Here is a 57671-nt window from a genome sequence, read left to right on the forward strand (position 1 = left end):
AAATTTTACTTTCCATCCCAAGCTGATTTATTGCATGGTTGTACGACGACTTAATCGTCGTCTCGCCTCCATAACAATAAGGACCTCTCCATGCAAAACATCAAAGTGCTGATCGGCTTTCTATGTCTGTTCAGCGGCTACGTCGCCGCCGGCCCTGCCGCCGACGACCAGGATGTAGCCCAAGCCGTCGACCACCTGACCCAAGCCATGCTGCATAAAGACATCAAGCAATTGCAGGCCCTCACCGCCGAGAAGCTGACCTACGGCCACTCCAGCGGCAAGATCCAGAACAAACAGGAATTTATCGCCGACATCGAAACCGGCCGCAGCGGCTTCAAGACCCTGGAAATGCAGAAGCAGACCATCACCTTGAACGGCGATACGGCATTGGTACGCAACCACTTTCACGCCCAAGCGGTGAACAGTGGCGTTGAGGTGCCGACCGATATCGAAAACTTCCAGGTTTGGCAGAAGCAAAAAGGCCACTGGCTGCTGATCGGTCGCCAAGCGTTCAAGTTCTGACGCACCCGGTGAGCCCAGCGCGGCTCACCACGCGACGATGTTGCGCACCTTGAGCAACGCCTCGCGCAGCGCCGGCATGTCCACCGACCCCAGGGCCAGGCGCAGCGCATGGGGCACATGGGTCGAGACCGCGAACGGCTCGGCGGTGGACACCGACACGCCCTGGCGCTGCAAAGCCATTGCCACTTGATCGGCACGGGCATCTTCGGCCAGCGGTAACCACAAAAAATACGAGGACGGGTGGCAGGTGTAATCCAACCCCTTGAGCACCTGCGCCGCCAACGCCTGCCGCGCCTTGGCGTCCTCGCGCTTTTGCGCTTCCAACTGCGCCACAGTGCCGTCTTCCAGCCAGCCCACGGCGATGGCGCTCATGATGCCGGGCACATTCCAGGTGGTGGCCATCACCCTGCGCTCCAGCGCGCTGACCCACGCCGGCGGTGCCGCGACAAACCCCACGCGTAAACCGGTGGCGACACTCTTGGATAACCCGCCGACATAGACAGTGCGTTCCGGCGCCAGGCTGGCCACGGGCGGCGGTGCGTCTTCGGCGAGAAACGCGTAGGCCGCATCCTCGATGATCATCAGATTGTGCTGGCGGGCGATGTCCACCAACCGCTCGCGCTGCGTCAGGTCCATCACCCAACCGAGTGGGTTATGCAGGGTCGGCATGCTGTACACCGCGCGCACCGGGCGGCGGCGGCACAACTGCTGCAGAGCGGCCAGGTCCGGACCGTAGGCGGTGACCGGCAGAGCAAGGATTTCCAGATGCAGGGTTTCGGCCAGCACCTTGAACCCCGAGTACGTCAGCGCATCGACGGCAATCACATCGCCCGGCTTGAGCAGCGCCATCATGGTCACCGCCAGGCCATGTTGCGCACCGCTGACCACCAGCACCTGTTCGGCCGCCACCGCTAAGCCGCGACTAAGCAAGTGCCGAGCGACGGCGGCGCGCTCGTGTATACGGCCGGCATGGGGCTGGTAACGCAGTAAGGCTTCCAGGTCGCCGGACAGCGCCAACTGGCGCAGAGCCGTGCGCAGCAGGTCGGCCTGGCCGGGCAAGGACGGATAGTTGAAATTCAGATCGAGCAGGCCCGCCGCCACGTTCATCTGCCCACTGCCCTGCCCCGGCGGCAAGGCGATTTCACGGACAAAAGTGCCCCGTCCCGTTTCGCCACTGACCAGGCCCATGGCCTCCAACTCAGTGTACACGCGGCTCGCCGTTGCCAGCGCCAAGCCATGTTCGGCGGCCAACTGACGGTGCGTAGGCAGCCGGGTTCCGGGCGCCAACGCACCTGAGCGGATGGCGTGGGCGAAGCGGTCGACCAGCAGTTTGTAACGGGCTCGCGGCATGGCGGCTGTATCCATGACAATTTTTTGATTGTCCCAATCCTCGCTCCTAGGATGACGCCCACGCAACTTCTCTTTTTCAGGCAGACCTCATGGAACGTTCCCTCGACACCCCGGACACCCGCACCCAGGGCTGGATCAACGGTTTTATCGGCGTGGTGATCTTCAGTGGTTCACTGCCGGCCACGCGCCTGGCGGTGATGGAATTCGATCCAGTGTTCCTGACCATGATCCGCGCCACCCTCGCCGCGCTGCTGGCGGTGTTGCTGCTACGGGTATTCAAGGAGAAACGCCCCACCCGCCAGCAGTGGCTGCCTCTGGCGATCGTCTCGCTGGGCGTGGTGATCGGTTTCCCCCTGCTCACCGCCATGGCGTTGCAATACGTGACCTCCGCCCACTCCATCGTGTTTATCGGCTTGTTGCCGCTGGCCACTGCGGTGTTTGCGGTGTGGCGCGGTGGGGAGCGGCCGCGCCCGGTGTTCTGGTTGTTTTCGCTGCTGGGCAGCGCATTGGTGGTGGGTTACGCCTTGTCGCAGGGCCTGACCGCCGCTCCGGCTGGCGATTTGCTGATGCTGCTGGCGGTGCTGGTGTGCGGCCTGGGGTATGCCGAGGGCGCCACGCTGTCGCGCAGCCTCGGCGGTTGGCAGGTGATCTGTTGGGCACTGGTGGTGGCACTGCCAGTGGTGGCGCCGCTGAGCCTTTTACTGGCGCCGTCGAGCGTCTCCGGGATCAGCCTGTCGGCGTGGCTGAGCCTGGGCTACGTGGCGTTGTTCAGCATGCTGATCGGCTTCGTATTCTGGTATCGCGGCCTCGCCCAGGGCGGTATTGCGGCTGTCGGCCAGTTGCAGTTGCTGCAACCGTTCTTCGGCCTGGCGCTGGCGGCTGGATTGCTGCATGAACAGGTCAGCCTGGGCATGCTGCTGGTGACGCTCATGGTGATCGCATGTGTGGCGGGCGCCAGGCGCTTTGCGCGGTGATCCGTCGTCGCGCAGCGGCACCATTAGCTCAGCGTTTTATTCCCATTCGTCGTTTGTCCTGCTAAACAGAGCTATCGCCACAGAATAAAAGGATGCGACATGCACGCCCCTTCACTGCAGGACACTACCGCGCCGGAAGGCGTCTGCTACGGCTGCGGCAGCAGCAACCCCCATGGTTTGCATATCAAGAGTCGCTGGGACGAAGACCGCATCCATGTGATCGCCGAGCATCAGCCCGACGCTCGCTATTGCGGCTGGCCGGACCTGGTCTATGGCGGCCTGATCGCCATGCTGGTGGACTGCCACTCCAACTGGACCGCCATGGCCTATCACTATCAGGCCGAACAGCGCGAACCCGGCAGCCTGCCGCGTATCGACTGCGTCACCGGCAACCTGGGTATCAAATTCATCAAGCCCACCCCCATGGGCGTGCCGCTGACGTTGCGTGCGCGGGTCGAGGGCGAAGTCGGGCGCAAAACCCAGGTAATCTGCGAGGTGTACGCCGGCGATGTGCTTACGGCCATCGGTGATTCGGTGTTCGTGCGCGTCGATACCGGCCAATTGGCTGCCGCTGCCCACGGTCGCAGCGACTGAACCTGGGCTACCCTCACTGCCATCGCTTATTGAGGACTGCACTAATGGAACGTCTGACCGCCAAAGACTTCGCTCCCGAACTGCTGGAACTCTATGACGGCTATGCCCACGGCACGATCAACCGCCGCGAGTTTCTCGACCGCGCCGCGCTGTTCACCTTGGGCGGGCTGACCGCATCGGCGCTGCTGGCGGCGCTTAGCCCCAACTATGCCCTGGCCGAACAGGTGAAATTCACTGACCCGGCCATCGTCGCCGACTACATCACCTACCCCTCGCCCCAAGGCCACGGCACGGTACGCGGCTATCTGGTGCGCCCGGCCAATGCCAGCGGCAAACTGCCGGCGGTGGTGGTGGTGCATGAAAACCGCGGCTTGAACCCTTATATCGAAGACGTCGCGCGACGCCTGGCCAAGGCCGGTTTCATCGCCCTGGCGCCGGACGGTCTCACATCGGTCGGCGGCTACCCCGGCAATGACGAAAAAGGCAAAGCGCTGCAAGAGAAAATCGACCCGACCCGACTGATGAACGACTTCTTCGCCGCCATCGACTGGCTGATGAAACACGACAGCAGCACCGGCAAAGTCGGCATCACCGGTTTCTGCTACGGCGGCGGCGTGACCAATGCGGCGGCGGTGGCCTACCCCGACCTGGGCGCGGCGGTGTCGTTCTACGGGCGCCAACCGGACGCCAAGGACGTCGCGCGTATCAAGGCGCCGATCATGCTGCACTTCGGCGAGCTGGACACGCGAATCAACGAAGGCTGGCCGGCCTATGAGCAAGCGTTGAAAGCGGCCGGGACGACCTATGAGGCGTATATCTACCAGGGCGCCAACCATGGGTTTCACAACGATTCGACACCGCGCTATGACGAAGCGGCGGCGAACCTGGCGTGGGAGCGCACCTTGGGGTGGTTTCGCAAATACCTGGCGTGAGATCGACTGTCAGCGGGGGCTGCCTGCCGAAAGCTAGCACATGCAACGCTTGTGATGAGCAGGCTTGCCCTGCTCATCACGGCACGCTGAGGATCAGTGTTCCAGAGCATATCGCCGGCAATGGTTGAGGTAGCCTTGTTCATGGCTGCCCACCAGTTGCACCACGCTCGTCCATAGCCATGACGGCGCATCCAGTTGTCGGGTGCGGTTTTCCTGGAGCACTGCCATCCATGCTTTGCGGGTGGCGCGATCCATCTGGCGGGCGTGGGCGATGCCGACTACGCGGGCCAGATAACCGGCAGCGTGCATGGCATCGGTTTCGCTCAGTTCATCCAGCTCCAACTTCATGTCCTGGGGCAGCAGTTCGCGGATAAAAAAGCCGTGATCCAGAAAACGCGTCGCCACCATGCGCTCGCCCAATCCTGGCGATAGATGGCGTGCGCCTTCGACCACGCGACGACCATTGTCCCGAGGCATCTTCGCCCGCGGCGCTCGGGGTGCGGCTGCGCCAACGGCTTCCTTGATATCGATCAGGCAGTATTCCTGATCATCTTTGTCACCCACGCCGAGCAATACCGCATAGCGCATCAGGCCAAGGGAACTGCAGCCTTTTACCCAATATGCAGAGTCCAGCAGTTCAACCTTGGCATCCTTTGGCCGACCTTTAAGCGAGGTGACCAACTGGTGAATGTCATCCGAGGCGCAGACGTGCTCCAACGCGCTTTTTTCCGCGCGCGACAGCGACCAGAAGTGTTTGCCCAAGGGCACCGTTTGGTCGAGGTCGCGGATATGCATGTCGATACGGCCGTTGTTGTCGCCGGTCGGGCCCAGGTTGCCGGCGTGGCAGTCGCCGCAGATCCAGATCGCCGGTCCATGGGGCAAGCGGCGCCCCGGCAGGCTGTGCAGCCACTCGTAAAACTGTACGGTGCTGCCGCGCACATAGGCGTGAGCCGAGCGCGCCATCTTCAGATTGCGCAGTTGAGTCAGGTGCGGCATGCGAGCGGAGGGGCGTGGAATTTTCATGAACAGCCTCAGGTGGGGCCACAGTAGATCGCAGCGCCCGGGAGAATGTTTCATTTTGTTTCAAGATAATGGCACTAGGACAGCTCAGACGTCGCCGGATTGCACTTGCAACCACTCCTTGAACGCCAACATTGCCGAGGTTTCGGCCCGCGATTGCAGGCGCGTCAGCCAGTAACTGCCGGTGTTGATGCCGACATCGAAAGGCTGGCGGATCAGATCGTTCTCCAGTTGCCGCGTGAACATCAGCGCCGGTGCCAACGCAACGCCGATGCCTTGCAGCGCCGCATCCATCATCGCCAGGGAGGAGTCGAACACGATGCTGCGCGGCACCAGGGTGTCGACGGGCAAACCCGCAGCGTGAAACCACAGGCTCCACTCATCGGCGCGATAGGAGCGCAGCAGCGTGTGTTTCAACAGGTCGTGTGGCGTATGCAGTTGCTCGGCGATCGCGGGGATGCACAGCACCGTCAGCGGCGCTTCCAGCAGATGGCAGGCATCGGTGCCATGCCAGGCGCCGGCACCGAAACGTACTGCGTAGTCCAAGCCTTCGGCGGCCACGTCGACACGGTTGTTATGGGTGGACAAGCGCAGGTCGATAAGCGGGTAGCGGGCCTGGAAGTCGGCCAGGCGCGGCAACAGCCAGCCTACCGCGAAGGTGCCCACCGCGCCCACAGTCAGCACTTCGCGGTAATGCCCGCCTTCGAACTGGCCCAAAGTCTGGGCAATGCGATCGAAGGATTCACGCAGCACCGGCAGCAGGGTTTCGCCTTCGCGGGTGAGCATCAGCCCGCGCGGCAAGCGTTTGAACAAAGTCACATTGAGTTGCGCCTCCAGGCTTTTTACCTGATGGCTGACCGCCGCCTGGGTCACGCACAGCTCAATGGCGGCGCGGGTGAAGCTCAAGTGCCGGGCCGAGGCTTCGAAGGCACGCAAGGCATTGAGGGGCAGATGGGAACGCAACATGGGTTTGAGCCCCAATTTTTCTAATGGCAGGTGCGAGATATGATCGTTTGTCGACCGAATGAAATCCACCTAGATTTGCGGCGCCTGCGCAGGCCTTTATTGTTATCGCGACACTTATAGGGAAGCCAACCACCATGCGTCACTACGCACACACCCTCGTTCTTTCTGCACTGCTGCTCGGCGCGGGCAGTTGCATCGCCAGTACCGACCTGCGCCCCGTGGTCAACGCCAGCATCGAGCCGCTGATGCGCCAGCAAGGCATCACCGGCCTTTCGGTCGCGGTGATTCACCAAGGCCAGGTGCAATACTTTAATTACGGCCTTGCCTCCCGAGAAACCCAACAGCCGGTCAGCGAAAACACGCTATTTGAAGTGGGTTCGGTCAGTAAAACCTTCGCCGCCACCCTGGGCGGCTACGCCCAAGCCACCGGCAAACTCACGCTATCGGACAAGGCCAGCCAGCACCTGCCGGCCCTAAAGGGCAGCGCTTTCGAGCAGATCAGCCTGTTGCAACTGGCCACCTACACCGCCGGCGGTTTGCCGTTGCAGTTCCCCCAAGCCGCTGACACTGCAGGCGGCATGCTCAACTACTTCCAGCACTGGAAACCCACCTATGCGCCCGGCGCACAGCGGCTGTATTCCAACCCCAGCATCGGCCTGTTCGGGTATCTGGCCGCGCAAAGCCTAGAGCAGCCGTACAACGTCGCCATGGAGCAAACACTGCTGCCCAAACTGGGCCTGAAACACACCTATGTGAACGTGCCAAAGGCGCAAATGGCCCTTTACGCCCAAGGCTATGACAAACAGGACAAGCCCGTGCGCGTCAGCCCCGGCGCGCTGGACAGCGAAGCCTATGGCATCAAGACCAGCGCCCACGACCTCGCACGCTACGTCCAGGCGAACATGCACCCGCAAACCCTGGAACAGCCGCTGCAACAGGCCATCGCCACCACCCATAGCGGTTACTACCGCGTGGATGGCATGACCCAGGCCCTGGGCTGGGAGTACTACCCCTACCCCATTTCGCTGCAAGCGTTGATCGACGGCAACTCCACGCCCATGGCCCTGCAACCCCATGCAGCCAGCTGGTTCACCCAGCCCCAGGCGCAACCGGCCAATGTGCTGTACAACAAAACCGGCTCCACCAGCGGGTTTGGCGCGTACGTGGCGTACGTACCGAGCCAGGACAAAGGCGTGGTGATCCTGGCGAACAGGAACTACCCGAACGCCGAACGGGTGAAAGTGGCACATGCCATCTTGAGTGCCCTGGCCCCATAACGCACTCAGGCGGGCGTGGTTCTGCGGGTTATTCGGCGTACGCCCAGGTCATGCGAAACGACGCCCCGCCCCATTCCGAATCCCGCACCTCGACCTGCCCGCCGTGCCACTGTGACACCCGCTGCACCAAGGCCAGCCCCAGGCCGAAGCCGCCAGTGCGGCGGTCGCGGCTGGCGTCCAGGCGCATGAAGGGTTGGAAGATTTTCGCGCGGCCGCCCTCAGGCACGCCGGGGCCGTCGTCACACACGCGCACTTCATAACCGTTACCGAATGCGAGCAATGACACGTGCACCCGGCGCTCGGCGTAACGAATGGCGTTGCGCAACAGGTTGATCACCGCGCGGGCCATAAAGCGCGGTTCGATCTGGATAAAATCCACCTCGCACACGCGCAACGATAACTGCACACCGGCCGCCTCGGCCTCCAGCGCCACGCTGCCGATCACGCTGTCGAGCCAGCTGTGGGCTTCGATGCGCTCGCGGGTGACCTGGGTGGCGCCGCGTTCCAGGCTGGCGTAGGTGAGCAACTCCGAGACCATCTCTTCCAGTTCGCCGAGGTCTGCGTACATGTCGGCAATCAGTTCGCCGCGTTGGCGCGGGTCGGCCTGTTGCTTGAGCTGGTCGAGCTCGAACGACAACCGTGCAATCGGTGTACGCAATTCGTGGGACACGGCGTTGGTGAGTTCGCGCTGATTGGCGATCAGGCTTTCGATGCGTTCGGCCATCTGGTTGAAGTGGCCGGCCAGCTCGCGCACGGTGGAGCGGCGCGGCAGCAGGATGCGTGAGCCCAGGTCGTTATCGCCGAAACGCTGGGCAGCCAGGCGGATGTGTTCCAGGTCGCGCCAATGCGGGCGCACCCAAAAATACAGCACAAGGGCCAGGCACACGCCGAGAAGGCCATAGGCCCATAGGTACAGCCATTTGGGTTCTTCCGGCAGTTTGATCTCCAGCAACTGCGGGCCAGCGTCGATAGCGGCGAGGAACTCCTTGAAGTCGCCACGCACCACCAGCAGGCCCTGAGCCAGCAGCGCTTGCTCTCGGGAGGTTAGCGCCTGGGTGTCTTTGTGCACCAATTGCAGACGCAGCCCATAGTGCGGTTGCAGCTCGGCGAGCCGGGCCTGGCGCTGTGCACTGGGTAATGGCCGCAGTTTTTCGACTACGCCATACGCCGGGCCACGCATGGCCTCGCGGTTGTAGGTTTCGTTGGCGTCGGGCAGCAGCTCGTCGAAGGTGTAGTTGACCAGCCAGATTGCGCCTGCCAGGCCCAACGCCAGGATCAGATATAAACGCAGGTACAGCCGCAGCACCTAGACCTCCCACGCAAATGGATTGAACAGGTAGCCCTTGCCCCAGATGGTCTTGATGCACACCGGTTCGCGAGGGTTGTCGTTGAGCTTGGCGCGCAGCTTGCTGATGTACACGTCGACACTGCGGTTGAGGCCATCGAAGGCGATGCCGCGCATGCGGTTGAGGATGTCATCGCGCGACAGGATGCTGCCAGCATTGCTGGCCAGCAGCCAGAGCAGCTCGAACTCCATGGTGGTCAGGTCGATGCGCTCGTCCCCTAGGCTGACCACCCGGCAACTGCGGTCGATGGCCAACCGGCCGAACGCTAGGGCTCCGCGCACCGTAGGCTCCGGCGCCTGGCGGCGTTGCAATGCACACAGGCGCGCCAGCAGCACCGGTGGTTTGATCGGTTTGATCACGTAGTCGTCGGCACCGGACTCCAAGCCCAAGATATGGTCCAGATCGTCCTCTTTGGCGGTGAGGATCACGATGGGCGTGTCCGACACCCGGCGGATCTCGCGGCACACCTGCAAGCCACTCTGGCCCGGCAGCATCAAATCGAGCACCACCATCTTTGGCGTGAAGTCTAGAAAGGCCGCCAGGGCCTCGTCGCCCCGGTGTACCACGCGCACGTCAAAGCCATGCTGCGACAAAAAATGTGCGATCAGCCCTGCCAGCCGCTCGTCGTCCTCGACAAGCAGGACCTTGCCCAGCCCCAGGTTTTCCATAGGTTCTCAGTTGCAAACGGCGATTGATTGAAGAGCGCGCAGTATAGGTGGCAAGCTGCACCACTTGAGCGGCCGGCCGGCATCGATGGGCCAAGCTTCATGCTTTTAAGAGTTTTTAACAAATAGCCCGCAGTTTTTTACGCCATCTACAGGGAGTTGTATGCGCAAGGATTACCTGGCGTTCTTCGTGTCGCTGTTCTTGTCGCGGCTGGCGGACCAGATTCTGTTGTTTATCGTGCCGCTGCTCGTGTTCCAGACCACCGGCAGCGTGGCGTGGGCGGGCCTTGCGTTTTTTGTCGAGTCCCTGCCGCGCTACCTGGCATTCCCGGTGTGCGGCGCGTTGTGCGACAAGTTTTCGCCGCTGCGGATGTTGCATATCAGCCAGGTCTATCGGGCATTGGCATGTGCGATCGCGGTGGTGCTGTATGGGTTGTTTGATGGGATTTATTGGTTGGTGATCCTGTCGGCTCTGTGCGGGGTGCTGACGACCCTAGGCATTATGGCGCGGGAAGTCGTGATGCCCCATGGCTTCGCACAGTACAGCTACGCCAAGACGTTGTCCTATTCACAGATTGCCGATCAGAGCGGCCTGGTGCTCGGCCCACTGCTGGCGGCGTTGCTGCTGGAAATATGGAGCTGGCCGTGGGTGGTAGCAGGCGTGGCCGGGCTGTTCGTGCTGGCCGATCTGGCCATGCTGATCTGGCAACGCCACACCTCGATGGGCCTGCCCAGTCATGCGCAGCATTCCGACATCTGGCTGCAACCGCTGCGTATCGCCTTGGGCCACATCGGCCGCCTGGCGGCGTTGAAGCGCATCATTATTCTGGCGGTCGGCGTCAACCTGATCGTCGGTGTCACGCTGGCGACCTCGGCGGCGTTGGTCACCGGCCAGTTCGCCGCCGGCAAGGACGCCTACGCCCTGCTCCAGGCTGGCGGGGCGTTGGTCACCATTGCGATTCTGTTCTACCTGGCCCGCGCCACTTTACCCTTGAAGCTTATGGGTGGGCTGGGGTATTCGATGATTGCAATCGGTGCGCTGATCACCGCGATCAGCCCTGCTGTGTGGGTCTATACCGTGGGTTTCCTGCTGATCACCGGCTTCGACAAGATGTTCAACGTGTACCTGCGCAGCACCCGCCAGCGGGTCATCCCGGTTCAGGACTTCGGCAAGACGGTGGGGGTGATTACCCTGCTCAACAACCTGGCGCAACCCCTGGCGGGGTTGGCGATTGCGCTGTTGGCCACGCCCCTGGGCACACAAACGGTGATCCTGTTATTAACCGGGATCACCGCGCTGATCGGCCTGGCGGTCGCCTCAGGCTGGCACGCCACTGTGAAAGCGGAACTCAACGTCGGGTGACTCGATCAGCTCTTGCTCGGCCGCCCTTACCCGCTCGATCACTTGGGCGATGTCCTTGGCGTCGCCATATTGGTAGGCCAGCTTCAAGTACCCCTGAAAGTGCCGGGCCTCGCTTTTGAGCAGACCGAAGTAGAACTTGCCGAGCTCGTCGTCCAGATGGGGCACCAGCGCTTCGAAACGCTCGCAACTGCGCGCCTCGATAAACGCGCCGACCACCAGGGTATCCACCAATTTGACCGGCTCATGGCTACGCACCACTTTGCGCAGTCCCGAGGCATAGCGCCCGGCGTGCAGCTGGCGCAGTTCGACCTTGCGCTTTTTCATCAGGCGCATGACTTGCTCGTGATGCACCAACTCTTCCCGGGCCAGGCGCGACATCATATTGATCAGGTCGACATGGGCGTGGTACTTGGCCATTAGGCTCAGTGCCGTACTGGCGGCCTTGAATTCACAGTTCTTGTGGTCGATCAACAAGGTGTCCTGATCGGCCAATGCGGCCTGGACCCAGGCGTCAGGGGTACGGCAACCGAGGAATTCGTGGATTTCGGGCAGGTTCATCGGGCTCACGGGCAAAGGATCACAAAAGGGCGCCGATTATACCGACCGTGCCGCAGACCACCAGCCACCGGGCTTGATGTGCATCAACATGACGCCCGGCGCGGAGCAACTATAGTTGTGACACCCCCCTTGTTTCCGGAGTAACCGACCATGCAAGACGTCCGCAGCATCCTGGTGGTCCTTGAAACCGAACATTCCGAGAGCCTGGCCCTCAAGCGCGCCAAGCTGATCGCCGGGGTGACCGGGGCGCATCTGCATCTGTTGGTGTGCGACCGCAAACACGAGCACTCCGCGCTGCTCAGCGTACTCAAAGCGAGCCTGACCGAAGAAGGCTACAGCGTGACCACCGAACAGGCCTGGAACGATAGCCTGCATGACACCGTCATCGCGGTGCAGCAGGCTGAAGGCTGTGGCTTGGTGATCAAGCAGCACTACCCTGATAGCCCGCTGAAAAAGGCCCTGCTGACACCGACAGACTGGAAATTGCTGCGCTACTGCCCCGCGCCGGTGCTGCTGGTCAAAACCGCCACACCCTGGGCCGGCAAAGTGATCCTGGCCGCCATCGATGTGGGCAACAGCGATGTGGAGCACCGCTCGCTGCACCATTCGATCATCGACCATGGTTTCGACATCGCCTACCTGGCCAAGGCCCAGTTACATGTGATCAGCGCCCATCCCTCGCCGATGCTGTCGGCGGCGGACCCCACGTTCCAGCTCAAGGAAAGCATCGAGGCACGGTATCGCGAGCAGTGCCAAGCCTTCCAGGCCGAATTCGATGTGGACGATACCCACCTGCATATCGAAGAAGGCCCGGCGGATGTGCTGATTCCTCATATGGCCAGCAAGCTGCAAGCGGCGGTGACCATTATCGGCACCGTGGCGCGCACCGGCCTGACCGGCGCATTGATAGGCAACACCGCGGAGGTGGTGCTGGATAAAGTGGAAAGCGATGTGCTGGTGCTCAAACCGGAGACGTTGATGGATCAGTTGCAAGAGCTGGCTGCCAAGGACTGACGCCAACTTCCAACACAACTGAGATCCAAAGTGGGAGGGGGCAAGCCCCCCTCTCATATTTGGAATTGCGCTGTCAGTCAGCCAGCGCATCGTTCAGGAAAGCCGGCGCGATATAGCGCTGGTAGTGAGCCTCGGACAGGATAAAAAACTCACGGTCGATAGCATCGCGCAGTTCCGGCAGGGCCCAGTCACGAAACTCCGGCAACAGCACCATGCCATAGGCCTCCAAATTGGAAATCACCCGCGCTCCGCGAGCAATCAACTGATACGCCCAGCAGTACTCGGACTGGTGCGGCACGAAACGGATCTTGCGCTGTTCCAGTTGCCAACGCAGTTTCTGCGGGTCGAATACTTCAAGCTTGCCGGCCATCACCTGTACCAGCAACTGCTCCAAGCGCAGCCATACCGCGCGCTTTGCCTCCTCGTCGTAGCCGTTCCACTGGATCACTTCGTGATGGAAACGCTTGCAGCCGCGGCACACGAGATCGCCGTAGACCGTGGAGCACAGACCGACGCAGGGAGTCTTGATGGTTGAATTGGACATGGGCGGCAACACGCAAATCAGCGAAACAGTGCGCCATGTTAGCCCTTTGTCTAAGCTCGATCACCCGGCAAACGTGACATGGCAACTTACCTTTAGTTTTTTTTTGCCGTAGAATCATCCGGCCTTGTAAGGCGCCAATAATCCGCTGGAAGCTGTTTTCAAAGCGTCACGAGCACAGTCGTTCCTTCAGAACGGTGTTGGCGATGGTGAATGACCCGGTAGGTCGAGCATCAGCGCCAACCCTCATCAGCTCCGTTCTGCAGGCGTAAAACTTTGAAAGCAGCTTCTGTAAGGAATGCCGGCAGCGCTGGCTTTGCGGCCCAAAAAGCCCCCGAGCGCATGCGTGCCGTTCATTTCTGGATGAGCGTCCCGTGGGACCACTGATGAGGGTAATAACTGTGCTTGAAGCCTACCGCAAACATATCGAAGAGCGTGCAGCCCTGGGTATCGTTCCCCAGCCGCTTAACGCCGAACAAACCGCAGGCCTGGTCGAGCTGCTGAAGAATCCTCCGGCTGGCGAAGAAGAATTCCTCGTTGACCTGATCACCAACCGCATTCCACCAGGTGTTGACGAAGCTGCCTACGTCAAGGCCGGTTTCCTGTCTGCCCTGGCCAAGGGCGAAGCCACTTCCCCCCTGATCGACAAGAAGCGCGCCGTTGAACTGCTTGGCACCATGCAAGGCGGCTACAACATCGTGACCCTGGTCGAGCTGCTTGACGATGCCGAGCTGGCACCTGTTGCCGCCGCTCAACTCAAGCACACCCTGCTGATGTTCGATGCGTTCCACGACGTGGCAGAAAAAGCCAAGAACGGTAACGAACACGCCAAAGCGGTGCTGCAGTCCTGGGCCGACGGCGAGTGGTTTAAGAACCGCCCGACCCTGGCCGACAAGATCAGCCTGCGCGTGTTCAAGGTCACCGGCGAAACCAACACCGACGACCTGTCCCCTGCCCCGGACGCCTGGTCCCGCCCTGATATCCCGCTGCACGCCCTGGCCATGCTGAAAATGGCGCGCGAAGGCATCGTGCCGGACGAGCAAGGCAAGACCGGCCCAATGAAGCAGATCGAAGAGATGCGCGGCCAAGGCTTCCCGATCGCCTACGTCGGTGACGTGGTCGGTACCGGTTCGTCGCGTAAATCCGCCACCAACTCCGTACTGTGGTTCTTCGGCGACGACGTGCCTTACGTACCGAACAAGCGTGCCGGTGGTTTCTGCTTCGGCAGCAAGATCGCTCCGATCTTCTACAACACCATGGAAGATGCCGGCGCACTGCCAATCGAGTTCGACGTCACCAACATGCACATGGGCGACGTGATCGACCTGTACCCGCATGCTGGCAAAGTCTGCAAGCACGGCACCGATGAAGTCCTGACCACCTTCGAAATGAAGACCCCAGTGCTGTTGGACGAAGTCCGCGCCGGCGGCCGTATCCCGCTGATCATCGGCCGTGGCCTGACCGACAAGGCCCGTGCCGAGCTGGGCCTGGGCCCGACCGATCTGTTCAAGCTGCCAGAAGCCCCGGTCGACACCGGCAAAGGCTTCACCCTGGCACAGAAGATGGTCGGCAAGGCGTGCGGCCTGCCGGAAGGCAAAGGCGTGCGTCCAGGCACCTACTGCGAACCGAAGATGACCACCGTAGGTTCTCAGGACACCACCGGTCCGATGACCCGTGACGAACTGAAAGACCTGGCGTGCCTGGGCTTCTCCACCGATCTGGTGATGCAGTCGTTCTGCCACACCGCGGCCTATCCAAAGCCGATCGACGTGACCACCCACCACACCCTGCCTGACTTCATCATGACCCGTGGCGGTGTATCCCTGCGTCCAGGCGACGGCATCATCCACAGCTGGCTGAACCGCATGCTGCTGCCGGACACCGTCGGCACCGGCGGCGACTCCCACACCCGTTTCCCGATGGGCATCTCGTTCCCAGCCGGTTCCGGTCTGGTCGCGTTCGCCGCCGCCACCGGCGTCATGCCGCTGGACATGCCGGAATCGATCCTGGTGCGTTTCAAAGGCAAAATGAAACCTGGCATCACCCTGCGTGACCTGGTTCATGCCATTCCTTACTACGCGATCCAGGCTGGCCTGTTGACCGTAGAGAAGAAAGGCAAGAAAAACGCCTTCTCCGGCCGCATCCTGGAAATCGAAGGTCTGAACGACCTGACCCTGGAGCAAGCGTTCGAACTGTCCGACGCCTCGGCCGAACGTTCGGCTGCCGGTTGCACCATCAAGCTGTCCAAAGAGTCCATCACCGAGTACCTGAACTCCAACATCACCCTGCTGCGCTGGATGATCGGTGAAGGCTACGGCGATGCACGCACCCTGGAACGTCGCGCCCAAGCGATGGAAGCCTGGGTCGCCAACCCGGAGCTGATGGAAGCCGATGCCGACGCCGAATACGCCGAAATCATCGAGATCGACCTGGCCGAGATCAACGAGCCGATCCTCTGCGCACCGAACGACCCGGACGATGCCCGTCTGCTGTCCAGCGTTGCCGGCGAGAAGATCGACGAAGTGTTCATCGGTTCTTGCATGACCAACATCGGTCACTTCCGCGCTGCCGGTAAGTTGCTGGAACAGGTCAAGGGTCAGCTGCCAACCCGTCTGTGGCTGTCGCCGCCGACCAAGATGGACGCTCACCAACTGACCGAAGAAGGCTACTACGGCATCTATGGCAAGGCTGGCGCACGCATGGAAATGCCGGGCTGCTCGCTGTGCATGGGTAACCAGGCACGGGTAGAACCGAACTCCACCGTGGTGTCGACGTCGACCCGTAACTTCCCGAACCGTCTGGGTGACGGCGCGAACGTCTACCTGGCTTCGGCTGAGCTGGCGGCTGTCGCTTCGACCCTGGGTCGCCTGCCGACCGTCGAGGAGTACATGGGCTACGCGGCCAAGCTGGACACCATGGCCAGCGACGTCTACCGCTACCTGAACTTCGACCAGATCGCCGAGTTCCGCAAGATCGCGGCCAGCGCCAACATCCCGGTGCTGCAAGCTTAACGGTGTGTTGATGTGAAAAACGCCGCGTATCGCAAGATACGCGGCGTTTTTTTGTGTCTGGAATAAGCCATTAGTGGCAAGACAAAACAATGACGGGAGAGGACAAGCCCCCTCCCACAGCACTTAAGCCATCAGCGAATACACCAACGCCGTAATCGCCACCAGACCAACCGCCGTGACAAACACGTTGGACGCCTGCCCACGGTATTTGGCCATGGCCGGCACTTTGCGGATGGCGTACATCGGCATCAGGAACAGGATTGAAGCAATCACTGGGCCGCCGAGGGTCTCGATCATACCGAGGATGCTGGGGTTGAGCGTGGCGACGATCCAGCACACCACCAGCATGAAGGCGGCAGTCATGCGGTCCAGGGTCTTGGCGGCCGGGCGGCGACCGGTTTTAAGCACCAAGCCCTTGAGGCCTTCACTGGCACCGATGTAGTGGCCCAGGAACGACTTGGCGATTGCCACGAATGCGATCAGCGGCGCGGCGAACGCGATGGTCGGGTTGTTGAAGTGGTTGGCCAGGTACGACAGGATCGACAGGTTCTGCGCCTTGGCTTCGGCCAACTGGGCCGGCGACAGGGTCAGCACGCAACTGAACACAAAGAACAACACCATCGCCACCATCAATAGGTGCGCGCGGGACAGGATCTGCGAGCTGCGCTCATCGGCATTGGCGCCGTATTGGCGCTTCTGATCCACCGCGAACGCCGAAATGATCGGCGAGTGGTTGAACGAGAACACCATCACCGGAATCGCCAGCCACAGCGTATTGAGCAACGCCGACGGCGCCGGCAGCTCGCGGGCGGTGCTGAGGATGCCGCCGGTCCAGTGCGGCACCAGGTACACCGCGAGGAACAGCAAGGCGACGATAAACGGATACACCATCAGGCTCATGGCCTTGACGATCACCTGCTCGCCGCAGCGCACCACGGCCAGCAGGCCCAGGATCAGCACGAACGACAGGATCGCCCGTGGCGGCGGCAGGATATGTAGCTGGTGTTCCATGAAGCTGCCGACGGTGTTGGTCAGCGCCACGCTGTAGATCAGCAGGATCGGGAAAATCGCGAAGAAGTACAGCAACGTGATCAACGCCCCGGCCTTGATACCGAAATGCTCTTCCACCACGTCGGTAATGTCGGAGCCTTCACGACCGGACAGCACGAACCGCGTCAGGCCACGGTGGGCGAAGAACGTCATCGGGAATGCCAGCAGCGCCAGGATCACCAGGGGCCAGAAGCCGCCCAGCCCTGCGTTGATCGGCAAGAACAAAGTACCGGCGCCAATGGCGGTGCCGAACAGGCCGAGCATCCAGGTGGTGTCCTGGCGGCTCCAGCGCGTGAGGGTTGCAGGTGTCGTTGCATAGCGTTCGTCGACGCTATTGGCCTGATCATTCATCCGGTCGGATCTCCGCATTTACACAGCCGGGACGAGTCAGAAAAACCTGACAGGCAGCGTCCCGACCATAGAAGGGGCCGGATTGTCCGGGATTCTCGTGAAGAAGCAAAGACTTAGCTGAGGAATGGTTGACCGGTGCAGCCGCAGACAATCACGAACTTGCCCGACCCACGAGCAGTAAATTTTCCTTCCCGATAAAACGCTCTGTCTTACAAATCCAGCATACTGGTCCCGTCTACCCTCCAAGGAAGAGCCTTGCGATGACCACCACTGTTCTGGTCCTGGTTGAAACCATCAACGACTACCTGCCCATCATCGAAAGCAACGACTTTCATGTGATCCTGGCGCCGACGCCCGCCGAACGCGCCCACGCCATCAAAGCCCACGGCGGGCAGATCCAGGCCGTGCTGACCCGTGGCCCATTGGGCCTGTACGCCGAAGAAATCGCCGCCTTGCCACAGCTGGAGATCATCTGCGTGATCGGCGCCGGTTATGAACACGTCGACCTGCAAGCCGCCAGCAATCGCGGGATCGTGGTTACAAACGGCGCCGGCGTGAATGCACCGTCGGTGGCCGACCACGCCATGGCGCTGTTGCTGTCACTGGTACGCGGCATCCCGCAGAACGACGCCGCAGTGCGGCGTGGCGAGTGGCCCAAAGTGATGCGCCCGTCCCTGGGCGGCAAGCACCTGGGCATTCTCGGGCTTGGCGCCGTCGGGCTGGAGATCGCCAAGCGCGCGGCCCTGGGTTTTGGCATGGAGATCAGTTACCACAATCGCCAACCACGGGATGACGTGGACTACACCTACTGCGCCACGGCTCTGGATCTGGCGCGCAGCGCGGACTTCTTGATTCTGGCCACGCCCGGCGGCGACGGCACCCGGCACCTGATTGACCGGCGCGTACTGGACGCCCTCGGTCCCCATGGCTACTTGGTGAACATCGGGCGTGGCAGCGTGGTGGTCACCGCCGACCTGATTGCCGCCCTCGAACAGCGGCGCATCGGCGGTGCGGCGCTGGATGTGTTCGACGACGAACCCAAGGTGCCCGACGCCCTCAAGCGCCTGGGCAATACCGTACTCACCTCCCATGTCGCCGGGCTGTCGCCCGAGGCCGCCCATGACACCGTGCAGCGCGTGGCCGACAACCTGGTGGAGTATTTCGCCGGGCGCCCGGTGCTCACCCCGGTCGCCCTGCCCCCGCCCGTAAAATGACCGATCAGGCACGTTGATCATCCTGCAACACGCTAACCTATTAAACCGCCCCGACCTTGTGGCTGGGCGGTGGCGCGCATTAGATTAGCCAATAGTCCGAGGCCTTTAGAATAAGCAGAAGGGATAAGCATGGCGCTGAACGACCAATCCACCCAGATTCGCCCCGGCGAGGAACTCGATGCCGGCCTGATCGATCCCTACCTCAAGGCCCACATCCCGGGGTTGAGCGGCACGCCCACCATCAGCCAGTTTCCCGGTGGCGCCTCCAACCTGACTTACCTGCTGGAATACCCCGATCAGGAATTCGTACTGCGCCGCCCACCTTTTGGGCACAAAGCCAAGTCCGCCCACGACATGGGCCGCGAGTTCCGCATTCTCAACCAACTGAAGGATGGCTTCCCCTATTGCCCCAAGGCCTACGTGCATTGCACCGATGAGTCGGTGATCGGCGCCGAGTTTTATGTGATGGAGCGCGTCAACGGCATCATCCTGCGCTCCGACCTGCCCGCCGAGCTGGGCCTGGATGCAGCGAAGACTCAAGCACTGTGCAAAAGCTTTATCGACAAGTTCGTCGAACTGCATCAGGTGGACTACACCGCTTGCGGCCTGGCCGACCTGGGCAAGCCCGAAGGCTACGTGGCGCGGCAGATTCGCGGCTGGAGCGACCGCTACGAAAAAGCCCTGACCCCCGATGCGCCAAAATGGGAGGCGGTACGCGCCTGGCTCAACGACAAGATGCCGGCCGATCACCCCACCTCCAGCATCGTGCATAACGACTACCGCTTCGACAACGTGATCCTCGACCCGCATAACCCGATGCAGATCATCGGCGTGTTGGATTGGGAACTGACCACCTTGGGCGATCCGCTGATGGACCTGGGCAACACCCTCGCCTACTGGATCGAAGCCGCCGACCCGGCGCCGGTGCAATTGATGCGCCGCCAGCCGAGCAACGCGCCGGGCATGCTCACTCGCCGAGAATTCGTTGACTACTACGCCGAACGCGCGGGCATCCGGATCGATAACTTCGATTTCTATTACACCTACGGCCTGTTCCGCCTGGCCGGCATCGTGCAGCAGATCTACTACCGTTTCTTCCATGGCCAGACCCAGGACAAACGCTTCGCGCAGTTCATTCAGATGAACGCACTGCTTGAGCAAATGAGCCTGAATGTCATCAGCAAATCAGCCCTTTAAGGAATCCCCATGTCCAAGACCCACCTGTTCGACCTCGACGGCAAGATCGCATTTGTCTCCGGCGCCAGCCGTGGCATCGGCGAGGCCATCGCCAAGTTGCTGGCCCAGCAAGGCGCCCATGTGATCGTGTCCAGCCGCAAGCTCGAAGGCTGCCAGCATGTGGCCGATGCGATCATCGCCGACGGCGGCAAGGCCACAGCGGTGGCCTGCCACATCGGTGAAATGGAGCAGATCAGCCAAGTATTCGCCGGTATTCGCGAGCAGTTCGGGCGCCTGGATATCCTGGTCAACAACGCCGCCACCAACCCGCAGTTCTGCAATGTGCTGGACACCGACCTCGGCGCGTTCCAGAAAACCGTGGACGTGAACATCCGTGGCTACTTCTTCATGTCGGTGGAAGCCGGCAAGCTGATGCGCGAAAACGGCGGCGGCAGCATCATCAACGTGGCCTCGATCAACGGCATCTCGCCCGGCATATTCCAGGGCATTTACTCGGTGACCAAGGCCGCGGTGATCAACATGACCAAGGTGTTCGCCAAGGAATGCGCCGAGTTCGGTATACGCTGCAACGCGCTGCTGCCGGGCCTGACCGACACCAAATTCGCCTCCGCACTGGTCAAGAACGACTCGATCCTGAAAATGGCCCTGGCGCAGATCCCCCTCAAGCGCGTGGCCGACCCGAGCGAGATGGCGGGTGCAGTACTGTTCCTGGCCAGCGACGCCTCCAGCTACACCACCGGCGTGTCGCTGAATGTGGACGGTGGCTTCCTGTCCTGAGTGCCGGCGCAGCGGTACAGATCGATTTACGAGTAATCTTGGCGCCGATCGATCTGTCTCAGGATGAAACATGGAACTCCACATCGTCATCAACGGGCGTAAGGACCTGGCGGCGCAGCTTTATCAGCAGTTGCGCGAAGCCATCGCCGCCGGGCGTCTCACGGCAGGTGCCCAACTGCCGCCCAGCCGCTTGCTGGCCGAGCAATTGGGCATATCGCGCAAGACGGTGTCCGATACCTACGCCACGTTGACCTATGAAGGCCTGCTGGTGGGCAGGATTGGCCGCGGGACCTTCGTCAACGCCTGGGCACCACAACCTGATCGCGTACAAACCGCTACAGATCTGGCCTGCTCCGCCAACCTGGCGAAATGGCAAGCGCTGCCCTCGCCCATGCATCACCCCGCCAACGACAAGCGCCTGCGCTACGAATTTATCGGCGGCGCCACCAGCCGCCAGCAGTTCCCCCAGGATGAATGGCGGCGCTGCACCCAGCATGCCCTACGGCGTATCGCCGAGCACAGCGGCTTCTACAGTCAACCCGAAGGGCTGCCGGCGTTGCGCAGTGCCATCGCCGGGCATATCGCGTTTTCCCGAGGGGTCAAATGCCGCGACAGCGACATCGTGGTCACCAACGGCGCGCAACAGGCACTGGACTTGCTCGCCCGCGTGGTGTTGGAACCGGGCAGTATTGTCGCCATGGAAGACCCCGGCTACACCCCCGCGCGCCAACTGTTCACGGCACGGGGCGCCCATGTCGCCAGCGTGCCCGTGGACGCACAGGGTATCCAGGTCGACCAGATCCCCGACGGCACGCGCCTGATCTATGTCACACCGTCCCATCAATTCCCCCTGGGCATGCCCATGAGCCCGGCGCGCCGCGAAGCCTTGCTGGCGCGTGCGTTCGACCTGGGTGCGATCATCATCGAAGACGACTACGACAGCGAATTCCGTTACGAGGGCCGCCCTACCGATTCCCTGCAAAGCCTGGACAGTCGCGGCGTAGTGGCTTACGTCGGCACCTTTTCCAAGACCCTGCTGCCCGAGTTGCGCCTGGGCTACGTGGTGCTGCCACCGGCGATCCACGGCGCGGTACTCAAGGCCAAGCAACTGACCGACCAGCACAGCTCCACACTGCCGCAATGGGCATTGGCCAAGTTCATCAGCGAGGGCTACCTGCTCAAGCACATCCGACGCTGCCACACGGTATACGCCGGGCGCCGCGAACGTATCCTGGAGCGCCTGGCGGGCGATCTGTCGCCATGGTTCGAAGCGGTGCCCACAGTGGCGGGGTTCCACCTGGCGGCGCTGTGCAAGGTGCCGGTCAATATTGCGCTGCTGCGGGAGCTGGCGCGCCAGGTGGACGTCGGCCTATACCCGCTGGAGGTGTTCTTCCATGACACTCCGGTGCGTGCAGGCTTGATTGTCGGGTTCGGCGCCATTGAACTGCTGGATATCGACCCGGCCCTGGACAGGGTGCGCGATATTCTGCTGAAGATTGCATGACGCTCTATAACCCGACCGCCGGGCGGGATTTTTGGGGCAGTTAACGAGAGGTCGACTGAGCCAGCGTCATCGGAGCCAAGCCCCCTCCCACAGTTTCAACCGCCCGAGTCGGCAATTCAGGGCCGCTTGAACTGGCGCCGCAGCGCTTCAATCTGCGGGCGGCATGCGCATCCTTCAAGATGATCATTGACCATCCCCATCGCCTGCATCAGCGCATACATCGTGGTCGGCCCTACAAACGTCCAACCACGCTTCTTCAGCGCCTTGGACAGACGCACCGAGGCCGGTGATGTCGGGTTACCCGTCCAGTAAGCCAGGTCCACCACGGCCGGGCGCTCTTGCGGGCCGGGTTCGAAGGCCCATAACCACTGCGCCAGAGAGCCGGTCTCGTCCACTAGCTCACAGGCACGCCGCGCATTGTTGATGGTGGAGACGATCTTCGCCCGATTACGCACGATGCCCGGGTTCTGCATCAGACGCAGGATATCCGCCTCGCCGTACTGCGCCACGCGGCGAAAATCAAAGCCGTCGAACGCTGCACGAAACTGCTCGCGCTTGCGCAGGATGGTTATCCACGCCATCCCCGCCTGAAACCCTTCCAGGCAGATTTTCTCGTACAGCTGAATATCATCGGCCACCGGCACGCCCCACTCATGGTCGTGGTAATGCAGGTATTCCGGCGCCGCGCCGCGCCAGGCGCAGTGTCGGTGCCCGTGCTTATCGATGCTCAAACCTGGTGTGTCCATTCGCCCCCCTTCTGTGCCGAGCGCCGGATGATAAGCGAAAAATTTTGCACGCCGCCAACCGCTCAAGCATCGCCCTTACCGACCCACTGGTCAGACCGGGACCTGCCAACCGCCGAATTATTACTTGTGATTTCAAAAAAACCCGGCGTAGACTGGCCCTGCACTGGACTTACCGGTATGACCACAACAATTAAGCCCTGGAACCACCAGGGCGCCGAATAGAGATCCCTCCCATGCTCAGATGGTGCTCGCGTTCGATTTTCCTGCAAGTCGTGATCGGCCTGATGTTAGGCGTTGTTTGCGGCCTGGCCCTTCCCGAATTCTCTTCGCAACTCAAACCCCTCGGCGACGGCTTTATCAAACTGATCAAGATGCTGATCGGCCTGATCGTGTTCTGCGTAGTGGTCAGCGGCATTTCCGGCGCCGGCGACCTGAAAAAAGTCGGGCGCATCGGCCTTAAGTCGGTGATCTATTTCGAAGTGCTGACCACCATCGCGTTGGTGATCGGCCTGGTTATGGCGTTCAGCACCGGCATCGGCACCGGCGCCAATATTCATCTGGAACAGCTCTCTTCCGCCGGCCTGAACGAACTGGCCGACAAGGGCCAGCACATCCGCGGCACCAGCCAATTCCTGATGGACCTGATTCCCAACTCAGTGATCGGTGCGTTTGCCGACAACAACGTGCTGCAAGTTCTACTGTTTTCAGTGCTGTTCGGCAGCGCGCTGAACCTGGTGGGCGAAGCGGCGTCGGGCATTTCGCGACTGATCAACGAATTGAGCCATGTGATTTTCCGCATCATGGGCATGATCGTGCGCCTGGCGCCCATTGGCGTGTTCGGCGCCATCGCCTTCACCACCAGCACCTACGGCCTGGATTCCCTGCAACACCTGGGCAGCCTGGTAGGCCTTTTCTACCTGACCTGCTTTGCCTTTGTCGGCGTGATCCTCGGCGTGGTAATGCGCCTGTCGGGCCTGCGCATGCTGCCGCTGCTCAAGTACTTGCGCGAAGAGCTGCTGATCGTAATGGGCACTGCCTCTTCCGACGCTGTGCTGCCTCAGATCATGCGCAAACTGGAGCACCTGGGCATTGGCAGTTCCACCGTGGGCCTGGTGATTCCGACCGGCTACTCGTTCAACCTCGACGGGTTCTCGATCTACCTGACCCTGGCCATCGTATTTATCGCCAACGCCACCGGCACACCGCTGTCGATGACCGACCTGCTGACCATCCTGCTGGTGTCGTTGATCACCTCCAAGGGCGCCCATGGCATCCCCGGTTCGGCGCTGGTGATTCTGGCGGCCACCCTCACCGCGATCCCGGCGATTCCGGTGGTGGGCCTGGTGCTGGTGCTGGCCGTGGACTGGTTTATGGGCATCGGCCGCGCATTGACTAACCTGATCGGCAACTGCGTCGCCACCGTGGCCATTGCCCGCTGGGAAAAAGACATCGACCTCCAGCGCGCCAACAAGGTATTGGACGGCCAGCAGGGTTATGCCTTCCAGGCCAAGAAACCGGTATTGCCGGCGCACCAGGAATTCTGAAGGCGACACTACCCAGGTGGGAGCGGCAAAACTGCTCCCACCGTATCAGCATCATCAAGGAGCCATCGACGTGATCAGCACCTCAACCGTCGTCAATTCAGTGGTAGAAAAACTACGCGCCGCCCTGGCGCGGGGTCAGTGGCGCCGCGGCGAAATGCTCCCCGGCCAGCGCGAGCTGGCCGAACAGCTGGGCATCAGCCGCCCCAGTCTGCGTGAAGCGGTGATCGTACTGGAAACCCTCGGCCTGGTGCGTTCCATGCCCGGCAAAGGCGTGGTCGTGTTAGAGACCAGCGTCAGCGATCCGCAGTCCAGCGACGCCGTAGCCGACGCCAGCCTCGAAGACATTCTGCAACTGCGCTACACCCTCGAACCCTTTATCGTCGGCCTGGTGGCCCAGTCCATCAGCAGCAAGGAAGTCGGCCAGTTACGCCTGACCCTGATGGACATGCGCGAAGCCCTGGACGCCGGCGATGCCGAAGCGGGCCTGAACGCCTATGTCGATTTTCATGAAGAGCTGTTCGCGCTGACTTCCAACCCGATCTTTCAGAACGTGGTGCAGCAGACCCGCAACGCCCTCAAGCAAAGCGCCCAGGTACTGCGTAACTCGCCTGAACACCTGGCCGAACGCCTGCAGGAAAACGAAGCCGTGGTGCGCGCCATACGTAACAAGAACAGCGCCCTGGCCAGCGCCGAAATGCGTCGGCATATCCTCCAGGAGGGTCTGCGCATGGGCATTGCCCTGAACATCCCGGACGACCATCTCGGCAGCTGATTTTTTGGAGACCGGCCATGACCGCCCACGCCTTGCAACGCAACCCGATCCTGCCTGCCCTGCGCCTGGTGGCCGGTAAAAAACCCTCGGTGGACGACATCTACCCGCGCCTGTTCGACGCCATCCTCGAACAACGCATCGCCCCGTCCAGCCGCTTTACCGAAGAAGGCCTGGGCGAAACCTTTGGCGTGAGCCGCAGCGTGATTCGCCGGGTGCTGGCCAAACTTTCCCATCAGCAGGTGATCATCCTGCGTCCCAACCAACGCGCCCAGGTCGCCGCGCCGGACAGCCTGCAAGCCCGACAAATCCTCGAAGCCCGGCGCATGACCGAAGTCACCGTAGTGCAATTGGCCTGCGCCCAGGCCACACCCGCGCAGATTCGCCCCTTGCGCGAGCTGATCGCCCGCGAGCGCGAGTGCATTGAGCGCGACCAGCGTGGGCCGGCGATTCGATTATCAGGAGAGTTTCATTTGCAGTTGGCCGCGATGGCCGGTAATGCGCCGTTAGCGCAGTTCCTCAACAGCCTGGTGCCATTGACATCGTTGGTCATCGCCCAATTTGAAGCAAAAGCCTGCACGTATTGCGCGTGGCAGGAACATGTGGCCATTGTGGATGCGATTGAGCAGCGCGACTCAAACACTGCGGTGAGCCTGATGACCCAACACCTGGATCACCTGGAAAGCAAACTACTGAAACATCACTGACCTTCAGATAAATGAAGACCCAAATGTGGGAGAGGGCTTGACCCCGATGGCAGTGTGTCAGTCAACCTATACATGACTGATACACCACTATCGGGGGCAAGCCCCCTCCCACAATTTTGTAGGTGCCAGGCTTGGTTGTGAGGTGCTTTCTATGCCTCTTGCTGGCCAAGCCCACATACAAACCTGAAGCCAACTGAGGCCCAAATGTGGGAGGGGGCTTGAACCCGATGGCAGTGTGTCAGCCAAGCTATACATGACTAATACACCACTATCGGCAGCAAGCCCCCTCCCACAATTTTGTACGCGCCAGGCTTGGTTGCGAGTTGCTTTCTATGCCTCTTGCTGGCCAAGCCCGCATACAAACCTGAAGCCAACTGAGGCCCAAATGTGGGAGGGGACTTGCCCCCGATGGCAGTGTGTCAGCCAACCTATACATGACTAATACACCACTATCGGGAGCAAGCCCCCTCCCACAATTTTGTAGGTGCCAGGCTTGGTTGTGAGGTGCTTTCTATGCCTCTTGCTGGCCAAGCCCACATACAAACCTGAAGCCAACTGAGGCCCAAATGTGGGAGGGGGCTTGCCCCCGATGGCAGTGTGTCAGCCAACCTATACATGACTGATACACCACTATCGGGGGCAAGCCCCCTCGCCCAGGTGTTTCACCGGGGCATCAAGCCGATTGCAGCACCGACTGACCGCTCATTGCCAGGTCCAGCAGTTCACGGTTGGCCACGGCGTACATGGCGTAGTCCGTGCCGACCGCGGCACGAATTTCCACCATCATCGCGCGCCAGCGATCGGCCATGTCCTGGTGCTGCTCAAGCCACAGTGCCACGCGGGCTTCCATGTCTTGCGGCGCATCGGCCATTTGCAGTACCGAAATGGTGATCGCGCGCTGCTGCCAGTCCACATCGTCGCGGAACGCTTCGCGGGCCTGAGCCTGCCAGTTGTTGGCCACGGGCAGATCGCTGATCTGCTGCAGGTACCACGGCAGGTCCAACGCGCTGCCTACAGCGAAGTAGGCCTTGGCCACTTCGGCAGCATCGTGCCCGGTGACGTCGGCGGCTTCGATGATCGGCAACAAGGTGTACAGGTGCGTGGTGCCTGCCACCATACGCGCCAACAACTCCGGCACGCCGGCTTCGGTGTACGCCTGGTAGCGGTTCTGCCAGCCTTCGCGAGTCGGGCCTTCCAGCAGTTCGTCGAGTTTAAGACCCAACGCAGCCAGGTGCGGACCGAAGTGTGCGGTGTCGCGACCAGCATCCTGCTCATTACGGCGGCTGCGCAGGAACCAACGCGTGGCGCGGCGCCCCAGGCGCATCAGCTCGTCCATCAGTTCCAACTGCACGTCAGCGGAGACCTGATGATCCAGGGCTTCGATCTGACGGAACCAGTGCGGGAGATGGAAGATGTCACGCACGATCACATACGCACCGGCTACGTTCGCCGGGCTCATGCCGGTCGACTCTTTGAGCCGCTGCACAAAGGTGATGCCCATGTGGTTGACCAGATCGTTGGCGATCTGGGTGCTGACGATCTCGCGCTTGAGACGGTGACGGCGCATGGCCTCGCCGAACTTGGCCACCAGGCTCGGAGGGAACGCGGTCTCCATGTCACGGGTCAGGTAGTCGTCGTCCGGCACCAGAGACTTAAGCAAAGCTTCCTTGAGGTCGATCTTGCTATAGGAGATCAGCACTGACAGTTCCGGACGTGTAAGGCCCTTGCCAGTGGAGGCACGCTCGGTGAGCTGCTCCTCGGTCGGCAGGTACTCAATGGCGCGGTCCAGTTTGCCACGGCCTTCCAGGTCGCTCATCAGGCGCTTGTACTCGGCGGCACGCTCGTAGGCTTTGCGCGCGGCCAGGGACAGGGCCTGGGTCTGCTTGTAGTTGTTGCCCAACACCAGGCTGCCGACTTCGTCGGTCATGCTCGCCAGCAACTGGTTGCGCTGCTTGTCGGTCATGTCGCCGGCCTGCACCACTTCGTTGAGCAGGATCTTGATGTTCACTTCGTGGTCGGAGCAGTCCACGCCACCGGCGTTGTCGATAAAGTCGGTGTTGGAACCGCCGCCATTGAGGCCGAATTCCACACGACCCAGCTGGGTCATGCCGAGGTTACCGCCCTCGCCCACTACCTTGCAGCGCAGTTCGTTGCCGTTGACCCGCAGCGCGTCGTTGGCCTTGTCGCCCACGTCGGCGTGGCTTTCGGTGCTGGCCTTGACATAGGTGCCGATACCGCCGTTCCACAACAGGTCCACTGGCGCCTTGAGCAAGGCGTTCAGCAGTTCGGTCGGGGTCAGCTTGTCGGCCTGGATATCGAAGCGTTCTTTCATCTGCGGCGAGATCGCGATGCTCTTCGCGCTGCGCGAGAAGATACCGCCACCTTCGGACATGATGCTGGTGTCGTAGTCGGTCCAGGCCGAACGCGGCAGCTCGAACATGCGCTTGCGCTCGACGAAGCTGGTGGCCGGGTTCGGGTTCGGATCGATAAAGATGTGCAGGTGGTTGAAAGCTGCGACCAGTTGCAGCTTGTCGGACATCAACAGGCCGTTACCGAATACGTCGCCGGCCATATCGCCGACGCCGACGACAGTGATGCTGTCTTCCTGCACGTTGATGCCGCGTTCACGGAAGTGACGCTGCACGCCGACCCACGCGCCCTTGGCGGTGATGCCCATTTTCTTGTGGTCATAACCGGCCGAACCACCGGAGGCGAACGCATCACCCAGCCAGAAGCCGTAGTCGATGGCGATGCCGTTGGCGATGTCGGAGAAGGTCGCGGTGCCTTTGTCCGCCGCTACGACGAGGTACGGGTCATCGTCGTCATGACGCACGACATTGGCCGGCGGCACCAGGGCGCCGTCTTTCAGGTTGTCGGTGATGTCCAACAGGCCGGAGATGAAGATGCGGTAGCAAGCGATACCCTCGGCCGCGATTTCGTCGCGGCTGCCGCCCAGTGGCAAGCGACGCGGCAGGAAGCCGCCCTTGGCACCCACCGGCACGATCACCGAGTTCTTCACCTGCTGGGCTTTTACCAGGCCCAGCACTTCGGTACGGAAGTCTTCTTCACGGTCGGACCAGCGCAGACCGCCCCGCGCAACGTTGCCGAAACGCAGATGCACGCCTTCGACCCGTGGCGAGTACACGAAGATCTCGAACTTCGGCACCGGCTTGGGCAGCTCGGGAATGGCGCGCGGGTCGAACTTGAAGCTGAAGTACGACTTGTTCTGGCCGTTGGCGTCGGTCTGGTAGAAGTTCGTACGCAAGGTGGCCTTGATCAGGTCCAGGTAGCGACGCAGGATGCGGTCTTCGTTGAGCACCTGAACGTCGTCCAGGGCGCTGAGGATCGCCTGTTCCAGACGCTGCTGCTTGTCTTCCAAGTCGTCGGCGGTGAGTTTGCGCGCCAGGTAGAAGCGGGTCTTGAACAGCCGAGTCAACTCGCGGGCGATGTCGGTGTGGTTGTTCAGAGTGCTGGCGATGTAACCCAGATCGAAGCCCAGGCGGATCTGCTTGAGGTAACGGGCGTAGGCACGCAGCAGCGCCACATCGCGCCATGGCAGGCCGGCGGTGAGCACCAGACGGTTGAACGCATCGTTTTCGGCGTCGCCATGCACGATGTGTACGAAGGCGTCCTGCAGGGTGTCGTTGAGCTGCTGGATATCCAGGTTCACGCCTTCGGCGGCGATAAACGCAAAGTCATGGATCCAGAACTCGCGGCCATTGGCGTGGCGCAGGCGGTACGGGAACTCACCGAGTACGCGCAGGCCGAGGTTTTCCAGGATCGGCAGCACGTCGGACAGCGCCAGCGGCGTATCGGCGTGATACAGCTTGCAATGCAGCTCACGCTGGCCGGACACCTGGCCCAGCGGCTGGTAGAAGCTCATCACCAGCGGGTTGGCTTCGGTGAGGCTGAGCAGGTGCTGCATGTCGACCACCGCCGAATGCGCGGCGAAGCGCTCACGGTAGCCGGCCGGGAAGCCTTTCGGGAAGTCCGCCAACACGTTGGTGCCGTGGGCTTCGCCGAAGCTTTCCACGACGAGGCTGGCATAGTCGTCCTGCCAGCTGCGGCAGGCCTGGATCACTTCTTTTTCCAATTGCAGCGGGTCGATGTCCAGTCGGTTCTTCGGGTCGACCCGCAGAATCAGCTGCACGCGCGCCAGTACGGACTCGGAGAAGAAGGTCCAGAATTCGCAGTCGCTGGCCTTGAGGCGATCCATCAGCACTTGCTGGATCTTCTGGCGCACTTCAGTGGAATAGATGTCGCGCGGCACGTAGGCCAGGCAGTAGCAGAAACGACCGTATGGGTCTTTGCGCAGGAACACGCGGATCTTGTTGCGTTCCTGGATCTGCACGATGGACATCACGGTGCTGTACAGCTCGTCCACCGGGGTCTGGAACAGATCGTCGCGGGGCAGCACTTCAACGACTTGCGCCAGCTCCTTGCCCAGGTGCGCCTTGGCCTGGAAGCCCGAGCGACGCTCGATCTCCGCGACCTTGCGGCGGATATAAGGGATCACACGTACGCTTTCGCCATACACCGACGAGGTGTACAGGCCCATGAAGCGGCATTCCTTGATGACCTTGCCGTCGGCGTCGATCTCACGGATCGACACGTAGTCCGGGTAGGCTGGGCGATGCACGCGGCTTGGGTGTGCGGCCTTGGCGAACGACAATACGGTCGGCTCGCGCAAGTACGACACGGCGTAGTCTTCGATGCGCAAGTCTTCGGCGGTAAGGCCGGCGCGCAGCAACTTGGTCAGACCGAGGAACGAGCTGGCGTCATATTCGATATGACCGCCGTCCGCCTCGTCACGTACCACAAATTCTTCGTAGCCCAGGAAGGTGAAGTGGTTACCTACCAGCCATTCCAGGAAGTTCTTGATCTCGGCTTTTTCTTCGCCATCGATGCTGAACTGACTGGCGTCGATACCGGCCAACAGGTCCTGGACCTTGGCTTTCATCGGCTCGAAATCGGCCACGGCCACGCGCACTTCGCCCAGCACCTGCTCCAGCTCTTTGCTCAGCACGCTCAGTTCGGCGGCATTGGCGCAGCGGTCAATCTCCAGGTACATCAGCGATTCTTGCTGGATACCTTCGCCCTGAGTGCCTTTGGCCAGGATTTCCTGCAGCTCGCCCTTGCTGCCGCGACGCACGCTGAGCACGGTGGTTTGCAGGGTGTGGATGCTGTAGCCACGACGGTTAAGCTCGGTGCGCACCGAGTCCACCAGGAACGGCAGATCGTGGTGCAGCACTTCGACCGCAGTGTGGGTCGACTGCCAGCCGTGACGTTCGTAATCGGGGTTGTAGACCCGCACTTGCGGTTGGGTGTGGTCAAAGCGCTCAAGCAGGCGCCAGGCAGACAGGGTGCAACCGGCCAGGTCGGAAAGGCGACGCTGGGTCAGTTCGTCCAGGGAAATGATGCCGAAGAATTGTTCAGCGAACAGCGCCACTTGTGGCAGTGCCTGTTCACTGATGTGCTGCGCCAGTGCCGCTTGCAGTTGGTGCTGGAAGTCGGCCTTGCTGGCTGCGGTGAAGAACGCCATCTGTGGTACTCCGCTTGGGCTTGTTATTGATGGAAGCGTCGCGTGTTATCCCCTGGTGGGGAGACCGTCATCTCGGTTTGTCAGTAACCATAAACGAATCCGAGTGACAGGTGGGTGAAGCTGGACAAGTCAATAAGGTCACATTCGACGTCCACTGGATGCACCGCCTGCCGATAACGGTACGACGGGCAGGTCAGAGTCGCGCAGAAAGTCCATCCAACGCGCAGCTTAACGAGTGCAGTCAGCAGACTGCTTGCTGCACTGCGACATATTCGGACATCTCCCGGCAATGCCCGGTTGCACCAAGAGCAACCCTGATAGCCGCACAGGTGCTGGCTGCGGCTGAACGCGGGGCTGCTGTGCATAAAAGGGTCCAAAGGCCGGAAGGTAAAATTTCATACGCTCACACAATCTAAATCTTAGTTCCCTATAGGAACCGTATTGCAAAGTTCTGTCACTTAGTTCGAGCCCAATTTCATTCTATGACTACTCCATGAGGCTCAAATGAACGTGCATCCACTCTCTAACCCCACTCTTGGCGCCGCGGCCGCTGCCCCCTCCGCAATGCCTTCTACACGCTCAAGTACGAACGATGCAGCCCCTGCAGTGCGGCAGGAGTTCCCGGCGGCCTACTTCAAAGCGCCAGTGTCGGTCAATAAGGCCGTGGAACAACTTCGCACCGACTACACGCCCCCAAAAACACCTGATCAAGTCACCTCACTTGAGGTCAGGCGCCGATTAAAGGAAAGGTTCGGAAAAGATATTGACCCCGATAAAACCTACTTGGTGAGTATTCACTATGACCATCGCACCAACACGCCACCTTATAGCGGGGTCATTGTGCAAAAAATTTCACTGACCCAGGCGGCGAGGCTCAACCAGCAGGACGAACCGAGTTATAACGGCGCAATACGTTCAAAAGAAGACGGCCCTTTTGAAATAAGAGAAAGTTCAAGGCATACAGAAGAACCGGATGCCCTTGGCATGTTCCCGCGCCCCAACGAAAGCGGGTTCACCAGCCATTTCCAAGGTATTTACACGGAGCCTCAGCCAGGCTCGGAAAATATCTATGACGCCAGTAACAGAGTCGATATCTCAGCAGCCGACTTCAAACAGATGGTCTGGGACAACAGCTATAAAACCCCCTATGACCAATACTTGGAAAATTACTGGAACAACAACACCCGCCATACCTACAGCCAGGCATCGCGAGGCGCCTTTTTGAAGGCGTCGCACACACAACACCATGATCAGTCCCTTACTGAAAACGATCGAAAAATTGCCATGGGTGTCGCCGGCCTACCCGCCGACAAAAGTTACTCATCCCTGACGTCCAATGACCTGGAACAACCCTATAAGGCCGACCCAAACCTGGAAACGAAGTTCCTCACCTTCAAAGGTTATAAAATGCGCGCCTTTTACACTCAGGATAAGTCCACAGGCAGGGTCCTGTTGTACCTTCCCGATCAAGCGTCCATGTTGAAGGGTTTTGACTCGAAGACAGAAATGAATAAGTGGCTGGCCGAGCAATTGAAAGACCCGGAGAAATTCGAGAACTTCAAACTTTATTTCCGCCCGCAGGATCTCCCCAATGAGTTCATATCCAAAGGTGTCGATGCCCATATAGAACAAACTCGCGAGTGGCTTAAACAAGATGGCCTGCCAGTCTCCAAACAGGAAGAGTTAGGTTACTTTAACGAGGGTGGTCTGTTCGATGGCGAAACAGTCCAAGGCAACCCGTTCGAGGAACTCCAACAGCGCACCGAGCAAGATCTGAAAAGCGCTACTGATTTTCAATTTGTACTCAATCGCGACTATACGGCCAACACGGCGATCAAATACCTGAGTTGGGCGAAATATGGACTGCTCCTTCTGGCTCCGCTTGGACTCGCTTATCCGCCGCTGGGGATAGCACTGACAGCGGCAAGCGTCGGGTTGGGTGGCGCAGAACTCGGCTTCGGCATAGACAGCCATGTCAATAAACGCCCGAATGCGGACAAGCGCATCATAAAGGGTGCCTTGAACACCATCTCCCCTATCGCCAGCAGCGGTATGGGGAATGCGTTCAAACCCATAAGCAGCGCGCTCAAGCTCTTGGCTATGAAACCCGGATGAGGGTTTGATACAAATGCCGGCACAAAGCCTGAGGTAATGGCAGAATTAAAGCCTGGCGGCCTTGAAGCCGCCTTTCAAACAGGACTTCTACATGCAACTGACCACCACCCACCTACTCGCCACCCCGTGCGATGACGAAGAAGACAACATGGCCATGCTGTGCTGCCACGGCAATAACGGCGAAATGTTCATGCTTAGCCGTTATCCGGACGAAGACGAGGTGGAGCTCACCTGGGATTACGAGCCGTCGACGCTGGATGGACTGAAGGTCACCCTGAGTGATACGACGTTGCGCATCGAGCTGGCTGCCGGCGATGCCGACGCACTGGGGGGCAAGGATCACTTGGAGATCACCCACGCCACCGCCGCCTCCGACCTGGCCGAGGTGGAGCAAACCTTGCAGAACATCCTCAAAGGCACCGGCACCTACACCCGGACTTAATGGTGGGAGTGTTCACAACAGGAAGTGCACCTTCGCACAAAATTCCTACAAGTTTTGCCAAAAATACCCGTTACGCCGTTAGTCGCCACGCCCCTCGATGCATTAAAGTAGTGCCCCCCAGCCCGGTGTTTGTTTCTTAGCACGCGGGCTCATCTTTCCAGGAACCGTCATCGATGGAACATCGTGAAGCGCTGCTCGCGCTGCGAACCTTTCTTTCTACGCAGATTCTCGGCCAGGAAAAGCTCATCGAGCGCCTGCTCATCGCCCTGCTCGCCGACGGTCATATGCTGGTTGAAGGCGCGCCGGGCCTGGCCAAGACCAAGGCCATCAAAGAGTTGGCCGAGGGCATCGAAGCGCAGTTCCATCGTATCCAGTTCACTCCCGACCTGTTGCCCGCCGACATCACCGGCACCGAAATCTATCGCCCGGAAACCGGCAGCTTCGTGTTCCAGCAAGGGCCGATCTTCCACAACCTGGTGCTGGCGGACGAGATCAACCGCGCGCCGGCCAAGGTGCAATCGGCGCTGCTTGAAGCCATGGCCGAGCGCCAGGTCAGCGTAGGCCGGAGCACCTACGACCTGTCGCCGTTGTTCCTGGTGATGGCCACGCAGAACCCCATCGAGCAGGAAGGTACCTATCCACTGCCCGAAGCCCAGCTCGACCGCTTCCTGATGCACGTCAAAATCGGCTTTCCCGACGCCACCGTGGAACGGCGCATCTTGCAGCAGGCCCGTGGCGAAGCGCTCAACGGCGAAACCAAGCCCGAGCGGCGCGTCAGCCAGCAGGCGATCTTTGCCGCGCGCAAGGAAATCCTCGGCCTGTACATGGCCGACGCGGTGGAGGAATACCTGGTGCAGTTGGTCATGGCCACGCGTACCCCAGCCAAGTTCGACCCGGAAATGGCCGAGTGGATCGCCTATGGCGCCAGCCCGCGCGGTTCTATCGCCCTGGATCGCTGCGCACGCGCCCATGCCTGGCTGGCCGGGCGCGACTTTGTCAGCCCCGAAGACATCCAGGCGGTGCTGTTCGACGTGCTGCGCCACCGCATCATCCTGTCGTTCGAGGCCGAAGCCGCCGGTATCGATCAGGACCGCGTGGTGCAACGCATTCTCGACGTCGTTGCCGTCGCTTGAAATCGATGAATGCCAGCGATGGAATCCGCGTCACGCTCAGCGAGCTGATTGAGATGCGCCACCGCGTGCGCGAGGTGCAGCTGTTTTCCACGCCCAGCCAACGCAGCCCGTTGATCGGCCTGCACCATTCCAAGCTGCGCGGACGCGGCGTGGACTTCGACCAGGTGCGCGTGTACCAGGCCGGCGACGACGTGCGTACCATCGACTGGCGCGTCACGGCGCGCACGCAGGAACCGCACACCAAGCTGTTCCACGAAGAGCGCGAACGCCCGATTTTCATCATGGTGGAGCAAAGCTGCCGGCTGTTTTTCGGCTCCGGCCAGATGTTCAAATCGGTCCTCGCCGCCCAGGCCGCCAGCCTGATCGGTTGGGCGGCGCTGGGGCATAACGACCGGGTCGGCGGGCTGGTGTTCGGCGACAACGAGCACTACGAAATCAAGCCGCGCCGCAGCAAGCAAAGCCTGCTGCAATTGCTCAACCGCCTGGTGCGGGTCAACCAGAGCTTAAACACCGACACCCGCCCCGAGGCCGACGCCCTGGGCATGGCCCTGCGCCGTGGCCGTGAAGTCCTGCGCCCCGGCAGCCTGGTGATCGTGATCTGTGACGAACGCGCGCTGAGCGAAGGCGCCGAGCAGCAATTGAGCCTGCTGTCGCGCCATTGCGACCTGCTGCTGTTGCCGATCTCCGATCCCCTCGACCATGCGCTGCCTGCCGCCGGGCTGCTGCGCTTCGCCGAGCGAGGCGCGCAACTGGAACTGGACACCCTCAATTACGACCTGCGTCAAGCCTACAAGGCCCAGGCCGAAGCCCGCAGTGCGCGCTGGGAATTACTCGCGCAGAAACTGCGGGTACTGCTGATGCCGTTGAGCACCCAGAGCGAAATGGTCGAGCAGTTGCGCGAATACCTCAACCCACAACGCCCGGTTAAAAAGCAATGAGCAGCCTTGAGCAACTGCAACCGCTGATCGCCCCGCCGGCCATAGGTTTTTGGCCGCCCGCACCGGGTTGGTGGCTGCTGTTGTTGCTGATTCCGCTGCTTGGCTGGGGCGCGTGGTCGCTGCGCCGCTTTCTGCCAACGCGCCGCCCGGTGGTGCGTGCCGAACAACCGCTGGACCCTTTACGCATCGCCGCCCTCGCCGAATTAGCGCTGATGCCCAAACCCTACGACGGCGCGCCCGCCGGGGCTTGGCTGCAACAACTTAATGGCCTGCTCAAGCGCCTGTGCCGCAACGACTACCCCTACAGCCAGAGCCACACCCTCAACGGCCGCAAATGGCTGGCGTTCCTCGACAACCGCTGCCCCGCCGCCGGCCTGACGCGCTGGATGGTATTGGTGGAAGGCGCCTACAAACCCGAATGCAAACTCGACGACAAGGCCATCGCCGGTCTGACCCAAGCCGTCGACACCTGGATTCGCAAACATGTTTGAGTTCGCCTGGCCGTGGATCTTCCTCCTGCTGCCGCTGCCCTGGCTGATGCGCCAAGTCTTGCCCGCCGCCGACAGCGGCGAACCGGCGCTGAAAGTCAGCTACCTCAGCGACCTCGAAAGCTTGGCCCGCCGGCGCGCGCGCTCCAACCTGCCGGGCTGGCGCCAACAGGCACCGTTCGTAGTGTTGTGGCTGTTACTGTTGACCGCCGCCGCGCGCCCCGAATGGCTCGGCGAACCGCTGCCGATCGCCGCCAGTGGGCGCGACCTGTTGGTGGCGGTGGATGTGTCGGGCTCCATGGATTTCCCCGATATGCACTGGCAGGACGAAGACATCAGCCGCCTGAACCTCGTCCAGCACCTGCTCGGCGACTTTCTGGAGAGCCGCGAAGGCGACCGCGTGGGCCTGATCCTGTTCGGCAGCCAGGCATATTTACAGGCGCCACTGACCTTCGACCGCCGCACCGTGCGCGCCTGGCTGGATGAAGCGCGCATCGGCATTGCCGGCAAGAACACCGCCATCGGCGATGCCATCGGCCTGGCCTTGAAACGTCTGCGCCAGCGCCCGGCCCAGAGCCGCGTGTTGATCCTGGTCACCGACGGCGCCAACAACGCCGGGCAGATCGACCCGTTGACCGCGGCGCGCCTGGCCGCCGAAGAAGGCGTGAAGATCTACCCCATCGGCATCGGCGCCGACCCCGAACAAACCGGGTCGCTGGGCATCCTTGGGGTCAACCCAAGCCTGGACCTCGACGAACCGGCGCTCAAAGCGATTGCCGAGGCCACTGGCGGTCAGTACTTCCGGGCCCGCGACGGTGCAGAGCTGCTAGCCATCAAAGAGACCTTGGACACCCTCGAACCGGTCGAGCAGCAACCGACCCAGGCCCGCCCGGCACTGGCGCTGTACAGCGCGCCGTTGGCACTGGCGCTGATTTTGAGCCTGTTGCTGGTGATCCAGGAGCGCTGGCCGGATAACGCGTTGCAACGCGGGTTCGACAAGTTGGCGAGCAAGGGCATGTTCCTGCAACCCAAGCCGCAATGGCGCCAACGCCTTAAACGCCTGCGTTTGCGGAGGCGTCGATGATCGACCTATGGCCGCACTGGTTCCGCCCCTGGTGGCTATTGCTGCTGCCGCTGCTCGGCTGGTTGCTGTGGCAACTGTGGCATCGGCAAAAACGCGCCGGGCGCTGGCAGATGATCCTGCCGCCGGCCTTCCATGGGGTGCTGCTCAGCGGTGGCAACGGGCGCGAAAGCAAATCGCCGTGGGTGGTGCTCGGTATCGCCTGGCTGCTGGCGCTATTGGCTTTGCTCGGCCCCAGTTGGCAACGGGTGGAGCAGTCCAGCCAGAAACCATCCGACCCCTTGGTGGTGCTGCTGGAATTGACCCCGGAAATGCTTGCCACCGACAGCCCGCCGAACCGCCTGGAGCAGGCGCGCCGCAAGCTGTATGACTTGTTGCAGGCCCGCAGCGACGCGCAGACCGCCATCGTGGTGTACGCCGGCAGTGCCCACACCCTGGTGCCGCTGTCGGACGACCTGGCCACCAGCGGCAATCTGCTGGAAGCCTTGCGCCCCTCGATCATGCCCGAGCCCGGCCATCGTGCCGACCTGGCCGTGGAAAAAGCCCTGGGCTTGCTGAACCAGGCCGGCCTGGGCCAAGGACGGCTGTTGCTGATCGGCTCGTCGCTGTCCAAGCAGGAACGCCAAGGCATCCGTCTGCTGCTGCAAAGTGCCCAGGCGCCGAGCCTGTCGATCCTTGGCATCGGCAGCCGCGAGGGCACCCCGGTGACCCAAGAGAATGGCGAGTTCCTCAAGGACGAACAAGGCGCGATCCTGGTGCCGCGCCTGGACAGCCCGACCCTCAAGGCGTTCGCCAGCGAAATGGGCGGCCGTTACCGCGCCGCGCGGCTGGATGATAAAGACCTGCGCCAACTCGGCATGCTGGATGCGCCGCAGACCCTGCGCGACGACGGGCAACGCCTGCGCCTGGATACCTGGGCCGACCAGGGTTACTGGCTGCTGCTGCCATTGCTGCTGCTGGCGGCCTGCGCCGGTCGCCGCGGCTGGCTGTTCTGCCTGCCTTTATTACTGCTGAGCGCACCGCAACCCAGTTACGCGTTTGAGTTGACGGATCTGTGGCTGCGCCCGGACCAGCAAGGCCAATACCTGCTCAAGAAACAACGCCCGGCCCAAGCCGCCGAGCGTTTCGAAGACCCGCAGTGGCAGGGCGTGGCGCTTTACCAAGCCGGCAACTACGCCGAGGCGGCCAAGCGCTTTGCCCAGAGCAATGACGCCTATGCTCACTACAATCGTGGTAATGCCCTGGCCAAGGCCGGCGAGCTGGAGGCGGCGCTGGACGCCTACGACCAGGCGCTGGAAGCCCAACCCGATCTGCATCCAGCGTTGAAAAACAAAGCCCTGGTGGAGGCCTTGATACAGGAACAGGCCCAGGCGCAGGCCGAGCAAAAGCCCGAGTCACCAGCGGAAAATCCAGATGACGAACCCCATCAACCGGGCCAGACTGCGCAACCGGGCGCCGACGGGCAAACCGGCACCGGCGGCGAAGCATCCCCTCAGGGCCAGGGCGAAGCCGGCAGCGGCGATCCCCAGGCCAGCGCCAAACCGCCTAGCGGCGGCAATGAAGTCCCGGGCAGCGAGTTGGGCGACGAACAAACCACGACCCCACCGCTGCGCCGCACCGATGCCAGTTTGGATGAACAGCGCCAGGCCCTGGAACAATGGCTGCGGCAGATCCCGGATAACCCCGGCGAACTGCTGCGGCGTAAATTCTGGTACGAACAGCAACAACATCAGGACAAGACTCGATGAGCCGCCCCACCCTTCTGCTTCTGCTCGCGTTGTCGGCCAGCACCGCCCAGGCGGCGAACCTGGTCGCCAGCGTTGACCGCAGCCGCCTCAATTCCGGGGAAACAGTGGAACTGACGGTGGAATCCAGCGATGTCACACAGTTCGGCAAGCCCGACCTGTCGCCCCTGGATGCGCAGTTTGAAGTCAGCGGCACGCGGCAGATCAACCAGCTCACCACCCTGGGCGGCGACAACCACGCCACCACGCGCTGGATCATCACCTTGCTGCCCAAGGAAAACGGCACCGTGGTGATCCCACCGCTTCAAGTGGGCGAGCTTCAGACCCAGCCGATTACCCTGCAAGTGATCGAAACCGCCAGCCAGAACACCAGCGCGGAACTGGCGCCGGTATTCGTCGAAGCCAACCTCGACCAGTACAGTGTGTACGTTCAGGCCCAGGCGCTGTTGACCGTGCGCGTGTACCACTCGGTTTCGCTGTATGACGACAGCAGCCTTACACCGTTGCAGATCGCCGATGCACGCGTCGAGCAACTGGGGGAATCGCGTACCTATGAAAAAGTCATCAACAGCATCCGTCATGGCGTGATCGAAACCCGCTATGCGATCTACCCGCAGCACAGCGGCAGCCTGGAGGTCGGTGCGCAGACCTTCAGCGCCACCCTGGTTGAATCACGCCCGCCTCAGGAAAATACGCTGCAAGGCACCAAGCCGGGCAAGCTGATCCACGTCAGCTCCGCGCCTCTGCAATTGACCGTCAAGCCCAAACCGGCGCTCTACCCGGCCGATGCCCCGTGGCTGCCGGCCCGTAGCCTGACCCTGAGCGAAAGCTGGAACCCCGAGCCGCAACAGGTGCAGGTCGGCGACTCCCTGACCCGCAGCCTCACGGTCAAGGCCGAGGGCCTCTCCAGCGCACAACTGCCGGCCCTGCCCAGCACAGAAATCAGCGGCCTGCGTCGCTACCCGGATCAACCGGTGCTCGGCAACCAGACCAGCGACCGCGGCCTGATCGGCAGCCGCGAAGACCGCGAAGCCCTGGTGCCCAGCCGCGCCGGCGCACTGGAGCTGCCCGCCGTCGATGTGGTGTGGTGGAACACCCATGAGGACCACCTGGAGCGCACCAGCCTGCCGGCGCGCACTCTGCAGGTGGCCAATAACCCGAGCCTGATGGTGGACACCCCCGCCACCCCCACCATCATCACTGCTCCGGACGATAGCCGCCTGTGGCTGTGGCAACTGAGCACTTTGCTGCTGGCCTGCACCACCTTGCTGGGCTTCGGCCTGTGGTGGCGCGCCCGCCGACAACCAGCGGTGCAACGCGCGGCGCAAACCGGCCCCAGCCCGCGCACGTTGCTCGACGACCTCAAACGCGCCACCCAGGCCAACGACCCGCAGGCGACCCGCCAGGCGCTGGATGCCTGGGCGCGGCAACAACCGGAAACCCTGGCCGACATGGCCGCGCGCTTCGTACCGCTGTCGGATGCGTTGGATGGCTTGAACGGTGCGCTCTACAGCGAAAGCGGCCAGTACTGGCTGGGCGAAGACTTGTGGCGCGCGATCAAGGCCATCCCCATGGCTGAACGTGAAGCGGACCCGGCGACGGACACCACCAGTTTGCCGCCGTTGTATCCCAAATAGCCCCTCCCACAGTGGATCTGCCTGGTTTGGAGCAACGGGTTGGCAATGCAGGTAAACTCCCCTCCTTTCTCTCTACCCCACGGAGTTCGCCTTGCGTCTGTTCCACACCTCCGACTGGCACCTGGGCCAAAACCTCCATGGCCAGGAACGCGACTTCGAACATGCCTGTTTCCTTGAGTGGCTGCTGCGCCAGATCGGCACTCAGCATCCCGATGCGCTGCTGATTGCCGGCGATATCTTCGATACGGTCAACCCGCCCCTCAAGGCCCAGGAGCGGCTGTATGACTTCATCATCAGCGCCCATGAACAAAACCCCGACCTGACCATTGTGATGATCGCCGGCAACCACGATTCCGGCTCGCGCATCGAGCTGCCGGCGCCGTTGATGCGGCGCTTGCGCACCCATGCCCTCGGCCGCGTGTTGTGGCTCGATGACGGGCAACTGGATGCCGAACGCCTGCTGATTCCGCTGCCGAACGCCAAAGGCAAGATTGCCGCGTGGTGCCTGCCGTTGCCGTTTCTGCGCCCGGCGGAGGTGACCGGCGCGCAGTTGGGCGACGACTACCTGCGCGGCATCGGCCAGGTGCATGAGAAGCTGATCGCCGCCGCCAATGCCAAACGCAAAAAAGGCCAGGCGCTGATCGCTATCAGCCATGCGCATATGGCCGGCGGTTCGGTGTCGGAGGACTCCGAGCGCAGCCTGATCATCGGCAATGCCGAGGCGCTGCCCGCCAGCCTGTTCGACAACAGTGTCGGCTATGTTGCCCTGGGCCATTTGCACAAGCCGCAAAAGGTCAATGGCGAAGAGCGCATTCGCTACAGCGGCTCGCCGATTCCGTTGTCGTTTTCCGAGATCGGCTACAAACACCAGATTCTTGATGTGACCTTCCAGGGCCAATGCCTGGTGGGCGTAGAACCGATCCTGATCCCCCGCTCTGTGGAGCTGCAACGCCTGGACGCCGCACCGCTGGCGGATATCCTCAAGCAACTCGCCGATCTGCCCGACATCGATCTACTGGCCGAAACCCAGCGCCACCCCTGGCTCGAAGTGCGCGTGCGCCTCGACGAGCCGCAGCCGGACCTGCGCCAACAGATCGAAAGCGCCCTGCAAGGCAAGGCCGTGCGTTTGGTGCGCATCGCCGCCGAATACGCCGGTATCCGCAGTGGCAATGAAAGTGACGACGAGCGCCTGATCGAACTCGACCAACTGACGCCCCAGGAGTTGTTCAGCCGCGCCTGGCAGGACAGCTATGGCAGTGAAGTGGATGAACAGACCTTGAAGGACTTCGCCATGTTGCTCCAGGAAGTGCAACAGCAGGAGGAGCAGCCATGAAAATCCTCGCCATTCGCCTGAAAAACCTCGCGTCCCTGGCCGGGCCGTTCGAGATCGACTTCACCGCCGAGCCCCTGGCCAGTGCCGGGTTGTTTGCTATCACCGGGCCGACCGGCGCCGGCAAGAGCACCTTGCTCGATGCGCTGTGCCTGGCGCTGTTTGGCGCAGTGCCGCGCCTGGGCGACACTGGCCAGGCGAAGATGCCAGATGCCGACAGCGATATTTCCATCGGTGACCCGCGCACCCTGCTCCGGCGCGGTACCGGCGGCGGCTATGCCGAGGTGGATTTTGTCGGCGTCAGCGGCCGTCGCTATCGGGCGCGCTGGGAGGCCAATCGCGCCCGCGACAAGGCCAGCGGCAAGTTGCAGAACAGTCGGCAAAGCCTGATCGATCTGGACAGCGAGCAACTGTTGGCCAGCCAGAAAACCGAATACAAAACCCAGTTGGAACTGGCCCTGGGCTTGAATTTCGAACAGTTCACCCGCGCCGTGTTGCTGGCGCAGAGCGAGTTCAGCGCGTTCCTCAAGGCCAACGACAACGAGCGCAGCGAGCTGCTGGAAAAACTCACTGACACGGCGCTGTACACCCAGCTCGGCCGCCGCGCCTTCGACAAGGCCAAGGAGGCCAGGGACGCGCACAAACAGTTGCAAGACCAGGCCGTGGGCGTGGTGCCGCTGAGCGCCGAAGACCGCGCCGAACTGGACCGGCAACTGGCCGAGGCTCAGCAGCAGCTCAAGGTGCAGCAAGCCCAGCTCAAGCAATTGGAAGCGCAGCACACCTGGCTCAAGGAACTGCGCGAATGGCAGGAGCGCCAGCTCGACGCCACCCAACAGCTGCAACGGGCCCAGGCCGACTGGGACAGCCTGGGCGCGCAGCGCGAAGACCTCAGTCGCTTGGAGCAACTGGCGCCGCAACGTCATCACTTCGCCCGCCAGATCGAGCTGGCCGCGGAGCTCACCCCGCTGGCCGCGCAGATTCAGCAGCACATCGCGCAGCAGGCCCAATTGCTGACGCGCCAGGACCAGGCCCAACAGCAGCAAGCCAGCGCCCACGCCGAATTGGAAGCCGCGCTGCAAGCCCAGAGCGACGCCGTCCCCTTGCTGCGCCAGGCCTTCGACGGGCAAAACAGCCTCGCCCATTTGACTAAAGACCTGGCCAAGCACAGCGCCGACCAGCAGCAACAGGCCGCCGCCAGCAGCGAAGGCCAAGCGCGCCTCAGCGCGTTGCAGGCCAAACAGGCCGAAGTTGCCGAGCGCCTGCAACGCCTGGCCGACGACCTTGAGCGCAGCGCCGCGCTGGCGCCCCTGGCCGATGCCTGGACCGCTTACCGCGACCGCCTGCAACACTTGATGCTGATCGGCAATCGCCTGAACAAAGGCCAGGCCGAACTGGCACAACTGGAACACCGCGCCAACACCGCCGCCGAAGCCTTTACCGGTCAGCGCGACGCCTTGGCCCTGCTGTACCAGGAAGCCGGCGCCGAGCCCCAGGCGGTGGCCGAGCAGATCCAACTGCTCGCCAGCCTGTTGCAGGACAATCGCAAGCAGCAACGCGCCGTCGAAGACCTGACGCGGCTGTGGGACAGTCAGCAGCAGCTGGATCAGCAGGCCGCCACCCTCACCCAGAAACTCGCCGACGCCCAACAGCGACGCGAACTACTGAACCAGGCCGGCCTGCAAGCCAAGGCCGATCTGAGCGTGGCCGAGCAGACGCTGACAGTGACCCAGCAACTGCTGGAACGTCAGCGCCTGGCCCGCAGCGCCAGCGTCGAAGAGTTGCGCGCACAATTGCAGGACGGCCAGCCGTGTCCGGTGTGCGGCAGTCACGAGCACCCCTATCACCAACCCGAAGCGTTGCTGCACAGCCTTGGCCGGCATGACGAGAACGAGCAAGCCACGGCGCAACAGGCGGTGGATGCACTCAAGGAGAAACTCACCGAGCTGCGGGGCGAAGTGGGCGGTTTGATCGCCCAGCAAAAGGAGTTTCTGCACCAGCAGGAGCAGTTAGCCGCGCAACAACTGGCGCTGAAGCCAAGCCTGGACGCCCACCCGCTGAGCGCCGCGCTGTTCAATCAGGACGCCCCCCAACGCAGCCCCTGGCTGGCAACCCAGCTGGCTCAGCTCGGCCAGAGCATCAGCCAGGACGAGCAGCGCCAGAGCGCCCTGCTCAACCTGCAACAGAACGCCGGGCGCCTGCAGCAGCAACTGCAAGCGGCCCAGGACGCGAGCCAACAAGCCCGTCAGCAATGGCTCGACCAGCAGCGCGAACTGGCCAATGACCGCGAGCGCCTGGAACAGGAACTCAACGCATTCGCCAGCCTGTTGCCCGCCGACACCCTGGACGGCCTGCGCAACGATCCCGCCGCGACCTTTATGCAGCTCGATCAACAGGTCAGCCAGCGCCTGGAACAGTTAGGCCATCAACGGGATGAACGCGAAGAACAACAGGAACGTCAGCAGGTCATCGAAAAAGAACAGACCCATCAACAGCATCGTCAGGCGCAATTGGAGGCGCTGAGCCAGCAAGTGGCCGAACTGACCCGCCAGCAACAGGCCGCCGCGCAAGCCCTCGCCGAGCTGTTGGGCCCCCATACCAGCGCGGAACACTGGCAGCAGCAGTTGGAGCAAGCGGTGGCCCAGGCGCGTCAGAGCGAGAGCGACGCCAACCAGCAACTCCAAGACACCCGCACCACCTTGATCCAACTGGCCGCCGACCTTAAGGCGTGGCAGGCACGCCAACAGGCGCTGCACACCGAACAACAGGCGCTCGATGCGCGCCTGAGCCAATGGCGTGCATCGCACCCGGAACTGGACGATGCCGGTCTCACTCGCTTGCTGGCCATGGATGACACGCAGGTCAGCGCACTGCGTCAGCGCCTGCAAACCAGCGAAAAAGCCGTGGAGCAAGCCAAGGTTTTGCTGCAAGAGCGCGAACAACGCTTGGCTGAACACCAGGCCCTGCACAACGGCAACCTCGACGCCGAACAGTTGGACAACCACCTCGCCGCGCTCAGCCAGCAACTGGCCGATGCGGAGAAGCAGTGCGCCGAACTGCGCGCGCGCCAGGCCGAAGACCAACGTCGCCAGCAGGCCAACAACGTGCTGGCCGAGCAGATCGCCAAGGCCTATGAAGAATGGCAACGCTGGGCTCGGCTGAATGCCCTGATCGGTTCGGCCACCGGCGACACCTTCCGCAAGATCGCCCAGGCTTACAACCTGGATCTGCTGGTGTATCACGCCAACGTGCAACTGCGCCAGCTGGTGCGGCGCTACCGCCTCAAGCGCGGCGGCAGCATGCTCGGTCTGTTGGTGCTCGACACCGAAATGGGCGATGAACTGCGCTCGGTGCATTCGCTGTCCGGCGGCGAGACCTTTCTGGTGTCGCTGGCCCTAGCCCTGGGGCTGGCGTCGATGGCGTCCAGTACCTTGAAGATTGAGTCGTTGTTTATCGACGAAGGCTTCGGCAGCCTCGACCCCGAATCCCTGCAATTGGCCATGGACGCACTGGACGGTTTGCAGGCCCAGGGGCGCAAAGTCGCCGTGATTTCCCACGTCCAGGAAATGCATGAACGCATCCCGGTGCAGATCCAGGTCAAGCGTCAGGGCAATGGCCTGAGCACCTTGGAGGTCAAATGAGCGAAGCGTTGCTGTACTCGTTCCGCCGCTGCCCCTACGCCATGCGCGCGCGGCTGGCGTTGCGCTACAGCGGCGTAGCGGTGCGCATTGTCGAGGTGAGCTTGAAGGCCAAGCCGCAAGAGATGCTGACACTCTCGCCCAAGGGCACGGTGCCGGTGTTGAGTGTGGACGGCCAGGTGATCGACGAAAGCCTGGCGATCATGCAGTGGGCCCTGGCCCAGCACGATCCCGACGATTGGTTGCTGGGCGGCGACCCGGCGGTGCTGGCGCTGATTGCCGAGAATGACGGCGGGTTCAAGCATTGCTTGAATCGCTACAAATACGCCGAACGCTACCCGGAATACCCGATGGAACACTATCGGGGCGAAGGCGCAGTGTTCTTGCACACTCTGGAAGGTTTGCTGGCTGAGCGCGCCTACTTACTGGCCGAGCACCTCAGCCTGGCGGACATGGCGCTGGCGCCGTTCGTGCGTCAGTTCGCCCACGTAGACCGCGATTGGTTTGCCCGTGCGCCCTACCCGCGCTTGCAGCAATGGCTGGATGAGTTCCTGCAATCGCCCTTGTTTATCGGCGTGATGGCCAAGGCGTAAGGTGTGCCAGCGCGTTAGCCCTGGGCCAAATTCAACAATCGCTCATGAGCCACTTCCGGCTCGCCTTCCAGGGGCTGCACGGAGGACAGGATCGGGGCGGAATACAGAAACAGGATTGCTGCAGCGAGTCGAAGGGCCATGCTGTCGTTTCCAGGAATGGGCGCGTCAAAAGTTGAGCGTCAAATTTAAACACATGGCAATGTGATATTACAGCGGCTTTTTTCACCCCAGGCAAAAACGCCAAACCACTCGAACGCCGATCGACGTTCCAGTGGTTTGGCGTCTGCTGCTGTGCAGGGCTCAGTGTTGAGTTTTGTGATCCAGCGCGGCATAGAAGTTGGCGCTTTGTTGCAGGTATTTCTGAGTGTAGGCACTGGTGCTGGACTTGCGACCGGCGACTTCCACGCTGGCCGCCGCCGGCAAGGCTACGGTGGCGGAAACAGCGGAAGCGGCGATGATGGAGAACAGGTTCAAATTCATGTCGGTAACCCTTGTGTACGGTTGGTTGAGTGGCCGGTGAAGGCCTTGGAACCCAACTTACGCCCGAGGGTTAAACCTTAGAAATGCTTTGAAACAGTAGCCGCTATTAATGCAATTAATACAAAAGCTCAGGCCCCGGCGTACGGGGCCTGTGGCTTATTGACGCACCAGGAATTTGAGGTCGCTGGGGGCATCGATCGGCAATTTCTGCACAGTTTTACCCAGCAGGCCGGTCTTGGGGTCGCGCTCGACCACCACGATTTCATTGCTTTTCTGGTTGGCGATCAGTAGGAACTTACCGCTCGGGTCCAGGCTGAATTCGCGCGGATGGTCGCCTTCCACGCTGCGGCGTTGCAGCTCGGTGAGGTGCGCGGTGGCCGGGTCCACGCCAAACACGATGATCTGGTTGGCGGTGCCGCGGTTGCTCACGTACAGGAACTTGCCGTCACTGGACGCATGCAGCGCCGCGCCGGCTTTGTCGGACACTGGTTGCCCGGCGGCGAAGTCGACCAGTTGGGTTTGTGTGAGTTTGCCGTCGGCGTAATCGAACACCGCGACCTGAGCGCTCATCTCGGTGGTCAGCCAGGCGTGCTTGCCATCGGCGCTGAACAGCAAATGGCGCGGACCGCTGCCCGGCGGCAATGCCACCGAGGCCGGGTCGGCCGGGGTCAGGGGCAGCTCGTGGTTGGCCTTGGGGTCGTAGCGGTAGACAAAAATCTTGTCCGCCCCCAGGTCATTGGCGAACACGTACTTCCCGTCCGGCGACGACACCACCGCGTGCACATGGTTGGAGGCCTGGCGCTGCGGGTTGACCCGACTGGCCGGGTGCCCGCTCAACTGCACCGGTGCGGATAACTTGCCAGTGGCGTCCACCGGCAGGATCGCCAGGCTGCCGCCTGGGTCTTCCAGTACGGAATAGTTGGCGACGAACAGGTGACGACCGTCTGCGGCGACGCTGGAGTGGGTCGGCTCGTTGCCCAGGCTCTGCACTTGGTTGATCAGTGTGAGCTGGTGATTTTTCGGGTCGATGGCGTAGCTGCTCACGCGCCCCACCGCGTCCTTCTGGCCGGGGCCATTTTCATTGACCACAAACAGCCGCTTCTGGTCCTTGGACACCGTCAGCCACGACGGGTTAGCGGCCTTGGCCGCCAGCACAGGTTTGCCCTGGAACTGCCCGGTGCGGCTGTCGAATTGCAGGCGGTAAATGCCCTCGCTGGAGCCGGCGGTGTAGCTGCCCACCAACAGTTCATAGGTGTCTGTCGGCGCGGCCTGCGCCGACATCGCACCGACACTGCCGGCCATCAGCAGCGGCCAGAATTTACGCATCATCATGCTCGTCTTCCTCGTCATTATTGTTGCCGGTGAAGGCGCTCATGCACACCAGGCGGTGTTCGCCCGAATCACCGGTGAGGGTCCAGCTTTGCAAGGCGTCGTCAAAGGTTGCCGCCTGCACCTGCATCAGGCTGAACGACCAGCGCTTTTCGGCGCGGCCGTCCATGCAGGTAATGCGCAGGCCTTTGTCGTCGGAAGTGAAATCAAAGGCATGCAAGCCATCGATTTCGAGCATGTCAGCGTTGTTAAGTTCAGCGGGCAGGCCGGTAGCAGTCATCGGGATCAGTCATCAGGAAGAAAGGCGCTGATGATAGGCCAATCCACCCTCGCCTGGCGCGCTTTGTGCGCTTGCGGTAACCGGTTATGCCTGGTCTGCGCGACGGCTTTGTCATGCTCGGCACCTTCTCATAACGCGATGGAATGCCAATGCCCGACTCAACCCCCGTCCACCCCGCCCCCCTGCTGCCGGGGGTGACCAACACCGCGGCGCAGGCGGTCGCCGCTCACTTTGCCGGGCTGCCGGACGTGGCCCACGTGGTCAGCCAACTGCTCAGCGATGCCATTGCCCAGCGCTACCCTGCCCTGGCCCTCGACCTCTCAGCGACGCGCCTGGCCACGCCCAACGGCAAGCAGTGGGTATTCCGCCCGCTGCTCTCTGTGGTGCAGGACTACCTGGGCGGCACCGCCAACCTGGATTTCAGCGACATCGGCAACCTGAGTTTCTACCTCACCACCAGCCCGCCGCGTCGGCTGACACTGCCGCAAGACGGCAAATCGCGGCTGGACATGCAAGTCATCGAGGGCCTGATCAAAGAACTGGCGGACACGGTTCCCGTGGGTTTGCAGAACGCGCTGAACAATTACTGGCGCGACCACACCGGCAACGGCCAATGGCGCTGGATGGCCCGCCTGCTCCAGGACACGCTGCATATCGCCGCCCTGCGCCGGACCGACCTGGCGGAACCGGCCCGACAAACCCTCGACCAACTGACCGCCACCCCGGACCGTGAGCAACGCATGAGCCACCACGGCGCCCAGGCGGTATTGGTCTATTGCCTGGAAACCACCCTGCGCAGCGCCGAGCGCCGTGTCACGGTGCTCGACCCACACCTGGTGCTGACCCGCCCCACCAATGGCACTGCGACGGTATTGCTGTGCAGCCCCGGCGGCACTATCGAAGCGTTCCCGTCCATGGATGCGTTGACCCAGGCCTGGGGGCAACGCATGGCGTCCCGTTATCAGCTCGACGAAGTGCTGATCCAACGCTACGAACCGGACGGCGATATATTCGACCATCAAGCCGCGCTCATCCTCAATCAACAGTTGGAACACCTGGGCGCACTGCGACTGCCGGCCAACGGCGGGTTCGCCGCGCTACAGGCGCACTGTCGCGGGCTTGTCGACCCGACGGCGTACTTTCTCGACGCGCCCAGCGTGCCCACGGATCTATTGGCCACGCTGCGCACCCATTTGCCCAGCGGCCTCAAGGACGCCGACAGCAGCGCCCAGGCCGCCTACCGCCGCTACAGCCTGGCCCTGGCCAGTGCCAAGCGGCGGGGCGGCGGCCGCACCTTTCTGAGCGGCATCCCGGATATTCACGCCTTCACCGTCGCCAGCCTGCTGCGCGAGCTGCAAGCCGACGCGGTGCGCCTTGAAGGCGTGGCACAGGCCGACGTAGCGGCACTGGACCCCGACCAACTGGAACTGACCTTTGCCATTTCCGCCGGTTTCCCCGGCACCGTCGGCATCACCCAGCACGAACGCATGAGCCTCACCGACCTGGCGATCAATAACCTGAGCGCACGCCCCAGCGGCGAGATGCGCATCGCCCATCGCGCCGGCCTGACAGTCCCGGGTTGGCTGACCGCCGACTACCTCACCGGCTCGAACGGCCTGATCGAACGCGTCGACATCGGCCTGCATTACCCACGATTGCTGGAGGACCAATTGCTGGGCCCCAGTGAAGAAACCCGTCGACGCGAAACACTGTTCGCCGACCAGCTCACCGCGCAACTGCCGCTGCTGGCCCTGGAGCAGAGCCTGCGCGGCGTCAACGGCATGACCCGCGACGGCGCCCGGCGTGTGGCCGCGCTCATGGCCCTGACGGTGGCCGATCAGCAGGGCGTGGTCATTCGCCACTTGGCGTTGTTGCGTCATCCGGCGGCCAGCCCCGACGTGGTGACCAACATGTACCTGATCGAAGCCCAGGACATTGCCAGTGGTCCCCATATCCTCTATCGCCCGCTTTACGCCCAAGCCTTACTGGAATTCCCCAGCCGCGCAGCGCTGTTGGAGGCCATCGCCAGCCCGGGTGAGGTGCAGAACAGCGTATTGCTGTGGATGAGCGATAGCGCGCGCCCGGTGTATGCCAACGGCGGTTTTCGTCAGCCCCATTACCTGCGTTTTGGCCAGGGCGATGAATTCAGCCCCCTGCGCACGCCTGGGCCGGCCACCCTGTCGGAGGACGGGCTGAACGACGAGCTGCATCAATGCCTGATCACCGGTCGTCTGATGCAGTACCTGTACAGCAGCAACGCCCGCGCGTTGGTCGCCCAGGCCGACCGCGAATCGGTGTCCAACCACGAAAGCCGCTGGAAACTGCTGCTCGAAGGTGGCGGATTGTTGTTCGGTGGGGTGCTGTACCCGTTGTTACGCGGCCCGCTGTTGCTCACCACCTGGCTGGGCAATCTCTACAACAGCCTTAAACAAGACATTCAGGGCCTGAACGCCATGGATGCGCAAACGCGGGAATTGGCCAGTGTCGACCTGTTGCTGAACCTGGGCCTGTCGTTGTTCGAAGGCCCGCCGTTGCCCGCTGGCGCCACTGCCCCAGCACGGAGCCGGCGCCCGCCCCTGGCATTGCCGCGCCAGCTCGCCGAGCGTTGGCCGGCCCCGCCCGCGCCGCGTATCCATCAAGGCAGCGTCGGGTTGCCCGGTGTATTGCCAGGCACCGACAAAGCGCTGTTGGACTTCCGTTTCGCTCAATCCCACTGGCGCCTGACCGCCAGTCAGCGCGCACGCCTGAACAGTTACAGCACCACGCCGCCGCCCGATGTGCCCGAGCCGGTGGCGAGCGGGCCGCACAAAGGCTTGTACCGCATCGACAACCAGTGGTACGCCCAACTGGACGGTCAGTGGTATCGGGTGTGGATGGAAGCGAATACTGGCGACGTACTGATCGTCGACCCCGTCGACAGCAACCGCCGTGGCCCGCCCTTGCGCATTGATCGACAGGGGAACTGGAGCGTGGATACGCGCCTGCGTCTACGCGGCGGTATGCCGTCCAACCGCATCGCCGCACGGCGTCAGCTCAATGCCAAGCGCGTCGAGACCTTGAGCAGCGAGTACCGCCACTTTCTGGGCCAGCAAACCCAGCAGCAAAAGCGCGTGGACGTGGCCCAGGCCGTCATGGAGAAGACCCAGGACGACCCACGCTTCACACCGGCACAGCGCGCCGAAAAACGTCGGCAATTTGAAAGCGCGCTGCTGACCCAGACCCAGGCATACCAACAGATTCTCGACAGCGTGCAGGAACGACGGGAGCTGAGTATCCCGCTGTCGACGCAAACCGTCGCAGCCCTGATGGAAAACATCGTCAACAACGGGCGCAAACTGGTGGTCATCGCCGAAACCGATCGCCAAGCGCTGTACACGGCCAATGCACCGTTCACGCGCCTGGGCGCGGCGTTGAAACAGGCGGTGCTGGCCAACCGCGCCGGCCACGAGCAATTTATCAAGGACCTGCTGGCGATCAACGAGCGCTCGATCCAGTGGTTGAAAGTCAAGGACCGTTACCTCGCCCAACTGCACGAATTGGGCGGACTGGGCCTAGACGCCTTTACCCGCCTGACCCAGGACCGCCCCGACGAAATCAGTGTGCTGGCGATCCAGGCCTTGCAGATTCGCACCCTGCGCTGGCTGGCGACGCGAGGGTCCGACTCGGTGCGGCTCGACAGGCTCGACACCCTCATAGCACCGTTGGTCGAGCAGGTGCGAACTCACAGCGAACTCAATGCCCTGGAGCTACCCGCCAGTGAGCGCATCAGCGTGCTGGAAAGCCTGGTGGAACACTACGGACGCGCCCTGGACGCCCTGCAAGGTCTGAACATCGTCGATGTGGAAGGCCTGGAGCAAAGCTATTCGGCGCCCTTGTTCATGCTGATCGAGGAGCTGTATCAGGACGTCAACCTGCAACTGGCCAACGCCATTCAGCCAAGCGATCCCAACCCAGTGCGTACGCCAAAGCGCCAGCCGACGGCGCCGGGCAAACCGCAGAAAAAAGTCATCCGCACGCGGCGCAAAGGCACCCTGATCGGCGACTTGAAGCCAGCCGGCAGCAGCCTGCCGATCGAAGTGGTGGAGGTGCGTTCGGAAGAGAGCAACCAATTGCTAAGCCTGTACTCCCAGGACGGCGATGAATGGGTCGAGTTCAAAGAACCCCTCGCACCGCCGCCACCCGCCCCCTCCCGTGGCTTGAGCCTGGTCAAGGGTGAAGCCCGCAAATTGCTGGCCATGCTCGACGCCCATCTGCAACGTGCGCAGCGCTACCGCAGCGTCTGCCGTCATCCTGAGGAAGTGCAGGAAATCCTGCATTACGAGGGTACGCGCTACGACAGGTTGGCCACCGAACTAGACCGCACGATCCAGGCCCTGCCCCTGGCCGAACGCCTGGCCGCCGACCTGGCGCTGGCCACCCAGCTGCGCGAGGCCGGCATGCGCCTGACCCGCCAGGGCGATGCCCTGCGCCTGCAATTGAGCCTGGAATTGCCCCCCACCCACGGCAACCTGGAATACCTGCTCGCGCAGAAACAAGTGGCCATCGCGCGCTACAGCGAGCGTGTGCCACTGAGCGGCGAGCGGCGCGATTTTATCCAGGAATACGCCGTCACCGACCTCAATGGCGCACCGCTGTGGTACGCGCACTTCCATTACCCCAAACACGACTCGCCCAAGGCCGACTACAGCGTCGCGCACCTGAAAACCAAAGCCCAGCAGAAGCAAAGCTACTACTCGCTGCTGGCCAAAACGCAAAGCCCTCAGGCGGTGGTGAACGCACACCGCGGCTTGATCGGCAAGGCCCTGGCCGAGCGTTGGTTTCTCCCGCTGGCGCCGTAAGCATCGCCCTCCCATCAAGAATCAAGAATCAAGAATCAAGAATCAAGAAAGGACTCCCCCCATGCCCAGCCCCGATCACCTGATCCTCGCGCACGCCGTACAGGCGCGCTTCCAGGCGCGGCCGACCCTGCGCTCGGCCACCGCGCAGCGACTGAGCGACAGCCTCAAAGAACTCAGCCCGCCCCTGACCCGGCCACTGTCCGAGCTATACCTGGCCCACCCACGCGACGGTGGCGGCCGCGCCTTGCCCTCTGTGCTGCAAATGGCCCTGACCTACCTGGCCAACGGCACCCTGCCCGACCTCGCCACCCGCGCCGGACTCGACGCCTACCTGAGCGATGCCAGCGGCAACCGCTTGACCGAACCCGCCGTCCCCCTGAACGACCTGCAACGCATCATCCGCGAGCTGCCAACCCTGCTGCCGGCGACATTGCAAACCGCGCTAAGCAGCTTCTGGGATGAGGTCGACAGCGCCGGCATCAGCCACTGGCAATGGCTTAGCGAAGTGCTGCACAGCCTGTTTCGCCAGTGTGCGATCAGCCAATCGACCAGCGACCACGAGCAGCTCCAGGCCCTCACCGCCCTGGCGCGCTACCCGGCACGCGAAGCGCGCCGCGAGCAAACCGCCCCGGACAACAGGGTGTATGCCTATACCCTGGAAGCCCTGTTGGTACGCGGCCAGACCCGCCTGACCCTGCAATGCAGCGAGCTGTTGATCGTCAGCGGCGAACGCGTCTGGCTGTATAGCCTGCCCGGCACCGTGGAAGCCTTCGCCAGTTTGCAAGCCTTCGGGCAGGCGTGGGGCGAGCGCCTGGAGGCGCGCTACCTCGCCGACCGGATCACCTGGCGCCAGTACGAGCCCGACGGCGACATCTTCGAGCTACAAGCCGCGCTGCTGCTCAACCGGCAATTGGACGATCTGGCGGCGTTGCGCCTGCCCGCCCATAGCACGTTGGCCGATTTGGAAAGCCAAGTGGCCGCCCTCACCGACCTGGCGCCTGGCTTTATCAGCGCGCCAACCACGCCGGCGCAGCCCCTCGACGCCGTTGACAGCGAATTGCCCGCCTGGCTGAAAAACGCCTCGGCCAGCGAGCGCTTCAGCTATCGCCAATGCCTGCTGGAGCAGGCCAGCCTGCGTCGCCTCAACGGCGGTGCGGGCTACCTGGACGGCATCGACGATATCCGCCGCTTTGCCGCCCGCCGCCTGAACCCGCAACTGTGCCAGGCGCGCAATGCGGCGCTCAAGCGCCAGGACCGCTGCACCGACGAGTCCGCGCTGGCCTATCGCGCCGAAGACCTGCAACTGACCTTTGCGGTGTCCGTCGGCACTCTGCAAAGCGGCTATGTGCAACCGGTGACCCTGAGCCTGGTGGACCTGGCGCTGAAAAACCTCTGCGGCAAACCCAGCGGCAGCGTCACCCTGCATCACCGCTCCGGGCGGCCCATCGAAGCCTGGCTGACGCCGGACTACCTGATGCGCCTAGTGCAACAGGTGGACATCGGCCGTACCTACCCCGCTTACCTGCGCGAACAATTGCTGGCGCCCAATGCGCAGGCACAGCGACGTCAGCAGTTGTTTATCCAGCAGCATCCGGTGCGGCTCAAACTGCAAGCCCTGGAAGCCTTGATCAAGGGTGAGGCCGGGCTGACCCGGCGCGGCGTGCGCTATGTGTGTGCGGTGCTGGGCGCAAGCCGTGCGCAGCGTTGGGTGCAAGGCACGGAAATCATCATGCGCCCGCTGGCCTTCAAGCGAAAAGCCGACGCCCAGGCCGACACGGTCCCCAACATGTTCATCATCGAAGCGCGCAACGGCCAGGAAGGTCCGCACCTGCTCTACCGTCCGGCCTATCAGCCGGCGCTGTTGGAGTTCCCTAGCCGCGCACAGTTACTGAGCGCCATCACGCGTCCCGGCCCGCTGCAAGACAGTGTGCTGACCTGGCTGCCCGACAGCGCGCGGGCGATCTACAGCAATGGCGGCTTTCTGGAGCCCCATATCATCCGTTTCTACCAGGGCTCGGAGTTCGACGTATTGCCCAGTCGTCCGAGCCCGGCGACCCTCGCCGAGGCCGACGACGAGAGCGCGGATGAAATGCGCCTGTTCCTCAACAATAATCGGCTGCTGGAATACCTGTTCGGCGCCGAAGCGCGGCAATTGGTGGAACTGGCCGAGCGCGAGTCCACCTCCAACAGCGAAAGCCGCTGGGCGCTGCTGCTCGAAGGCGTGCAACTGGGCTTCAACACCCTGCTGGTGGTAGCCCGGGGACCATTGGCCGTGGTGGGCTGGATGCTGCAAATGATGCAGGGCCTCAGGCAAGACCTGCCGAACCTGCAAAGCGCCGATCCGGTGGCGCGGGAATTGGCCTGGGTCGATCTGTTGCTCAACATCGCCATGGTGCTGATGCACCAGGCCCAGGCGGGCGATACGCCGATTGAGGCGACACGGCACTCACAAACACAGGCCCGCCTGCCCCTGCGTCGGCCCCTGAGCCAACCGCTGCGCATGCGCCAGGCAGATATTCGCCGCGGCACGGTGGGCCTGCCTGCCGAGCCGCCCGGCGGTGGGCGCACCCTGCTGGACTTCGACCGCTCCCTGGCCAGCGACAGCGCCGCCGGGCGTCTGTTGGACAAGCTGCTGAGCGTGCACAAACCCTGGCCGCAACCCACCCCGAAAGCCATGGACAGTGGCGCGCTTAAGGGCTTGTTCAACATCGACGGACGCTGGCACGCCTCGGTCGGCGGGCTGTTGTTTGAAGTGTCGATAGTGCCGGGCTTTGGCGAGGTGTACATCATCCATCCCGAGAAGCCCGAGCACCCCGGCATCAAGCTCAAGACCGACGATCAGGGCCACTGGCGTCTGGATCGCGGGCTCAAACTCGAAGGGGGCGGGCCCAAGCGCATCGCGGCGTTGCGCGAGGAAAGCCGACGCCGCAAAGAGGCGCTGGTGGAACGCCTGCAAACCTTGAGCGCCGATATCCCACCGCTGATGCGCCCATTGGAGCAGGCGCTGGACAGCCTGGCCGACGCCGACAAACGCCTGGCCGACCAGAGCCGTGTGCTGAAGCTGACCTGGAACCTGCTGGACAAAGCCAGCGAGCAGCAAAAACCCGCGCTGCGGCAACGCCATGGGCTGGAGGTTCAACGCCACAGCACGCTGCGCGCGCAGTTCGAGATTCTGCTGGAGCGCCTGAGCGAACGGCTGGACGAGAGCGTCCGCCTGCGCCAAGAACTGGTGAGCGTCGGGCAACAGTTGGAACAGGTGGGCGGTGCCGGCGTGCATGTGCAAGACCGCGCCAAAGTGCTCGAAACCCTGTGGAACCAGCAGTTTTCCCTGCATCACTACCAACGCAACTGGGCCAATGCCTTGCTGTTTTCCGACCGCGGCGAACCCATGGCCCAGGTCGAACGGCGCATGGTGGTCGAGCGCGCCTTCGGTAACCTGAACGCCTATAACGAACACGTCGCCCGCAGCATCGACATGGCCGATGCGCTCGATCGGCTGGCTATCACCGCCACCGCGCTGGAGGACACCCTGGAACGTTTGGAGCAAGACTCCGCCGCCGGGCGCGCAATCCGTCAGAAGTTGCTGGCACTGATCGTCGAGCCGCAGAATTTCTTCGGCGAGAACATGCGCCTGCGTGCGCTGTCGTCGCTGGCGAGCGTGGTCATCGTCGATACGGGTGAACACTTGCCGCCCCAGGAGGCCCTGTATATTGAGCGCCTGGACCGCCTCGATATCCACCAGGCCGTGCAATCGCACATCAGCGTGCGCAGCAGCGAAGGCTTCGCCCTGGACGATCAACGCAACCTGTATGAAAGCCTGCTGGACAGCTACCGCAGCTACGCCAACGGCGTGCAGGCGCTGAAGGCCATCAACCCCGCGCGCTTGAACGCCAGCATCGTCGAGCGGTTTGTCCAGCGTCTGGATCATGCGCAGACCCTGGCCCAGACCGAGCTGGAAAACGTCGTTCGCGCCCAGGAAGCGCTGGCCGTGAGCGTGTCGCTGGCGAAAACGCTGCGCAGCAAGCCCGCCACAAGCCGTGTGTTCAAAACCCGCAAGCGTCGCTACCGGGTCG

Annotated in this window: 42 protein-coding genes (1 of these 42 running past the window's edge); 28 read left to right on the top strand and 14 right to left on the bottom strand. The window is 62.3% G+C overall.

Annotated features, from left to right (window positions below):
• Window positions 1-90: 90 nt before the first annotated feature.
• A complete protein-coding gene (locus YA0848_RS12575; RefSeq protein ID WP_034113885.1) occupies window positions 91-522 on the top strand; it encodes a nuclear transport factor 2 family protein in 432 nt (143 codons plus the stop codon).
• Window positions 523-546: 24 nt separating this feature from the next.
• Here YA0848_RS12575 and YA0848_RS12580 read toward each other — a convergent pair whose 3' ends face one another.
• Window positions 547-1872, bottom strand: a complete 1326-nt coding sequence (locus YA0848_RS12580) for an aminotransferase-like domain-containing protein (protein WP_169902650.1) — start codon at window positions 1870-1872, stop codon at window positions 547-549.
• 89 nt (window positions 1873-1961) lie between these two features.
• Between YA0848_RS12580 and YA0848_RS12585 the strand changes: the two genes are divergently transcribed.
• The 3 genes from YA0848_RS12585 to yghX all read left to right on the top strand — a co-directional run bounded on the left by YA0848_RS12585 (window position 1962) and on the right by yghX (window position 4372).
• Window positions 1962-2846 (top strand): DMT family transporter, encoded by an 885-nt coding sequence (locus YA0848_RS12585; RefSeq protein ID WP_034113886.1) that lies wholly within the window; start codon window positions 1962-1964, stop codon window positions 2844-2846.
• Between the two features lie 99 nt (window positions 2847-2945).
• Window positions 2946-3440 carry a PaaI family thioesterase gene (locus tag YA0848_RS12590; protein ID WP_034098181.1) on the top strand — a complete coding sequence of 165 codons (495 nt, stop codon included), beginning with the start codon at window positions 2946-2948 and terminating at the stop codon, window positions 3438-3440.
• A gap of 44 nt (window positions 3441-3484) precedes the next feature.
• Entirely contained in the window at window positions 3485-4372 is an 888-nt protein-coding gene (gene yghX, locus YA0848_RS12595; RefSeq protein WP_034098182.1) for a YghX family hydrolase, read from the top strand.
• Between the two features lie 93 nt (window positions 4373-4465).
• Here yghX and YA0848_RS12600 read toward each other — a convergent pair whose 3' ends face one another.
• Both YA0848_RS12600 and YA0848_RS12605 read right to left on the bottom strand, forming a co-directional pair.
• Window positions 4466-5395 (bottom strand): DUF2252 family protein, encoded by a 930-nt coding sequence (locus tag YA0848_RS12600; protein ID WP_198712249.1) that lies wholly within the window; start codon window positions 5393-5395, stop codon window positions 4466-4468.
• Window positions 5396-5479: 84 nt separating this feature from the next.
• Window positions 5480-6358: a LysR family transcriptional regulator gene (locus YA0848_RS12605; protein ID WP_034113891.1), complete on the bottom strand. Its 879-nt coding sequence runs from the start codon at window positions 6356-6358 to the stop codon at window positions 5480-5482.
• A gap of 134 nt (window positions 6359-6492) precedes the next feature.
• Here YA0848_RS12605 and ampC point away from each other — a divergent pair, with 134 nt between their 5' ends.
• Window positions 6493-7635 carry a class C beta-lactamase gene (gene ampC, locus YA0848_RS12610; protein ID WP_034098190.1) on the top strand — a complete coding sequence of 381 codons (1143 nt, stop codon included), beginning with the start codon at window positions 6493-6495 and terminating at the stop codon, window positions 7633-7635.
• 28 nt (window positions 7636-7663) lie between these two features.
• On the opposite strand, the gene YA0848_RS12615 is transcribed toward ampC, so the two are convergent.
• Entirely contained in the window at window positions 7664-8941 is a 1278-nt protein-coding gene (locus YA0848_RS12615) for an ATP-binding protein (RefSeq protein ID WP_169902651.1), read from the bottom strand.
• Window positions 8942-9649 (bottom strand): winged helix-turn-helix domain-containing protein, encoded by a 708-nt coding sequence (locus tag YA0848_RS12620; RefSeq protein WP_198712250.1) that lies wholly within the window; start codon window positions 9647-9649, stop codon window positions 8942-8944.
• 160 nt (window positions 9650-9809) lie between these two features.
• Here YA0848_RS12620 and YA0848_RS12625 point away from each other — a divergent pair, with 160 nt between their 5' ends.
• Window positions 9810-11009 carry an MFS transporter gene (locus YA0848_RS12625; RefSeq protein ID WP_169902652.1) on the top strand — a complete coding sequence of 400 codons (1200 nt, stop codon included), beginning with the start codon at window positions 9810-9812 and terminating at the stop codon, window positions 11007-11009.
• Here the strand turns inward: YA0848_RS12625 and YA0848_RS12630 are convergent.
• Complete coding sequence (locus YA0848_RS12630; protein ID WP_034113894.1) at window positions 10965-11567, bottom strand: tRNA-(ms[2]io[6]A)-hydroxylase; 603 nt, start codon at window positions 11565-11567, stop codon at window positions 10965-10967. The genes YA0848_RS12625 and YA0848_RS12630 overlap by 45 nt on opposite strands.
• A gap of 150 nt (window positions 11568-11717) precedes the next feature.
• Between YA0848_RS12630 and YA0848_RS12635 the strand changes: the two genes are divergently transcribed.
• Window positions 11718-12581, top strand: a complete 864-nt coding sequence (locus YA0848_RS12635; protein WP_034098198.1) for a universal stress protein — start codon at window positions 11718-11720, stop codon at window positions 12579-12581.
• A 73-nt stretch (window positions 12582-12654) separates the two neighbouring features.
• On the opposite strand, the gene YA0848_RS12640 is transcribed toward YA0848_RS12635, so the two are convergent.
• Window positions 12655-13125 carry a DUF1289 domain-containing protein gene (locus YA0848_RS12640; RefSeq protein ID WP_034098199.1) on the bottom strand — a complete coding sequence of 157 codons (471 nt, stop codon included), beginning with the start codon at window positions 13123-13125 and terminating at the stop codon, window positions 12655-12657.
• Between the two features lie 398 nt (window positions 13126-13523).
• On the opposite strand from YA0848_RS12640, the gene acnB reads away from it, so the two are divergent.
• Window positions 13524-16133 carry a bifunctional aconitate hydratase 2/2-methylisocitrate dehydratase gene (gene acnB / locus YA0848_RS12645; RefSeq protein ID WP_034098200.1) on the top strand — a complete coding sequence of 870 codons (2610 nt, stop codon included), beginning with the start codon at window positions 13524-13526 and terminating at the stop codon, window positions 16131-16133.
• Window positions 16134-16256: 123 nt separating this feature from the next.
• Here the strand turns inward: acnB and YA0848_RS12650 are convergent, their stop codons facing one another.
• Window positions 16257-17534: a serine/threonine transporter gene (locus YA0848_RS12650; RefSeq protein ID WP_034113895.1), complete on the bottom strand. Its 1278-nt coding sequence runs from the start codon at window positions 17532-17534 to the stop codon at window positions 16257-16259.
• Window positions 17535-17794: 260 nt separating this feature from the next.
• On the opposite strand from YA0848_RS12650, the gene YA0848_RS12655 reads away from it, so the two are divergent.
• From YA0848_RS12655 to pdxR, 4 genes are all read left to right on the top strand, one after another.
• Entirely contained in the window at window positions 17795-18748 is a 954-nt protein-coding gene (locus tag YA0848_RS12655; protein ID WP_034098202.1) for a 2-hydroxyacid dehydrogenase, read from the top strand.
• A 129-nt stretch (window positions 18749-18877) separates the two neighbouring features.
• Window positions 18878-19945, top strand: a complete 1068-nt coding sequence (locus tag YA0848_RS12660) for a phosphotransferase family protein (RefSeq protein ID WP_034098205.1) — start codon at window positions 18878-18880, stop codon at window positions 19943-19945.
• 9 nt (window positions 19946-19954) lie between these two features.
• Window positions 19955-20722, top strand: coding sequence for an SDR family oxidoreductase (locus tag YA0848_RS12665; protein ID WP_034098207.1), 768 nt, complete (start codon window positions 19955-19957; stop codon window positions 20720-20722).
• Between the two features lie 70 nt (window positions 20723-20792).
• Entirely contained in the window at window positions 20793-22226 is a 1434-nt protein-coding gene (gene pdxR, locus YA0848_RS12670) for a MocR-like pyridoxine biosynthesis transcription factor PdxR (RefSeq protein ID WP_034098208.1), read from the top strand.
• 116 nt (window positions 22227-22342) lie between these two features.
• Here pdxR and YA0848_RS12675 read toward each other — a convergent pair whose 3' ends face one another.
• Entirely contained in the window at window positions 22343-22972 is a 630-nt protein-coding gene (locus tag YA0848_RS12675) for a DNA-3-methyladenine glycosylase I (RefSeq protein WP_034113898.1), read from the bottom strand.
• Window positions 22973-23190: 218 nt separating this feature from the next.
• Between YA0848_RS12675 and YA0848_RS12680 the strand changes: the two genes are divergently transcribed.
• The 3 genes from YA0848_RS12680 (at window position 23191) to YA0848_RS12690 (ending at window position 25992) form a co-directional block, all read left to right on the top strand.
• Window positions 23191-24516 carry a C4-dicarboxylate transporter DctA gene (locus YA0848_RS12680; RefSeq protein WP_169867879.1) on the top strand — a complete coding sequence of 442 codons (1326 nt, stop codon included), beginning with the start codon at window positions 23191-23193 and terminating at the stop codon, window positions 24514-24516.
• Between the two features lie 70 nt (window positions 24517-24586).
• Window positions 24587-25288 (top strand): FadR/GntR family transcriptional regulator, encoded by a 702-nt coding sequence (locus YA0848_RS12685; protein WP_034098214.1) that lies wholly within the window; start codon window positions 24587-24589, stop codon window positions 25286-25288.
• A 17-nt stretch (window positions 25289-25305) separates the two neighbouring features.
• A complete protein-coding gene (locus YA0848_RS12690) occupies window positions 25306-25992 on the top strand; it encodes a GntR family transcriptional regulator (protein ID WP_169902654.1) in 687 nt (228 codons plus the stop codon).
• Window positions 25993-26665: 673 nt separating this feature from the next.
• Here the strand turns inward: YA0848_RS12690 and YA0848_RS12695 are convergent.
• The gene (locus YA0848_RS12695) at window positions 26666-31534 is read right to left on the bottom strand and encodes an NAD-glutamate dehydrogenase (protein WP_034098218.1); all 4869 of its coding nucleotides are present in this window, start codon (window positions 31532-31534) and stop codon (window positions 26666-26668) included.
• Window positions 31535-32038: 504 nt separating this feature from the next.
• Here YA0848_RS12695 and YA0848_RS12700 point away from each other — a divergent pair.
• From YA0848_RS12700 to YA0848_RS12750, 11 genes are all read left to right on the top strand, one after another.
• Window positions 32039-33649: a dermonecrotic toxin domain-containing protein gene (locus YA0848_RS12700; RefSeq protein WP_169902655.1), complete on the top strand. Its 1611-nt coding sequence runs from the start codon at window positions 32039-32041 to the stop codon at window positions 33647-33649.
• A 91-nt stretch (window positions 33650-33740) separates the two neighbouring features.
• Window positions 33741-34091: a hypothetical protein gene (locus tag YA0848_RS12705; protein WP_034098222.1), complete on the top strand. Its 351-nt coding sequence runs from the start codon at window positions 33741-33743 to the stop codon at window positions 34089-34091.
• Window positions 34092-34264: 173 nt separating this feature from the next.
• Complete coding sequence (locus YA0848_RS12710; RefSeq protein WP_034098224.1) at window positions 34265-35224, top strand: AAA family ATPase; 960 nt, start codon at window positions 34265-34267, stop codon at window positions 35222-35224.
• A gap of 5 nt (window positions 35225-35229) precedes the next feature.
• Window positions 35230-36162, top strand: coding sequence for a DUF58 domain-containing protein (locus YA0848_RS12715; protein WP_034098225.1), 933 nt, complete (start codon window positions 35230-35232; stop codon window positions 36160-36162).
• On the top strand, window positions 36159-36653 hold the full coding sequence (locus tag YA0848_RS12720) for a DUF4381 domain-containing protein (RefSeq protein ID WP_034098227.1): 495 nt from the start codon (window positions 36159-36161) through the stop codon (window positions 36651-36653). Before YA0848_RS12715 ends, YA0848_RS12720 begins: the two co-directional genes overlap by 4 nt.
• A complete protein-coding gene (locus YA0848_RS12725; RefSeq protein WP_034098229.1) occupies window positions 36646-37734 on the top strand; it encodes a vWA domain-containing protein in 1089 nt (362 codons plus the stop codon). The genes YA0848_RS12720 and YA0848_RS12725 overlap by 8 nt, the downstream gene beginning before the upstream one ends.
• Window positions 37731-39479, top strand: a complete 1749-nt coding sequence (locus YA0848_RS12730) for a tetratricopeptide repeat protein (protein ID WP_047882358.1) — start codon at window positions 37731-37733, stop codon at window positions 39477-39479. Before YA0848_RS12725 ends, YA0848_RS12730 begins: the two co-directional genes overlap by 4 nt.
• Window positions 39476-41113 (top strand): BatD family protein, encoded by a 1638-nt coding sequence (locus YA0848_RS12735; protein ID WP_198712251.1) that lies wholly within the window; start codon window positions 39476-39478, stop codon window positions 41111-41113. Before YA0848_RS12730 ends, YA0848_RS12735 begins: the two co-directional genes overlap by 4 nt.
• Window positions 41114-41204: 91 nt before the next feature.
• A complete protein-coding gene (locus YA0848_RS12740) occupies window positions 41205-42446 on the top strand; it encodes an exonuclease SbcCD subunit D C-terminal domain-containing protein (protein WP_169902656.1) in 1242 nt (413 codons plus the stop codon).
• Window positions 42443-46081 carry an AAA family ATPase gene (locus tag YA0848_RS12745; RefSeq protein WP_169902657.1) on the top strand — a complete coding sequence of 1213 codons (3639 nt, stop codon included), beginning with the start codon at window positions 42443-42445 and terminating at the stop codon, window positions 46079-46081. The genes YA0848_RS12740 and YA0848_RS12745 overlap by 4 nt, the downstream gene beginning before the upstream one ends.
• A complete protein-coding gene (locus YA0848_RS12750) occupies window positions 46078-46671 on the top strand; it encodes a glutathione S-transferase (RefSeq protein WP_169902658.1) in 594 nt (197 codons plus the stop codon). Before YA0848_RS12745 ends, YA0848_RS12750 begins: the two co-directional genes overlap by 4 nt.
• Before the next feature lie 14 nt (window positions 46672-46685).
• On the opposite strand, the gene YA0848_RS36410 is transcribed toward YA0848_RS12750, so the two are convergent.
• The 4 genes from YA0848_RS36410 to YA0848_RS12765 all read right to left on the bottom strand — a co-directional run bounded on the left by YA0848_RS36410 (window position 46686) and on the right by YA0848_RS12765 (window position 48760).
• Window positions 46686-46811: a hypothetical protein gene (locus YA0848_RS36410; RefSeq protein WP_256203866.1), complete on the bottom strand. Its 126-nt coding sequence runs from the start codon at window positions 46809-46811 to the stop codon at window positions 46686-46688.
• A gap of 160 nt (window positions 46812-46971) precedes the next feature.
• Window positions 46972-47151: a hypothetical protein gene (locus tag YA0848_RS12755; RefSeq protein ID WP_034098240.1), complete on the bottom strand. Its 180-nt coding sequence runs from the start codon at window positions 47149-47151 to the stop codon at window positions 46972-46974.
• A 156-nt stretch (window positions 47152-47307) separates the two neighbouring features.
• The gene (locus YA0848_RS12760) at window positions 47308-48483 is read right to left on the bottom strand and encodes a lactonase family protein (RefSeq protein ID WP_184315827.1); all 1176 of its coding nucleotides are present in this window, start codon (window positions 48481-48483) and stop codon (window positions 47308-47310) included.
• Entirely contained in the window at window positions 48470-48760 is a 291-nt protein-coding gene (locus YA0848_RS12765) for a DUF5629 family protein (protein WP_034098244.1), read from the bottom strand. Before YA0848_RS12765 ends, YA0848_RS12760 begins: the two co-directional genes overlap by 14 nt.
• A gap of 149 nt (window positions 48761-48909) precedes the next feature.
• Here YA0848_RS12765 and YA0848_RS12770 point away from each other — a divergent pair, with 149 nt between their 5' ends.
• A complete protein-coding gene (locus tag YA0848_RS12770; RefSeq protein ID WP_184315829.1) occupies window positions 48910-53598 on the top strand; it encodes a hypothetical protein in 4689 nt (1562 codons plus the stop codon).
• A 61-nt stretch (window positions 53599-53659) separates the two neighbouring features.
• Window positions 53660-57671: the 5' portion of a dermonecrotic toxin domain-containing protein gene (locus tag YA0848_RS12775; RefSeq protein ID WP_184315832.1), read on the top strand. The gene runs 863 nt beyond the window's last position; 4012 of the gene's 4875 nt are visible here — the first part of the coding sequence; the start codon lies at window positions 53660-53662; the stop codon falls past the right edge of the window.

The organism is Pseudomonas sp. S4_EA_1b (assembly GCF_016307435.1).
Classification (GTDB): Bacteria; Pseudomonadota; Gammaproteobacteria; order Pseudomonadales; family Pseudomonadaceae; genus Aquipseudomonas; species Aquipseudomonas rhodesiae.

Bases quoted from the DNA above. Each gene is read 5' to 3' on its own strand.
- YA0848_RS12575 (WP_034113885.1), top strand. From the start codon at position 91: ATGCAAAACATCAAAGTGCTGATCGGCTTTCTATGTCTGTTCAGCGGC.
- YA0848_RS12580 (WP_169902650.1), bottom strand. From the start codon at position 1,872: ATGCCGCGAGCCCGTTACAAACTGCTGGTCGACCGCTTCGCCCACGCC.
- YA0848_RS12585 (WP_034113886.1), top strand. From the start codon at position 1,962: ATGGAACGTTCCCTCGACACCCCGGACACCCGCACCCAGGGCTGGATC.
- YA0848_RS12590 (WP_034098181.1), top strand. From the start codon at position 2,946: ATGCACGCCCCTTCACTGCAGGACACTACCGCGCCGGAAGGCGTCTGC.
- yghX (WP_034098182.1), top strand. From the start codon at position 3,485: ATGGAACGTCTGACCGCCAAAGACTTCGCTCCCGAACTGCTGGAACTC.
- YA0848_RS12600 (WP_198712249.1), bottom strand. From the start codon at position 5,395: ATGAAAATTCCACGCCCCTCCGCTCGCATGCCGCACCTGACTCAACTG.
- YA0848_RS12605 (WP_034113891.1), bottom strand. From the start codon at position 6,358: ATGTTGCGTTCCCATCTGCCCCTCAATGCCTTGCGTGCCTTCGAAGCC.
- ampC (WP_034098190.1), top strand. From the start codon at position 6,493: ATGCGTCACTACGCACACACCCTCGTTCTTTCTGCACTGCTGCTCGGC.
- YA0848_RS12620 (WP_198712250.1), bottom strand. From the start codon at position 9,649: ATGGAAAACCTGGGGCTGGGCAAGGTCCTGCTTGTCGAGGACGACGAG.
- YA0848_RS12625 (WP_169902652.1), top strand. From the start codon at position 9,810: ATGCGCAAGGATTACCTGGCGTTCTTCGTGTCGCTGTTCTTGTCGCGG.
- YA0848_RS12630 (WP_034113894.1), bottom strand. From the start codon at position 11,567: ATGAACCTGCCCGAAATCCACGAATTCCTCGGTTGCCGTACCCCTGAC.
- YA0848_RS12635 (WP_034098198.1), top strand. From the start codon at position 11,718: ATGCAAGACGTCCGCAGCATCCTGGTGGTCCTTGAAACCGAACATTCC.
- YA0848_RS12640 (WP_034098199.1), bottom strand. From the start codon at position 13,125: ATGTCCAATTCAACCATCAAGACTCCCTGCGTCGGTCTGTGCTCCACG.
- YA0848_RS12650 (WP_034113895.1), bottom strand. From the start codon at position 17,534: ATGAATGATCAGGCCAATAGCGTCGACGAACGCTATGCAACGACACCT.
- YA0848_RS12655 (WP_034098202.1), top strand. From the start codon at position 17,795: ATGACCACCACTGTTCTGGTCCTGGTTGAAACCATCAACGACTACCTG.
- YA0848_RS12660 (WP_034098205.1), top strand. From the start codon at position 18,878: ATGGCGCTGAACGACCAATCCACCCAGATTCGCCCCGGCGAGGAACTC.
- YA0848_RS12665 (WP_034098207.1), top strand. From the start codon at position 19,955: ATGTCCAAGACCCACCTGTTCGACCTCGACGGCAAGATCGCATTTGTC.
- pdxR (WP_034098208.1), top strand. From the start codon at position 20,793: ATGGAACTCCACATCGTCATCAACGGGCGTAAGGACCTGGCGGCGCAG.
- YA0848_RS12675 (WP_034113898.1), bottom strand. From the start codon at position 22,972: ATGGACACACCAGGTTTGAGCATCGATAAGCACGGGCACCGACACTGC.
- YA0848_RS12690 (WP_169902654.1), top strand. From the start codon at position 25,306: ATGACCGCCCACGCCTTGCAACGCAACCCGATCCTGCCTGCCCTGCGC.
- YA0848_RS12695 (WP_034098218.1), bottom strand. From the start codon at position 31,534: ATGGCGTTCTTCACCGCAGCCAGCAAGGCCGACTTCCAGCACCAACTG.
- YA0848_RS12700 (WP_169902655.1), top strand. From the start codon at position 32,039: ATGAACGTGCATCCACTCTCTAACCCCACTCTTGGCGCCGCGGCCGCT.
- YA0848_RS12705 (WP_034098222.1), top strand. From the start codon at position 33,741: ATGCAACTGACCACCACCCACCTACTCGCCACCCCGTGCGATGACGAA.
- YA0848_RS12710 (WP_034098224.1), top strand. From the start codon at position 34,265: ATGGAACATCGTGAAGCGCTGCTCGCGCTGCGAACCTTTCTTTCTACG.
- YA0848_RS12715 (WP_034098225.1), top strand. From the start codon at position 35,230: ATGAATGCCAGCGATGGAATCCGCGTCACGCTCAGCGAGCTGATTGAG.
- YA0848_RS12720 (WP_034098227.1), top strand. From the start codon at position 36,159: ATGAGCAGCCTTGAGCAACTGCAACCGCTGATCGCCCCGCCGGCCATA.
- YA0848_RS12725 (WP_034098229.1), top strand. From the start codon at position 36,646: ATGTTTGAGTTCGCCTGGCCGTGGATCTTCCTCCTGCTGCCGCTGCCC.
- YA0848_RS12730 (WP_047882358.1), top strand. From the start codon at position 37,731: ATGATCGACCTATGGCCGCACTGGTTCCGCCCCTGGTGGCTATTGCTG.
- YA0848_RS12735 (WP_198712251.1), top strand. From the start codon at position 39,476: ATGAGCCGCCCCACCCTTCTGCTTCTGCTCGCGTTGTCGGCCAGCACC.
- YA0848_RS12745 (WP_169902657.1), top strand. From the start codon at position 42,443: ATGAAAATCCTCGCCATTCGCCTGAAAAACCTCGCGTCCCTGGCCGGG.
- YA0848_RS12750 (WP_169902658.1), top strand. From the start codon at position 46,078: ATGAGCGAAGCGTTGCTGTACTCGTTCCGCCGCTGCCCCTACGCCATG.
- YA0848_RS36410 (WP_256203866.1), bottom strand. From the start codon at position 46,811: ATGGCCCTTCGACTCGCTGCAGCAATCCTGTTTCTGTATTCCGCCCCG.
- YA0848_RS12755 (WP_034098240.1), bottom strand. From the start codon at position 47,151: ATGAATTTGAACCTGTTCTCCATCATCGCCGCTTCCGCTGTTTCCGCC.
- YA0848_RS12760 (WP_184315827.1), bottom strand. From the start codon at position 48,483: ATGATGATGCGTAAATTCTGGCCGCTGCTGATGGCCGGCAGTGTCGGT.
- YA0848_RS12765 (WP_034098244.1), bottom strand. From the start codon at position 48,760: ATGACTGCTACCGGCCTGCCCGCTGAACTTAACAACGCTGACATGCTC.
- YA0848_RS12770 (WP_184315829.1), top strand. From the start codon at position 48,910: ATGCCCGACTCAACCCCCGTCCACCCCGCCCCCCTGCTGCCGGGGGTG.